Genomic DNA, 57671 nt, shown 5'->3' with positions numbered 1-57671 from the left:
TTGATGCAAGATCACAAGGTTATGGATTAACGCTACAACAAGCGAGTAAAGCTATAGAAGGTTTTGGTCTTTTTTATTTAGATGATGGAGTTGTATCTACAAGGCATTTGGTACATACTACCGAGGGTAAAGTGATAGGGGAATGGGGCATGAGAAAGTGGATGGAGTCTGATGTAAAAACCAGCCCTAAACGAACCAATATTCACATTCCACGTCAGTCTTTGCGTTTGGCTTTGTTAAAACAGTTAAAAGAACATGATAGGGTACAATGGGGGCATCAATTCATTCATCTTAAAGAACATGAGGAAGGTGTGGATTTGACATTTGAGGTCAACGGAGAACTAAAGAAAACAACAGCAGATCTTGTTGTAGGAGCAGATGGTATTCGCAGTGCAGTTAGAAAACTATTAATAGGAGAGGAAAAAACTCCTTTACGTTATTTAGGTTGCATCGTAATTTTAGGAATTTGTCCTTTAGAGGCCCTTAAAAATGTAGAAAGTACTTTGTTAGATGCAGCTACGGTATTTCAAACAGCCAATGGTACAGAACGTATTTACATGATGCCTTATACATCAGATACCATAATGTGGCAACTTAGTTTTCCAATGCTAGAACAAGAGGCTAAAGAACTAAGTGCACAAGGAGTTGTTGCGTTAAAACAAGAAGCTTGTCGCAGAACACAATGGCATCATCCCATTCCTCAAATTCTAGAAGCTACTCAAGAAAGTCAAATTTCGGGGTATCCTGTTTACGATCGGGAATTGTTACAACCAGAATGGTTGACACATGGAAAAAACATTACTTTAATTGGAGATGCGGCTCATCCTATGAGTCCTTTTAAAGGGCAAGGAGCCAATCAAGCTTTGTTAGATGCCTTGTCTTTAGCTCGTAACATTTCAAAAGGATGTAGACCCAAGTCGGAGTGGAGAAAGCAAGGAATCAGAAAAAGTGTCTTAAATGAATTTGAATTAGAAATGATAGAACGTAGTGCTGTGAAGGTAAAAGACTCCGCAGCTGCAGCAAATTTTTTACATTCAGAAGAGGTTCTCTACAAAGGAGACCAACCCCGAGGACGACATTTAAAATAGACAAAAAACTAGATTCTATTTAGGTTATAAATCTTTAAGAACCGTATTCTTTTTTACATTTGTACAAAGAAACCTTAAGCAAAATGAGTACAAAAAAGACAGCCTATTCTATTTTAGAATTAGCAATTATATCTAAAGGAACTAGTGTAAAAGAAACTTTTGAGCATACGGTAATCCTAGCTCAAAAGGCAGAGGATTTAGGTTATACACGTATATGGTTTGCAGAACATCATAACATGAAAGCTGTGGGGAGTAATGCTCCTACTATTTTAATAGGTCATGTAGCACAACAAACTCAACACATTCGTGTGGGATCTGGTGGTGTCATGTTGCCTAATCATTCTCCGTTAATTGTAGCGGAACAATTTGGAACTTTGGGGGCTTTGTATCCAAATAGAATTGATTTAGGTTTAGGAAGAGCTCCAGGTACAGATAGAGAAACGGCTGTAGCTATAAAATCAGATTTTTTAGAAGCCGCTCATTCCTTTCCAGCAGATGTTGCTCGTATAGAAGATTTTTTTTCAGAAGAAAATAGTAGCTCAGCAGTTAGAGCTGTAATTGCAGAAGGGTTAGAAGTGCCTATTTATATTTTAGGCTCTAGTACAGATAGTGCGCATTTGGCAGCCAAAAAGGGATATCCTTATGCCTTTGCCAGTCATTTTGCTAGTACGCATTTAGAAAATGCATTAGACATTTATCGTAAAGAGTTTGTGCCCTCAGCAACAACTCCCAATCCTTATGTAATTGCTGGTGTAAACATTATGATTGCAGATACAGATGCAGCAGCAGAACGTTTGTATACATCTTCTTTAAGAATGATTATAGGAATGTTTACAGGAAAAAGAGAGTATTTAGCTCCCCCTACAGAAATGACAGCCGATTTAAAAGAAATTGCTCAACACCCTTCTGTTCAAAGTATGATTAAGTACACCTTTGTTGGTAGCAAAAAAACTGTTAAAGAAAAAGTGAGGACTTTTTTAAAAACAACTCAAGCAGACGAATTAATTATTACTAGTAATATGTACAATGCTCAAGATAGATTGTACGCTATCACTGCTTTTTCAGAAATTATGAAGGAATTAAATAGCTAGAGAACAGCTTTAAAATTAGCTTATTTTTTTATAAATTTTAAAGAGAAAACAGGCAGTACATTTTAAGTACTGCCTGTTTTTTTATGGATAAAAAAGCATACAAATATTACAATAGCTTCCAACAGGATAAAATTAATTAAAGTCCTAAATAAATTTACCTGTTTAACTCTTAGATTTATGTATTTTTGAGTTAAAAATTATCCAAAAAAATAAGCGAATGAAAGATACTAGAACCACCAATATCCTATTGTTAATAATAGTGATATCTCTTGTTTTTTACTTATTACAAACCTTATCTTTTATCTTTATACCTTTAGTGTTGGCCATGTTTATTGCCTTGCTATTCTTGCCTTTAATGCGTTGGTTTAATAAAAAAAGCATTCCTAAGTTTGTCAGCATCCCAGTGGTGGTTTTAATTATAGCAGGAGTGTTTAGAGTTGGTGGAGTGTTGATTCAATTATCTAGTAATGAAATTTTAGAAGCAAATGGTTCTTTTTTTGAAAAAGCAGAAACCAAAATTGTGGATTTAATTATACTGATTGAAAACTATTTTGGAGTGGTTAGAGTAGAAGGAGATAGTTTGATGAATCATTACTTACAAGGAAATAATCTTGCAGGTAAAATAGGTCCTTCTTTAGACTTTGTAGGAGATGTAATTTCTATGTCTTTAATGACCTTGTTTTTTGCCATTTTATTATTGGCAGGTTCCATCAATGTAGAAAAATTATTAAACAGTACCATTTTTAAACAAAAACACGCATCGGTTAAAACGTTTAGAAAAATAGAAAAAGACATTATTACGTTTGTAAAAGTAAAATTCATCATCAGTTTGTTTACGGGAATTGGTTTTGGTTTGGCTTGTGTGTTTTTTGATGTGAGCTTTCCTATCTTTTGGGGATTGTTGGCTTTTTTATTAAACTTTATACAAATGATTGGTTCCATTGTGTCTATTGCGCTATTGGCTTTGTTTGCCTTGGTAGAAATAGATGTTATGAGTACCTTATTGTTTTTTGTAATTACCATTACAGGAGTACAGGTTGTATTAGGAAGTGTGTTAGAACCTATTTTTATGGGAAAAACCTTTTCTATTAATGTAATTACCATTTTGGTGATGTTAATGTTTTGGGGATTTATTTGGGGAATTCCTGGGTTGATTTTATCAATTCCTATTACGGTAATTGTCAAAATTATTTTAGATCAGTTTCCAAAATACCAAGTCATTTCTAGTTTAATGTCAGGTAAAGACTCCTAAAGGATTTAAATAAACGCTCATCCGTACATAAAGATTGTCTATGAATTTAACCATTGAAAATATTCTTTTAATAGGTTCCTTATTATTGTTTATCAGCATTATTGTAGGTAAAACATCTTATAAGTTTGGAGTACCTACTTTATTATTATTCTTAACCATAGGAATGCTAGCGGGGTCTGATGGAATTGGAGGAATTCAGTTTGATGATCCTAAAATCACACAGTTTATAGGAATTGTTTCTCTAAACTTTATTCTATTTTCTGGGGGATTAGATACCAACTGGAACACGGTAAAGCCTATTTTAAAAGAAGGAATTGTACTCTCAACCTTAGGGGTTTTGTTAACGGCTGTGGGACTAGGAACTTTTGTTTGGTGGATTACCGATTTTACCATTTATGAAAGTATGCTTTTAGGTTCCATTGTATCTTCTACAGATGCTGCGGCCGTTTTCTCTATTTTACGATCTAAAAACTTGGCTTTAAAAACCAATTTAAGACCTACGCTAGAGTTAGAAAGTGGTAGTAACGACCCTATGGCTTATGTGTTAACCATTGCTTTTCTAAGCTTGGTGGTTAACCAAGATCAAAGCATATTGAGCATTATTCCTATGTTTTTACAACAAATGTTGTTGGGAGCTGCTTTAGGTTTTGGATTTGGAAAGTTGAGTAAATACATTATTAACAAAATAAAATTAGATTTTGAAGGGCTGTATCCTGTTTTGGTGATTGCGTTAATGTTTATCACTTTTTCTGCTACAGATTTTGCAGGAGGAAATGGGTTTTTAGCCATTTATATTTGTTCTGTTTATTTAGGAAATCAGAACTTAATTCACAAAAAAACCATTCTAAAAGTATACGATGGATTTGCTTGGTTAATGCAAATTGTATTGTTCCTTACTTTAGGATTATTAGTTTTTCCATCTAGAGTATTGCCTATTTTTGGAATAGGATTGATGATTTCTTTGTTCTTAATTATTGTAGCTCGTCCGCTAAGTGTATTTCTTAGTTTGAGTTTCTTTAAAATGAATAACAAAAGACGTGCTTACATTTCTTGGGTAGGACTAAGAGGAGGGGTGCCTATTGTATTTGCTACCTATCCCTTATTAGAAGGAATAGAAAAGGCCGATATGATGTTTAACATTGTTTTCTTTATCTCTGTAACTTCAGTGATTATTCAAGGAACAACACTTTCTGTAGTAGCCAAATGGTTAGATGTTGTATTACCTAATGGAGAAAAGAAACCACACCCTACAGACTTGTTGTTAAAAGACAATCCTAAAACGGTAATGCAAGAAATAGAAATAGAGTTTGATCATTATGCAGCAGATAAAAAAATAGTGGATTTAGGCTTTCCTAAACACGCTATTATTGCCATGATTAAACGTGATGATTCTTACATTACCCCTAATGGTGCTACGGTAATTTTAGGAGGAGATGTGCTGATTGTTTTTGCAGAAAAACAAGTAGCTATTGATGAAGTAAATGAAAAACTAAAAGGAAATAAATAGTTTTTAGTTTAAGAAATAAAAAAAGCCCTTATAACTTTAGTTATGAGGGCTTTTTTTTTGAACCTATAGATTATTAATTGATTCCTTTAATTCTGTTGTATTCAGCTTGTAAGTTGGTCAAAGCAGTTTGTTCTTCTGTGCTTAAATCTCCATCATATAGATTTATGGTTTCTGAATAATCTGTAATAACATTGTATAAGTAATGTTCATCATCATCTTCATTATAAATGTATTTGTAAGTTGAGTCTCTAAGGGTATAACCTCCAAAGGCAGGACCATTATTCAATCCTTCGGTAAATAAATAGTTTCTGGTATGACTAGTTTCTTGGCTTAGTAAAGTTTTAAAAGAAATACTTTCTGTAGTGTTTACGTTGGTCAATCCACACAGATCAGCAATGGTAGCAAACAAATCTGTAGTTTGTATCAAAGCTTGCTCACTTTGGTTTTGTCTAGTTACATTAGCACCAGCCACAACTAAAGGAACATTTACACCTCCGTTGTATAAAGAGCCTTTGGCCTTACTTCTGCTAAAAGGAGTTTGTGCAACTTGAGCTGGAGTTCCATTGTCTCCCACAAAAATAATAGTGGTATTTGCCAATTGTGCTTTAGGAATACTTTCTAGCAATCTTCCCATTTCACTATCCATGGCCTCTAACATCTGTATGTACATATCTAACAAATCACTTCCAGTATGAGTGTAGAGTGAACTATCTTTTGGAGTGTGAAATTCAATATGTGCTGCATTGTAGGCCAACCAACAAAACCAAGGTTCTGTTTGCGCATTAATCCAATCTATGGCATAATCCGTATAAGCAGTTGTTCCGTAGTAATTGCTAATGCTTGTAGTAGTTCCATCTTCATGTAAATCCCAATTGTAATAATCTGCTAAACCTCCTCGGGTATTTCCTTTGTAACTATCAATACCTAAGTTTTCTGGATCTGTAGAATCTGTAGACAAATGCCATTTTCCTAACAATGCAGTGGCATACGTAGTTGTTCCGTTGGTATTTATATAAGATTGCAAAGTGGTTTCCTTACTGTTGATATCATCACCAGGAGATAATAAACCGGTAGCTACAGCATGTTTCCCTGTAATAATAGTTCCTCTTGTTGGGGTGCATCTAGGGTAAGACCAGGTGTTTTGAAAACGAACTCCCAAAGCCGTTAACTTGTCTAAATTAGGCATATAAGGTTTTATAGAACTCAATTGTGTGGCATAAGGTGTGGCATCCATACCCATATCATCTGCAATAATTAATAAAACATTAGGTGTTGCTACATTTTGATTGTAAACCACATCTTCAGAATCGTTATCTGTAGGTGTTTCTGTTGTTTCAGGATCTTCATTTACTAATTTATGTGCATTGCTACTACAGGAGCTCATGCTAAAAATTATATAACAGGCAATTACAAATAAAATCAGATATTGAAATAAAATTCGAGTTTTCTTTTTCTTTTGTCTTGAGCTAAGAGTCATATTTACAGGGGGTTTATTATAAAACAATTTACAGTTATTTTACCCTACTTTACCTCATAAAAATAATAACAATTCGTTATTTTTGATGGTTATGGTAAAAGCAATAAATAAACTAGCAAAACAATTAGAAGGAAGTCTAAAAATAGATGCACTACATAAAGGAATTTATGCAACCGATGCTTCTGTGTATAGAAAAATTCCTTTAGGAGTTGCTTTTCCAAAATCTATAGAGGATTTAAAGAGATTAATAGCTTTTGCCAATCAGCAAAAAATAAGTTTGGTACCTAGAACAGCCGGAACTTCTTTGGCAGGACAATGTGTGGGTGATGGTTTAATTGTAGATGTTTCTAAACATTTTACTCAGATAGTTGCCTACGATAAAGAGCAACATCAAATTACGGTTCAACCAGGAGTTATTCGTGATGATTTGAATCGTTATGTACAAGCTGATGGATTGTTTTTTGGACCCAATACTTCTACTGCAAACAGGTGTATGATAGGAGGAATGGTTGGAAACAACAGTTCTGGAACTACTTCTATTCGCTATGGGGTTACTCGTGATAAAATTATCCGTTTGCAAACTTTATTAAGTGATGGGAGTGAAGTTGTTTTTACAACGCTAACGGCTGATGAATTTCTAGAAAAATCAACCTTAATAACTTTAGAAGGAAAAATATACAAACAGATTTTAAGTACCTTTTCTAAAGAAGATGTTCAGCAAGAAATTATAAAAGAATTCCCTAAACCAGACATTCACAGAAGAAATACCGGTTATGCTATAGACGAGTTGTTAAAGTTTGAATTGTTTGGAGGAACAGAAAAGACCATCAACCTAGCAAAGGTCTTATGTGGAAGTGAGGGAACTTTGGCTTTTACTACAGAAATTACTTTGCAATTAGATAAAATTCCACCTGTACACAATATTATGATTGCTTCTCATTTTGATAGCATTCAATCCTGTATGGAATCGGTTGTGGTGGCTATGCAACATCAATTGTACAATTGCGAATTGATGGATAAATTGATTTTAGATTGTACCAAAACAATACGTTCCCAACAAGAAAATAGAAGCTTTTTGGTAGGGGATCCTGCTGCGGTGTTAATGTTAGAAGTGGCAGGAACTTCTATGGAAGATGCCCAACAACAAGCAGATGCTGTAATTGCAGATTTGGAAGCACATCAATTTGGTTATGCACACCCAAAGGTAACAGGAACAAAAATTAATGGAATTCATGAGTTGCGCAAAGCAGGTTTGGGGGCTTTAGGAAACTTAGTAGGCGATAAAAAAGCAGTAGCCTGTATAGAAGATACGGCGGTAAGTTTGGAAGATTTACCCAACTTTATTGCGGATTTTTCTAAAATGATGAAAGACTATAAGCAACAAGCCGTGTATTATGCACATGCAGGAGCAGGGGAAATTCACTTACGTCCTATTCTAAATTTAAAAGTAAAATCAGATGTAGTTTTGTTTAGAGAAATTACCACCAGTGTGGCCAAATTGGTTAAGAAATACAAAGGTTCTTTAAGTGGAGAACATGGTGATGGAATTGTACGTGCCGAATTTATTCCGATGATGGTAGGAGCTAAGAACTATCAGTTGTTAAAAGAATTGAAAGAGCTTTTTGATCCAAATTACATTTTTAACCAAGGGAAAATTATCGATCCTTATAAAATGGATGAGAATTTAAGGTACGAAGTTGACAGAGCTGAACCCAACATTTCAACCCTATTTGATTTTTCTGAAAATGAAGGAGTTTTAAAATTGGCTGAGCAATGTAACGGTTCTGGAGATTGTAGAAAATCTGTAGCAGCAGGAGGAACCATGTGTCCTAGTTACCGAGCTACCAAAAACGAAAAAGATACTACCAGAGCAAGAGCCAATACGTTAAGAGAAGTATTAACCAATAATACGGCTAAAAATAAGTTTGATAGCAAAACCTTAAAAGAGGTTTTTGATTTGTGTATAGGTTGTAAAGCCTGTGCGAGTGAATGTCCGAGTAGTGTAGATGTGGCAACGTTAAAGGCAGAGTTTCTGTATCAATACCAAGAAGCGAATCATTACTCTTTCCGAAATAAATTGTTTGCTAAAATTATAGATGTGAACCAAAAATTGGCTGTTTTTGCAGGTTTGGTGAATATGTTTAGCAATACGGTATTGGCCAAAAAATTATTAGGAGTGAGTTTAGAACGTAGTTTGCCTAGTTTGCAGCGAGAAACCTTAGCGGAGTGGATAGAAAACAATCTAGAAGCTTTACAGGTGAGGAATCCTATAAAAAAAATCTACTTTTTTAAAGATGAATTCACCAACTATTACGATGTGCAAATTGGAATTGATGCTTTGGAACTATTAGCAAGTTTGCAATATCAATCTGTGTTTTTAGAGCATGAACAAAGTGGTAGAAGTTATATTTCTAAAGGATTTTTAAAGGAAGCTAAAAAAGTAGCACAAAAAAACATAGTGGTATTTGCTCCTGTGGTTTCGGAGGAAAGTCCGTTGGTGGGTATAGAACCATCAGCTATTCTATCTTTTAGAGATGAGTATATTCGATTAGCAAGCAACAAACAAGAAGCTCAAAACCTAGCTAAAAACACCTTTACTATAGAGGAGTTTATAGCGAATGAAATAGCTTTGAAAAATATACGTCCAAGTGATTTTAAGGCTGATGAAAAAGAAGTTAAAATACACGTGCATTGTCATCAAAAAGCATTGAGCAATAGCAAACATACCTTTGATATGTTGAATGTAATTCCCAATTACAAAGTTACGGTTCTAAACACAGGTTGTTGTGGTATGGCAGGTTCTTTTGGTTATGAGCAAGAGCATTACAAAGTAAGCATGCAAATGGGAGAAGATACCTTATTCCCTAAAGTAAGAAATACAGCAGCAGATACTGTTATTGTAGCCTCGGGAACCAGTTGTAGACATCAAATTAAAGATGGTACGAAAAGAGAAAGTGTACATGCTGTAACGGTTTTAAAACAAGCTTTGCTTTAGTTGATTGAATAGTTCTGAGAAGGACTATAGGGTGTTCGTGAAAGCCTGTACTGAGCTGAGCCGAAGTAGAGTCGAGAACTATAATACTTCTTTAAACAGAAATGTTTTTTAACTGAAAATAATGCGTTCAAGAAGCCTGTGCTGAGAACTTATTACGTTTCTTTATGATGTTTAAAATGCGTATCATTTTTACATTCCGAAAGTAGAGGTAAGAGTTTCCAATTATTTTCAATCATAGCCTTTTTTTTAGCCTGTGACCATTTCTTAATTTTCTTTTCGTAATAAAAAGCATCTGCAATATTTAAGAATTCTTCTTGAAAGACTAATTTTACGGGTAACCTAGTTTTGGTATAATTAGCTCCTTTTTTAGATTGGTGTTCTGCTAATCTTCTTTCTAAATTTCTTGTACTTCCTGTGTAATATGTTCCATCAGAACATTCTAAGATGTATACATATCCTGGCATTTTTTACACTAAAATAAGAATTTTTTGTTTTTCATAGTGTTGGGCATCTCGACTCTAGTTTGATAGTAACTCAGTACAGGCAACTCGATGATCATAAGGAATGCGTTAAGTGTCTGTAAATAAATATTTTAATATAGGTACAGGGTGTTCGAGCGAAGTCGAGAACCATAATACTTGTTTAAAGAGGATTTTTTTTACTACAATTAAACCTCTACATCTCGACTCTACTTCGATAGTAACTCAGTACGAGTTGTCAATGCCTGTTTTTAAAATATACTCCAAATAGAGTTCCTAAAAAAGGAACTGAGCTTTTTGTAAAGAGAACCGTTCCTTTTAAGCAAGAGCACAGCACCTTTTGGTAAAGAGAAACGTTGCTCTTCAGGAAAAGCAACGTAGCTTTTTAAAATTGCACTAGCTGCTTTTTGAGAAAGGATGTTTTATAGATAGAAAAAGGAAATATGAGACACTATATTTAGGTCTATACACAAGAACGAATTCTAATCATGATGAATAGGAATTCCTTTATTTGTGTTTTTTAATAAGTGATTTGTGTTATCTTCTCAACATATATATCCGCATCTTTGTATAAGCGTATAGCAAACGAGTTATAGGAATGAAAGAAGAAATACAACACATAGCATCAATCCATCAATTACATAGCGTGTTTGGTTTGGATAAAACACTTCATCCTTTAATTAGTTTGATAGATGTTTCTACTTGTGAAATAGATCCTAGTTTGATGGGAAAAAAAATAAAAACCTCCTTGTATTCCATTTCTTTAAAAGACAAAAGTTGTGGGATGGAGTATGGTAGAAATACCTACGATTTTAATGAGGGAACTTTAATTTTTATGGCTCCCAATCAGGTAGTAACAGCTCATAAAGATCAGGTTGAAAAAGTTGTAGAAGGGTGGATGTTGTTTTTTCATCCGGATTTGATTAGAAATACTCCTTTGGGGGCAAAAATAGACAATTACAAATTCTTTTCTTACGATGTACACGAAGCTTTACATTTATCACAAGCCGAAGAAAAAATTGTGACCGATTGTGTACAACTCATTAAGAATGAAACGTTGGAACGTATAGACAATCATAGTCAAACTGTAATTGCTTCTACCTTAGAGCTAATTTTAAATTATGCTACTCGATTTTACGAAAGACAGTTTAATACCCGTTCTGCTCAAAATTCTGATGTTGTGGCAAGCTTTAATCAGCTATTAAAAGACTATTATCAACATGATTTGTTTGCGAAGAATGGAGTTCCTAGTTTGGAATACTTTGCAGAAAACATACATTTATCACCCAACTATTTAAGCGATTTGTTAAAAAAGGAAACGGGGTATAGTGTAAAGGATAGCATCCATAATTTTATTGTAGAAAAAGCCAAAACTTTATTATTGAGTAAAGACGATACCATTGCCGGAATTGCTTATCAGTTAGGATTTAACTATCCGCATTATTTTAGTCGTTTGTTTAAGTCTAAAACAGGATACGCTCCCAACGAATATCGTTCTCTAAGCTCTTTATAATTATCTATATGTATCAAAAAATAAAAAAAACAGTAAAAATGCTCGTTATTTCTCTACTAGGATTGGTTCTTGTGCTAATTGTAGGTGTTGTTATTTTTGTAAACCTATCTCCACAAATGGGAATGCCCCCCAAAGGAGCCGATTTAATACGCATGCAACAGTCTCCTAATTACGGAGAAACATCTTTTGTGAATTTGGTACAAACCACTACAGGTGATATTTGGGAAGCGCTTACAAAAATGCCAGAAATGTATAGAAGTAAAGGGAATGAACCTACACAGCCTTTACCTTCTAAGTTCTCTTTATTAAACGCAAGCCAACAAATAGATTCAACTTATATTACTTGGTTTGGGCATTCGTCTTTTTTAATAGAAATGCAAGGAAAACGTATTTTAATAGATCCTATGTTTGGAGCCGTAGCATCGCCCATTCCTTTGGGATCTAAACGTTTTACATATGAACAGCCCATTCCTGTAGAAGAACTTACAGATATAGATGTGGTGTTAATTTCTCACGATCATTACGACCATTTGGATTATCCTACCATCCGTAAAATAAAAGATAAAGTATCCTTGTTTATCACTCCCTTAGGAGTAGGTTCTCATTTAAAGCGTTGGGGTGTACCTGCAGATCATATTGTAGAATTAGATTGGTGGCAAGCACATTTATTAGAGGATCTAAACTTTACAGCCACACCCGCCAGACACTTTTCGGGTAGAGGGCTGACGGATAAAGATGCTACGCAATGGGCAGGATGGACTTTACAATCGGAACAATACAATTTGTATTTTAGTGGAGATAGTGGTTATGGAACCCATTTTAAAACGATTGGAGAGCAATTAGGTCCTTTTGATTTTGCGATGATTGAATGTGGACAGTACAATCAAGCATGGAGTGAAATTCACATGATGCCCGAAGAAAGTGTACAAGCAGCTAAAGATGTACAAGCAAGAATAGCAATGCCAATTCACTGGGGAGCCTTTCGTTTGGCACCTCACGGTTGGACAGATTCTATGGATCGTTTTGAGCAAAAAGCAATCACAGAAAAATTACCTTATATAGTGCCTAGCATTGGAGAACGTTTTTCTTTAAACAAAACACATCACCATAAAAAGTGGTGGCAATAGGACCACTCTTGTTTCAAACAGATAAAAAGCGTTTGTTTTGTGCATGAATAGCTGTGCTAAATAGTTTAATTTTGAAGATAGTAATCAACAAAAACAAACTACATGTTTGTAAAAGCCGTAATTTTTGATTTAGATGGAACTTTAGTAAACTCTTTAGAAGACATTGCTATGTCTATGAATATTGTGCTTAAAAATCACCATTTCCCAACACATAGCTTAACCGATTATCAAGGATTTATAGGTCACGGAATTAGAGACTTGGTAAGCAAAGCAGTTCCGGTAACTCACAAACAAGATGCTTTTATAGCAAGTACTTTACAAGAAATGATGGAGGTGTATGGAGAACACTGTACTCAGAACACAAAAATGTATGCCGGAATTTCGGAACTCTTAACGGCTTTGTCAACCAAAGCTATTCCTTTGGCTGTATTTTCTAACAAAGCTGAGTTGTTGACTAAAAAAGTAGTATCCGAAGTGCTAAGCAATTGGCAATTTGGTCAAGTCATAGGATTGACTACCGAAGCCCTTAAAAAACCAAATCCGAACAAAGCTATGCAAATAGCAAAAGAGTTAGGAATAGCCCCAAAAGACATTCTTTTTGTGGGAGATTCCGAAGTAGACATGCAAACTGCCAAGGATGCTAATATGCAAGCCGTTGGTGTTTTGTGGGGATTTAGAACCCAAGAAGAATTAGAGGAGAGTGGTGCTGATTTTATGATCGCACATCCTTTGGAGTTGTTATCAATCATTAAAGAACAATAAGATGAAACAAGTTGTAATTGTTCTAGTGTGTTTGTTAATAGGAGAGTTGATTGTTTATGTAACGGGTGTTAAACTACCGTCTAGTATTATAGGTATGTTATTGTTGACCTTGTTTTTGCAATTAGGCTGGGTAAAAAGTAGTACGGTTAGCGGAATTTCTAACTTTTTAACACAAAACATGGCATTCTTTTTTGTGCCTCCAGGAGTTGCAATTATGTTGTATTTAGAAGTTATTCAAGCTTCTTTTTGGCCAATTTTAACAGCTTCTTTAGTCAGTACTATTTTGGTATTAGCCATTACAGGATGGACACATCAATTGTTTATGGATAACAAACACGTGTTGCCTAAAAAGAATAAAAATTCACAACACTAAGCCATGAACCTTTTTTTTGAAAATGATGTTTTTATTGTTACGCTAACTTTTGTAGCCTTTTTTACGGCTAAAAAAATACAGGAAAAAACACGTATTATTTTGTTGAATCCTATTTTGGTGGCTATTATCATGATTATTTCTTTTCTGTTTCTTTTTAAGATTGATTTTGAAGTCTATCACAAAGGAAGTAAGCTGATAGCGTTTTTCTTAAAACCTGCCATTGTGGCTTTGGGAGTTCCTTTGTATCAACAAATAGATAAAATAAAAATACAAGCAGTTCCTATTTTGGTTTCTCAATTAGTAGGCTGTTTGGTAGGAGTGGTGTCTGTTGTTTTAATTGCCAAATGGATGGGAGCACCCAGAGATATTATTTTGTCTTTAGCTCCCAAATCGGTGACTACACCTATTGCCATGGAAGTTTCTAAAACCATTGGCGGAATTCCACCTTTAACCGCATCGGTTGTAATTTTGGTTGGAATTTTTGGATCTATTTTTGGGTACGGAATTATGAAGTTTACCAGAATTAAAAGTAGTTTGGCTCAAGGAATATCTATGGGAACCGCTGCACATGTAGTGGGAACTTCTAAATCTATGGAAATTAGTCAAAACTTTGGAGCCATGTCTAGCATTGGATTGATTGTAAACGGTGTGCTAACCGCTTTATTAGCTCCCTATATACTAGAGTTGCTCAATTATTTAGGCTTATTTTAGGAGATTGCTGTTTTGTGAATGCATTCTATCTGCATTATATGAGGGATGTGAGTGATTAAATGTTTTTTTATTCTTTCAAATTATTATATTGCAATAAAAAGTATGGCTATAATAGGAAAAATTATAAAAGAATCTCAGAGTAACATCAATACAAGGGGTGGTGAGGTAATTTCGGATGTAATTTTTAATAATGAATATTTTCAAATAAGAACTTATGCTATGGGGGATTATGATAGAAAAAATGGTTCAAAACAAAATATTCAGCTAACAAAAGAAAAAGCGATAGAATTAAGAAAACTAATGGATAAATTTATAGGAGATCGTTAACTTTTTAGTACACTAGTTAATATCTTTGTAAAATCAAATAAAAACTCGTTTTTTAGTTTATTACTAATAAATAGACATATTGATGTTTCGCTCCATATAGTTTGTATAAACTATTGTAGCTTTTTTTAAGATTTTGAAATTTACTATATTTTATCATGAACAACTCTAATACATACATTGATTTATTCTCTGGTTGTGGAGGCCTTTCTTTGGGTTTACATAATGCAGGTTGGAAAGGTGTGTTTGCTATTGAAAAAAGTGAAGATGCGTTTAAAACGTTAGAACATAATTTAATAAAAGGTAAAAAACACTTTGAATGGCCAAACTGGTTAGCACAAAAACATCATGATATTAATAAAGTTATAGAAAGTCATTCTGATAATCTAAAATCATTAAGAGGAAGTATTGATCTAGTTGCCGGAGGACCACCTTGTCAGGGTTTTTCAATGGCTGGTAGAAGAATAGAAAATGATTCCAGGAATGATTTGATAAATTCTTATATAGAATTTATAGATTTAGTACAGCCAAAATTGATATTCTTTGAAAACGTAAAAGGTTTTACACAAGGATTTAAGCAAAACAACAAAAAAGGGAAAGCATATTCAAAACATGTAATTGAAGAACTTACCAATAAAGGATATTTAGTTCAAGGGCATCTTATAAATTTTGCTGATTATGGAGTTCCTCAAAAGAGAACAAGATTTATTTTAGTAGGTATTAGAAATGATTTTTTAAAAGAAAATACCTCTATAAATAAAGAAACTTTTTTTAATGAAATTTTAAAAAATAAAGAACAGTTTTTAATTAATAAAAACTTAGTTGTTAATCCTACTTTAGAACATGCTATCTCAGATTTGTTACAAGCTAACGGACAGGTTGAGTCTGAAACTCCAAATTTTAAAGCGGGAGTTTATGGAGAAGTGAGATCTGAATATCAAAAATATGCTAGAAAATATAAAAGAAAAGATAGTAAAGTAGATAGTCATAGATTTGCGAAACACACTGACATAGTTAGGAATAGATTCCAAATAGCATTGGATGAAAAGTTAACAAGTGCTACTTATAGAGAACGTTTTCAATTAAAAAAAAGTAGTACAAAAATATTAGATGCAAATAAGCCAACTCCAACGATCACCACTTTACCAGATGATTATATACATTACTGTGAACCTAGAATTATGACAGTTCGTGAATATGCACGTATTCAGTCATTTCCAGATAACTATGAGTTTAAAGGAAAATATACCACAGGGGGTAAAAGAAGAACACAAGAAGTACCTAGATATTCACAAATTGGAAATGCTATTCCACCATTATTTGGGGAACAGGCAGGTTTGGTTTTAAAACGACTTATATCTTAATGCAAAAAAAACCTTTACAGTTTAAAATAAGTTCCGCGTTAAAAAATATTATTGGTAGAGATTTAATTACTGATGATTTTATAGCTGTATTTGAATTGGTCAAAAACTCATATGATGCTCACGCAACAAGAGTGGATGTGATTTTCGAAAATATTTATTCTGACAATGCCAAAATCATAATAAAGGATAATGGTAAAGGAATGAGTTATCAAGACTTACTTGATAAGTGGCTTTTTGTAGCTCGTTCATCAAAGAAAGAAGGAGATGAAGAAGATAGTTATAAAAATTATAGGGATAGAATAAAAGTAAAAAGAGCATATGCTGGTGCTAAAGGTATAGGTAGGTTTTCTTGTGACAGGCTTGGGAGCGAACTCTATTTAGAAACATTAAAAGATGAAGAAAATGCAAAAATAGAGGTACTTATTACTGACTGGAATAAGTTTGAAGAGGATAACAATAATGAATTTGTTAATGTAAGTGTACTTCATGAAACATTGGATAAAAGTTCATACAATTTAAACCAAGGGACGGTTTTGGAAATTTCAAACCTACATAGTGAATGGAATAGAAAAAAATTTGAAGATTTAAAAGATTCACTAGCACGTTTAATTAACCCATCAGCTATTCAAGCTGATGATTCATTCAAAATATTTCTTGAAGTCAATGATGAGATAGAAGGAGATCTTCTTCAAAAAAAGAAAAATAAAAAGAAGTTTGATAATGACAGCTTAGAAAATTCTGAAATTAATTATTTTAAAATAATTAATGGTGAAATTAAGAATCCTATTTTTGAAACACTACACTTAAAAACAAGTTATATTGAATCCGATATTTTAAAAAACAAAATAATTACTAGATTATTTGAAGGAGGAGAATTAGTCTATAAAATAGAAGAGGAAAACCCTTATCATAGTTTAAAAGATATTCATTACTCTATTTTCTTTATGAATCAATCAGCAAAATCCACTTTTAGTAGGAGAATGGGAGTACAGCCTGTGGAGTATGGTCATATTCTAGTTTATAAAAATGGATTAAGAGTTTATCCTTATGGACAACGTGGTGAAGACCCTTTTAAAATGGACGTAAGGAAGAGTCAAGGTTATGCAAGAAATCTTGGTACGCGAGAAGTTCTGGGGTATATTTCTATTTCTGGTGAAAATGATAACTTGAAAGAAACCTCTAGTAGAGGTGATGGCTTTATTAAAACATCATCATATTTTAGTTTAGAAAAACATTTTTATGAAACATTAAAAAAACTAGAAAAATATACTATTGATATTACGGATTGGGGAAATTTCCTGTCAGATGAAGATTACATAAATATCAATAAATCATTTATTAAAAATAAAGGAACTAAAAATGAAAGAGTTTTTAATGTAAATGAAAATTTGAGTCAGCTAATATCATCTATATCAAACTCAAAATCAGTAAAGGTTTTTGAAGTTTCTCCTAATATTTTAAAAATACTAGATTCAAAAAGCGAAAAATCAGCTCAAGGAACTTTAAAAAAATTATCAGAAAAAATAGATTCAGATAAATTTGATAAAGAAGAGGTAAAGAAGACTATTAAGAATGTTGAAAAGAAACTCTCAGATTTAAAAAGTAGAAAAGAAGAGGCAGAAGAAGAAGCTCTTCAGAAGTATATTGAAAATGAAGAGTTAAAATCTGAATTAGATAGAGAAATTGCAGAAAAACTTTTTGATAATTCTGTTGAAGGGAGAGAAAAGAAAGATTTATTGGCTTTACAGCACCAAATTATTCATACTGCTGGAAATATAACATGGAGTTTAGATTCATTAGTTGATTCAATTAATAGTGATAAACCTAAAGAAGAGTTAATCGATAATGTAAAAGATATAAGTCTTGAAGTTCAGAGGATTGTAAGTGCATCACGCTTTGTTACCATGGCAGGATTTAATACTCAGGCAGAAAGGATAACTAATGATTTAGTGTCTTTTATTAATGATTATGTAATTAATATTTACAAGCCTGCTGATTCCTTTATTCATAGTAAACGACCTATAAATATATCTATAGAAGAAACCAGTTTGAAAAAAGAAATGAAATTTCGTCCTTTTGAAATTACTGTAATACTAGATAATTTATTTTCCAATAGTAGAAAAGCAAAATCAACTGAAATTAATCTTAAATGGAAGAAAGATAAGTCAGACTTATTGTTGTTTTTTAAAGACAACGGTAATGGTATTCCAAAGGACATAGTTAATAGAATATTTGAGTTTAGATATAGTAAAACTAATGGTTCTGGTATAGGATTATATCATGTTCAAAATATTTTAGAAAAATACAATTCAAAAATTGAATTAGTACCATCTAACGAAGGAGTAGAATTTCTTATAAAATTTCCGTTATGAAACTAGACTACAGAATAATATGGGTTGAAGATAAAATTGAAGATAAACCATTTCAAGGAATAAAAAAAAAGATTAATGATTATTTAGCAGATGAGTTTTTTAATGTTTCAATTGAAACAGCCGAAGACTTTGAAGAGTTTAAAACAATATATGAGGTAAATAACACCTTTGATTTAATTATAACTGATTTAAATTTAAACGATAGTCATGGTAATGAAGTTATCGACTTTGTAAGGGATGAAAAACACATTTTAACTGAAGTGTTTTTTTACTCAGCGAATAGTGAGTTTTCGGATATTAAATTAGTTAATAATAATAGAATAACTTTTCATCAAATGGATGGAGCAAGTGCTTATCGAGAATTAGAAAATTCAATTATTGAATTAATAAAATTAACTATAGCAAAATTTCAACATATTGTTAGTATGCGTGGAATGATAATGCAAGAGACGAGTAGTCTTGATGCCAAAACATATGATATGGTTTCTCTATATGTTAATGAAAATGACGATGAGGTAAGAGTTGCACTGTATGATGAGTTAGTTTCATTCTTTGGTAGAAAATTTAAATTATCTGAAAAGAGTAAAAAAAACAATAACATCAACAGTATATTGAAAGATCCACTTTTATTGACATCTGCTCAAAGAGCAAATGTATTATCAGAAATAATTAATAAAAAAGGATTAGATAATTTTATTAATGATTTTAAAAATGAAATTATTAATGTTCGAAATCAATTTGCTCATGCAGAATTGATAAAAAATAAAGATGGAAAAGAATATTTTAGGGTAAAAGGAGAAGAGGTATCTTTTGATAAAAAACTTTGTAAAGAAATCAGAAAGAATATTATTAAGCATGCAAATAATATTAATAATCTTGAAGGAAAACTATAAACTTTACATCACAACCCCTACAATCTGTTCCAAAGCATAATCCACATCTTCTAGTGTAGTTAGTTTAGAAAAAGAAAAACGTACGGATGTTTTTTGTTGTTCTTCATTGTTTAAAAAACTTTGCAATACGTGCGATCCTTTATGAGCACCACTTTGGCAAGCAGAACCCCCAGAAACTGCTACCCCTTTTAAATCTAGTTGAAACAACAACATAGGGTAATCTTTGTCAAAACGCACATTCACTACAGTGTGTGTACTTTGTGTTACTTGGTTAGAAACTCCATTAAAACTAGCATTGGGAATTTTAGTTTGTAGTTGCTGTATAAAATGCTCTTTTAAGGTTTTTAAGTACGCAATATCATCATCTAAATTACGCAAACACAGGGTTAAGGCAGTTTGCATACCAACAATAGCAGGAGTGTTTTCGGTTCCGGCACGGGTACCTCTTTCTTGTTCTCCTCCTAATATTTCGGGCTGAATGGCGGTTCCTTTTCTAAAAAAAGCAAAACCCATTCCTTTAGGTCCGTGAAACTTATGAGCCGATGCCGCAATAAAATCTATATCTAAAGCAGACAGGTCTATAGAGAAATGCCCAATAGATTGAACGGTATCACTATGAAACAAAGCTTGGTATTGTTGCTTTAAGGCAATTACTTTAGGGAGGTCTAAAATAGTTCCAATTTCATTATTTACATGCAATAAAGAAATCAATGTTTTTTGAGTACTATTGGCCAACAATTCTTCTAAGTGCTGGTAATCTAGTGTACCATTTTCTAAGGTGCGTACATAAGAAATTGTGACTCCTTTTTTGGCTAAAAATTCTACGGTATGCAACACAGCATGGTGTTCCAATTCCGATGTAATAATATGGGTGACTCCTAAATGATACACCGCATTTTTCAGTATCAAATTGTCTGCTTCTGTACCTCCAGAAGTAAACACAATTTCAGAAGTGGTACACTGTAAATGTTTGGCAATTTGTTTACGAGCATTTTCTACAACAGCTTTGGCACTACGACCAAAGGCATGGGTAGAGGATGGATTTCCAAAAGTAGTATTCATGGTCTGTACCATGGCATCAATCACCTCTGGAAGTAGAGGAGTGGTGGCAGCATTGTCTAAATAAACTCGTTTCATAGCCACAAAAATAAGGTTCTCAACTTAATAAACTAGGCACAATTTACAATTTGTCAGTTTTGTAGCTATGGCACTATCCTTGACTTAATCATCTATAGTGATTTATAAACACCTGTTTTTCTTTACATTTGTAATCCTTTGCAATCAAAGAATACGTTTAAGGTGTCATATTGACAATATATAGAACTTATGAGTAGATATAAAAATATAAAAATAGACACAATGTCTATGCACAGTATGATAGATGAAGATTCTGATTTAATTCCATTATTAAGTCCAGAAGATGAAGAGGAAATGAACAAGGAATTGGTGCCAGAGGTATTGCCCATTTTACCTTTAAGAAATACAGTCTTGTTTCCGGGAGTGGTAATTCCAATTACGGCTACTAGAGACAAAGCCATTGCTTTGATTAAAGAAGTAAACAAAGGAGATAAAATCTTAGGAATTGTTGCGCAAAAAGATCCTGCCAATAAAAACCCTTCTTATGATGAAATTTATCACACCGGAGTAGTAGCCCAAATTTTACGTGTGTTAACCATGCCTGATGGAAATACTACGGTAATTATTCAGGGTAAAAAACGCATGAAGTTAGAGCGTATGGTTCAAGAAGAGCCTTACATCAAAGCCAAAGCGATAGAGGTTATTGACGATGTATTTGTAGAAAATACAGAGGAATTTAATGAGATTATTCAAACGGTTAAAGAAACAGCTTTAAACGTTATAGAAGAAAATCCAAACATTCCAACAGAAGGAACCTTTGCTATTAAAAACATTCAGAGCAATTCATTTTTAATCAACTTTATTTCTTCTAATATAGATTTAACGGTAGAGGAAAAACAAGAATTGTTAGAAATAGATAGTTTAAAAGACAGAGCTATTGCTACCTTAACCAAACTAAATACAGAATTGCAACGTTTGGAATTGCGTAACGATATTCAGAACAAAACTAGAGTTGATTTAGATCAGCAACAGCGTGAATATTATTTACATCAGCAATTAAAAACCATTCAAGAAGAATTGGGAGGAAACTCTCATGAGGCAGAAGTTCAGGAATTGATTGTAAAAGCCAAAAAGAAAAAATGGTCTAAAGATGTAAAAGAAACTTTTGAGAAGGAAATTGCAAGAATGAAGCGATTGAATCCTCAAATGCCAGAATATGCTATACAACGTAACTATTTAGAGTTGTTGTTAGAATTGCCATGGAATACTTTTACCAAAGATAAATTCAACCTAAAAGAAGCGCAAGAAGTTTTAGAACGCGATCATTTTGGATTGGAAAAAGTAAAAGAAAGAATCATAGAACATTTAGCGGTCTTAAAGCTAAAAGGAGATATGAAATCACCTATTATTTGTTTGTATGGACCTCCAGGAGTAGGAAAAACTTCTTTAGGAAAATCCATAGCAGAAGCTTTGGGTAGAAAATATGTGCGTATGGCTTTGGGTGGTTTGCGTGATGAATCTGAAATTAGAGGACACCGTAAAACCTATATTGGAGCTATGCCGGGTAGATTGATTCAGAACATTAAAAAAGCGGGAACCAACAATCCTGTTTTTGTTTTAGATGAAATTGATAAAATGGCATCGGGAATGCAAGGAGATCCTGCATCGGCTATGTTAGAAGTTTTAGATCCAGAGCAAAACTCTGAGTTTTATGACAACTTTTTAGAAATTGGTTACGATTTATCTAAAGTGATGTTTATTGCAACAGCAAACAGCATTGGAGACATTCCTTGGGCTTTAAGAGATCGTATGGAAATGATTAATGTGTCTGGATATACCATTGAAGAAAAAATGGAAATTGCCAAGAGACACTTATTGCCAAAACAATTAAAAGAGCACGGTTTAAAAGCTTCGCATTTAAAAATTGGAAAAGCACAATTAGAGTTAATTGTAACGGGATATACTAGAGAATCTGGAGTTCGTAACCTAGAAAAAGTAATCGCTAAATTGGTTCGATTTGCAGCTAAATCTATTGCCATGGAAGAGGAGTACGAAGTTGTGTTAACAGACGATCAGATTAAAACCATTTTAGGACCTGCTAGAATGGAACGTGACAAATACGAAAACAACGATGTTGCGGGAGTTGTTACAGGTTTGGCTTGGACCAGTGTTGGAGGAGATATCTTGTTTATAGAATCTATTCTTTCTAAAGGAAAAGGATTGTCTATTACAGGAAACTTAGGAAATGTAATGAAAGAGTCTGCTACTATTGCTTTGGAATACATCAAAGCAAACGCAGAAACTTTTGGAATTAAACAAAAAACTTTAGACGAAAACAAAGTACACATTCACGTACCAGAAGGAGCCACTCCTAAAGATGGACCAAGTGCAGGGATTACCATGTTAACTTCTTTGGTTTCTACGTTTACACAACGCAAAGTAAAATCTAAAATAGCCATGACGGGTGAAATTACTTTACGTGGTAAAGTGTTACCTGTGGGGGGAATTAAAGAAAAAATACTAGCGGCTAAAAGAGCAAATATTAAAGAAATTATTTTGTGTGAGGCCAACAGAAAAGATATTGAAGAGATTAAAGAATCTTATATCAAAGGTTTAAAGTTTCATTATGTAACAGAAATGAAAGAAGTGATTGATATTGCTTTGACTAAACAAAAAGTAAAAAAAGCAACGGTAAAAGCCGAGGCTTAAGAATTCCAAATAGTTCAATAAAAAAGGTCAGCTGTAGTAGCTGACCTTTTTTTTATGAAGTTGATGCAAATCAAAATAGAAGTTGATGGAGCTCGCTAAAAGGATAAAACCTAAGATGTAATTTTAACCTTTAAATAAATGCTTATGTCTCGTGAACCCTTTTACAAAAAGAAAAGAATCATTCTTCCTACTCTAATTTTAGTGCTGTTAATTTCTTTAAGAATAGCACTTCCTTATCTTGCCAAAGATTACATCAATAAAGTATTAGCTACTAGTGTGCCTGGTTATACAGGTTCAGTAGAAAATGTAGGAATTTCACTTTACAGAGGAGCTTATCAATTAGATGGTTTTGTGTTAAAAAGCAGCAAAGCAAATTCAGAACTTCCCTTTTTAGATTTGCCTCAAAACGATATTTCTATTCATTGGAAATCTTTATTACACGGTAAAATTGTGGCCGAAGTAGCGTTACATCAGCCTAAAATAAACATTGTAAAAGAAGATCAAGAAAAACAGCCTGCTACCCAAGTTGATGAGGAAGATTGGACCAAAGCTTTAACCCGTATTATTCCCATAGACATTAACCGATTAAAGATTTCTGGAGGAACCATCACCTTTGCCGAATTAACTTCGGATCCTAAAATTGATTTGCATATCAATAAGATAGAACTGTTAGCCACTAATTTAAGAAATGTAGTTAATGGTACCGGTAAATTACCTTCTACCTTAACAGTTACAGGAACTTCTATCGGAAACGGAAACTTAAAAATAAAAGGAGGTTTAGATTTGATTAAAGAAATTCCCGATGTAGATATTGCTATGGAATTTACCGATATAGATTTAACAGCCTTTAACGATTTTACCAAACACTACGCAAATATCGATTTTGAAAAAGGAAATCTAAACCTGTACAGCGAAATAGTTATTGCCGATAGTTATTTAAAAGGATATATGAAACCTTTAATCAAACAAACCAAACTAATAGGTAAAGAAGATTCGTTTATAAACTCACTGTGGGAAGGATTTGTAGGTTTTGTACAATTTGTTTTTAGAAATCAAAGCAATAAAGTAGTGGCTTCTAAAATTCCTTTGGAGGGAGATTTAAGCAATGTAGATACGCAAGTTTGGCAAACAGTAGGAAATATTGTTCGCAATGCTTGGATAGAAGCTTTTAAAAATAAAGTAGATGATACGATTGATTATGAAGAAGTAATTAAAGAAAGCAATACTGCTAAATAAACAGTATTGCTACTTATTAAATTAATGGTCTTTTCTTTTAATTTTAAAAGAAATCCACAAGGTTAAAATGGACAAACAAATCCAAAAGAAATCGATAAAGAAAAGTTGAAATTGTTGTTGTTTAAAGCTTGTCCAAAACCAGTTACCTGTAACAAATCCATTGGTAATAGGAATGCACAAACCTATATAACTTCCTAGTTTTAAAGTCCATTTATTGATGTAATAAAGATCTTTCTTAATGATAAAATACACCGTAAAAATCAACCAACCTATAAAGTAAAAAGCATAGATAAAAGATTGACTCATGTGTTGTGCAAAGACTTTCACAGCTATAAAAGATAAAGCGGTGATGGGATACATGCTTAAACAAACAGCTAAATAAATTAAAACCACTTTGGCATTAAAACGTCTTTTTTGTTCCGGAATATTCTTTTTCTTTCTAGCCGTTAGCCAAATCATTACTCCCGAAATAATCACAAAACAAGAAAGTAGTCCCAATAAAAAGCTAATTATTTTTAGAAAATAGCCTCCATAATCTCCAAAGTGAATTCGATAAAGAATGTTTTTAACACTTTCTAAATAAGATGCTTTTTGGGGAGATTTTTCGCTTATGAGTGTTCCATTTGCATCAAATGTCATTTGAGCAATCCCCGTAAAAGCTTCTTTATAAGGTAAAATACCTTCTACAGAAACGTGCATATTTCGATCTCCATAGTTGTGAATGTATACTTTGTTAATTTCTAAACCGTTCCACTTTTGCTTTACTTTTAACATACAAGCATCAATGTTTAAAATTTCTTTTGTAGGTTGATGGTGAAAATTATAGCTAGTAGGTGTGTATTCTAAATCTTTAAATAATTGTTGTTTATCACCGTTGTAAAGCACCATTATATTGGGAGCTACAACCAATAACTTAATCATAAAAAAAGTTCCTGTTACTGCATAGACAAACTGAAAAGGCAAACCAATCATTCCTAAGGCTGTATGGGCATCTGTCCACATAGATTTTAATTTGGCCCAAGGTCTAAAAACATGAAAATTAGAAATTATTTTTTTCCAATGTATCCACAAACCTGTGAGTATGGCAAATAGAAAAAAGAAAGCAGTAAATCCAGAAAGGTAATAACCAACAGGGTATTTAATTTGAGCTAAAAAATGCAATCTATATAAAAACTCTCCAAGAGAGTAGGAGTCTACATAGCTGTGTGTGGTATAATTTTGTGTATCTAAATAAAAAAAGTGAGCGCTTTTTGCCTGGCTAGTTGCTAGGGAATCTTTAGAAGGCTTTAGAGAAACATTTACACGGTTTTCCATGGTATGTTTTTCTATAGAAATATCTCTACCAAATAAAGAATATGTTTTGTCTAAACTATCTAAAGCGGTATCTACATCTAAATGAATATCATTACTTCTAGTAGCAGATTCGTTTCTTTCCCAGTTGATGATTTCATCCTTAAAAAAGGAAAAAGAGCCTGCAAAAAAGATAATATATAAAACCACACTAATGACAATTCCGCTAACCGTATGGGTGTGAAATAGGATGTTATAGTTTCTTTTGTTCATGATTACAAATGGATAGGATGGTAAATTTTACTAACGTAAATAATAGTTGATAAAAACAGCGTAATGCCTAGGTAGATTGCCCAAACTTTCCAACCGTTTTTGGCTAAGAATGATAGAATCATTAAAAAAGACCAAAGTATAAAGGTGGTGAATACAGAAGTAATAATTACGTTAACAGTATAGATCCAATAGCTTAAAGCTAAATGAAAACTGACAGCGACCATATAGCCACCAATAAATCCCGCAGAAATTTTTGCGAATTTTTGCCAGTTGCTGCTTGTTAAGTATTTAGGATTTGCAGGCATGTTTTAGAAGGTTAATTGTTCGGCAATAAATAGGAATACAAAAACAAAAATGATGCTTTTGTAGTTGATGAGCTTTAAAGGAGTTAAAAGCACAATTAAACTTCCTAGTGTCATTAAAGAAATAGAGCCCACGAGTATTCCCACTACAGCTCCTAATTGATTGATGGCTAAGAGAAAGGCAATTCCCAATAGCAATAAAACAATTGGTTTTGAAATGGAGGAATATTTGTTTACAAAGATTTCAAAACCTAATGTATTTGTTATACTCATTCTTTTAGATGTTGCGTAGAGTATATAAAAACTGAAAAAGAATAAAATAAGAATAATAGAAATCATGATCTATAAAAAATTAAAACAACTCCAAGTAGTTAACTACTTGGAGTTGTTACTAGTTGGTTTTTTAGCTTATTGAATTGTATAGGTTACGCAGTGCCAAACAAATTCATATTCTTTTTGATGATAGGTTCCTGGTGTTTTTTCTTTATAAGTTGTTTCTATAACATATTGGGTTTTCCAAGGCAATTTAAAAGAAACAAAACCTTGCTCATCAGTAGTTAAAGATTTACTCCATAAATCGGATACATAAATATCTACTTTGTTTTTAGCCAATACTTTATTTTTATAAAGTACTTGTAGTTTAATTTTACCTGTTTCAGTAGGAACTTCTTTTACTGTAATCCCTTCAGAATTTAAAGTTGACGTTGCAGTTTTGTTTTTTCCTACTTGTACTTTGGCTATAGAATGATAATGTGTTTTAAAAATTCCAAAATCGTACTTTGTATAGTCAATTACATCAATATTGTTATTGTCTAAAATTAAGGTATAGGTACCTTTGGTTTTGGGAGTAAATTCAGCCAAATAATAATTTTCTTTAGGGCTTGTTTTTAAAGCTTTTTTAACTCCTTGAGCATCTACAGCCCATAGCGTAAAATTTGCTACTTTTTGAAAAGCCTCTTCGTTTACTTTTTCTTGAACCCCATAGGTGTATTCACCAAAATAGACTTTTACTTCTTGAGATTTCCCTGTTTTTCCTTTAGCTTTAGTTTCTATCCATAAGTAATGGGCAAAACTTTTAGTACACGCAAACAGGACTATACTTAATGTTAATAATATATTTTTCATGTTTTATTTATTGATCGGTTTGTTAAAATTTATAAGCAATAGATAATTTTGCATTGGTACCAGGTTCTGTTTGCCAGTATAAATAATCGCCATATCCAGCTCCAGAGTACAGGTATTTGTTTAAAAGGTTGTTTACATTTAATCTTACGTTCACCTTATCATTTTTCCAAGAAATTCCACCATCTAATCTAAAGTAATCGGGTAATATAGAGTCTTCTCCATCTGTTGCCCATGCCCAAGAAGAACGATCTACCAAGTATTGATATCCTAATGACAATCCGAAACCTTTTAACTTTGTAGCCGCATTAAAATTATAATTGAACCAACCGTTTGTAATATGTTTAGAATGCCCTGCCACTTTAGTCCCTACCTTTAAAGGATCAGAGTCTTTGGTTATTTCAACATTAGTGTTAGCGTAGTTGAATACAACATTTAATTCAGGAGTAATTTGTCCTTGCAAATCAAATTCTAATCCTTTGGATTGTACTTGACCTAGTTGAATAGAGAAATTAGCATCTGTAGGATCGGTAACTAAAATATTGTCTTTTGTAATTTGAAATACTGTTAGAGAGGTATTCAATTTTCCATTAAACCAAGTTTTTTTAAGACCACCTTCAATATCTGTTGCTATTTCTGCATCAAAAGTTTCATTGGTTTTGCTAGCCCCTGTTTGTGGTTTAAAAGCTTGATCATACAATCCATAAACGGTAAAGTCTGATAAAATATCATAACTAAGACCCACTCTAGGTGTAAATAGAGATCCTTTATTTTCTGTTGCCCCTTGAGTTATGTCAGCATCTGTATATCTACCCGCTAAAGAAAGTCTTAACCTATCTTGAAAGAACCCAATTTCGTCTTGTAAATAATATCCTTTAGTAAGCGCTGTATATTTAACCAAACCATCTCTTTCTTTTATGCTTTTGCTTCTATCAAAATCTGGAAAAACAGCGTTACCATATACAGGATTGTAAATATTAAAAGGAGTAACATCTATTACAGCGGATTGACTCCAATCGTGCCAAGAAATTTTATTGTTATAATCAACACCCGCTAATATTTTATGACTGATATTACCTGTGTTAAAACTTCCATTTACAAATAATTGAGTGGCATCCACTACTATTAAAGCATCTGCACTACTTACATATCTTGTCAAATCACCATTTTCTTTTACGCTACCCCATACAGCCCAAGGAGACATTCCTTCTTGTTTGTAGTTTAAGTTTGAATATTGAGCTTGAAGTTCCCAATTGTTATTGAATTTATGAGTAAAGTTGGTAAAGAATTGACTTTCTTTCATATCTGTTTCTTGAAAATCTTCTTCAATTGCTGTAAAATCTCTATCTAAACTTGCAAATCCTGCAGATGCTGGACCAAAGACATACGCTCCTCCATAAGGCATTTTTACTTTTTGATAAATATATTCTGCTGATAAAGAGGTATTATCTGTAAATAAATATTTTAAAGAGGGAGCAAAAGCAGTTCTGTCCGTTTTTTCAAAATCACGATGAGAACCTTGTGTACTTTTCATAAAATTAACTCTGTATTGTAGTTTTCCATCTACAAGGGTGTTACCATAATCTATAGCACCTCTAAATGTATTAAAGCTTCCTGCAGCAAAATTTACTTCGGCAACTCTATTACTACTAGGTTTTTTAGTGACTACATTATAAAAACCACCAGGTTCCCCTGAAGCAAGCATATATGCAGCCGGTCCTTTTACAAACTCTACACGTTCTACTATGCTCATGTCTTCTGCCAATGGCCCCCAAGATGTGGTCAAGTTCATTCCGTTTCTCATAGGAGCAATTCTAAAACCACGCATATTTATACGAGAAAAACTACCCCAATGTTCTATCATTTGAGCACCACTCACGTTACGTGTGATTCCATCCATCATTGTAAAAGAAGCTTGATCACTAATCAATTCTTTATTTACAATTTGTATGTTTTGTGGAATCTTAATTAAAGGTGTTTTTAATCGTAAACTTTCTGAAGGAGTCTTGGTTGTATAAATATTTTTATGTCCGTTAATTACTACTTCTTTTAACTTTTCTTGATTTTCTGTTAGTAAAATATTTGTGATTGTAGTTTGGTTAGGTTGAATTTTTATTTTTTTAGAAACAGGTTTGTATCCTATAAATTTCACAAGCAAGGTATAATCACCTGTATCAATATTATTGATTACATATGCTCCTGATTGATTACTGAAGGCTTTGTAATTGGTACCCTTTATGCTAATGTTTGCATAGGCTAGTATAACTCCTTCTTTAGAGCTTATTTTTCCTTTAATATTTCCTTTTTGTGCATAAATGTTTACAGTTGCCAAGAGTATTATTGACAATAATAGTAGTTTCTTCATTCTATTGTTATTTAGATTAGTTTAAAACAACGCAAATGTATTTACTGTTTTTGATATAGCAAAACTTATTTAGATTTATTATCAATAGTGTGATTTTAGTAAAGAAAACAATGAAATTTAGAATTATAGATGAATTTAAGGCTATAAATAAATAGTTAATTCAATAATTGTATTAAACCCTTGTAGATTTATAAAGTCATACACTATCTAAAAACAAAAAAAGTATGTTGTAACAATACTTATTTTTGTGAATACCGCATAAAACAAACAGCTATTGAATTCTTCCATTACCACTTATACTAAAATTACAGCCCTAGAAAACATCAAAATAGAACGTTTTGATGTGAATAAAAGGTATACCCAACCACACAGACATAATAAATACCTAGAAATTGTTTATTTCACCAAGGGGAGTGGTTATCATCATATGGATTTAAATAGTTATGAGATTCATCCTCCTGTGGTGTTTATGGTTCGTAAAGAAGAAGTGCATCATTGGGAAATTACAACAGTTCCAAAAGGTTATGTGATTATTATTAAAGAAGGATTTTTAGAAAAAACCTTAGACAAGCACATCAATTCACAACTTTTAAAACTAGGAGAACATCAAAAAATAGACTTGTTGCAAAAAGACAAAACTATTGATGGGCTTTTTAAAATGTTGACCAAAGAAATAAAGATCAAAGAGACCCCTATTGAAGTGATAGAAGGAATGCTAAAATCTTTATTGATTAAAATTCTAACCCATACAGCACCCACAGAACAAATGGAAGGAACAAGTAATGATAAAGTTCAGCAGTTTATTCATTTGTTAGGAGAACATTTAATTAACAATGTTTCTTATTATGCAGACCAACTACATGTGTCTTCACAAAATTTAAATCAGCTCTGTAAGAAAAAGCAAGGAAAAACAGCTTCTCAAATCATTGCTTTTTACATGGTACAAGAAATTAAACGCTTGTTGATCTATACCAATAAATCGGTTGGAGAGATTGCCTATAATTTAAACTTTAAAGATGTTTCTCATTTTGTAAAATATTTTAAAAGACATACCCATCTAACTCCCTTACAGTTTAAAAACACATCTAAACAATAATTATACCTTAGCTTTTCCAAATAAACCATGGATAAGAACTTATACTGATGTAATATTGCAACAAATTTTTTTATTAACATTAAAAAGAGAATAAATTGAAACAGACTAGAATGAATTTTATGAAAGGTATTTTTACGCTTTTTGTATTTGCAATGTCGTCTAATTTTGCCACAGCTCAAATTACAGGTAAAATCATAGACCAAAACAGTAAAGATGCATTAGAGTATGCTACTGCTGCTATTTACAATGCCGAAACCGGTAAATTGGTGACTGGAGTTATTACAGGGCAAAACGGAGCTTTTATTATAGAAGGTATTAAAGCTGGAACGTATAAAATAGAGGCTTCTTTTATGGGCTACAAAACTCAAAACATTCCCAATATAGAGGTGGCTAAAAAGAATGCTTTTGTAGATTTAGGAACGGTAGCCTTGGCTATTAATAGTAACGAATTAGATGCGGTTGTTTTAAAAGGAGAAGCAGCGACTATGGTTCACAAAATTGACAGACAAGTTTTTGATGCGGATAAGTTTCAAAACAGTCAAGGAGGAAGTGCTGTAGATGTTATTAAAAACTTACCCTCGGTAACGGTTGGAGTAGAAGGTAACATTAACGTAAGAGGTAGTAACAGTTTTGCGGTTTTGTTAAACGGTAAACCTACACAAGGTGATGCCGCTTCTATTTTAGCGCAATTGCCAGCCAATGCTTTAGAAAAAGTAGAATTGATTACAGCACCATCTGCAAAATACGATTCAGAAGGAGCAGGAGGTATTTTAAATATCATCACTAAAAAAGGAGCTATTAACGGAGATTATGTACAAGTAAATGTACGTGGTGGTTTTCCAGCTATTCAAGATTATGATACCAAAGAATACCCACACAGATATGGGGCAGATGTTACTTACAACACAAGAACCGACAACTGGAACTTTTCTGTAGGAGCAAGTTACCAACGTAACGATATTTCGGGTAGAAGAGAAGGTGGTTTGGATATTGTTAATGATGCTAACGATACTCACAGATTTTTACCTTCTGATGGTGAACGTAGTTTTGATGATGTAAGTTACAATGCAAGATTTACCGTAGATTATACTCCAAATGATGCTAATGAATTTTCTTTAGGAGTTTACGGAGGTAAAAAACAAAAAGATAGATTGGCAGATATTCATTATGACAACTATACAATTAGCCCTATTGGAAGTACGAACAGAGAAAATGAGTTTGCATACTACAACCACAACTTAAGAACTCGTAAAGGAGATTTTGCTTTGGCTAGTTTTGACTATGCTCATAAGTTTGAAGACAAATCTAAATTATCTGCTTCTGTTTTGTATGAATATACGTTCTTAGGAGGACCTACAGAAAATGACAACGTAAGTGATACGGATTACACAACTGTGTATCAACAAGAAAAAAACACCAACGACAATCCTTTAAATGGAGCTCGTTTTAACTTAGATTATAAGTGGAAACCTATGAGTTTTGGTACCATTGAAACAGGATATCAATTTAGACACTTAGACCATACAGGTGATTTTGATTACCAACGTAAAAATGTGTTTTTAGGAGAAACTGCATTTACACAAGTGCCAGACTTTTCTAGTAACATTGCTTTAAAAAGAATTATTCACGCTGCTTATGCACAAGTATCTGGAGGTAAAAACAAATGGGATTACAATGCAGGTTTGCGTTTAGAATCTATGGATAGAGAATACAAAGAAAAATTAGCATCGGCTACGGAACAAAATACTTATCAATATGATTATGTAAAGTTATTTCCATCTGCATCTTTACAATACAAAGTAAACGACAAAACAAATATTAAAGCGGCTTATAGTAAAAGAGTACAACGTACGACCACTTTTAAAATGAATAGTTTTGCAGAACGTGAGCATTCAGAAGTGTATGAGCAAGGAGATAACAAGTTAAAACCTGAGTTTATTGATTTACTAGAATTAGGAGTTAACAAAAGATACAAAGGAGGACATGCTGTGTATGCAACTGCTTATTACAGACACACTAAAAATGTAATTAACCGTGTAAACACTTTAGTTTATGAAAAAGACGGGGCTAACTTTGTAGTGAACGATAGTATTTTAAACCGAGTGTATTCTAATGTAGGAAAAAGCAATGCGGTTGGGATTGAATTAGGAGCAACCATTAAAGCTTCTAAAAACTGGACCAACTTTATTGGAGCTAACATTTATAACTATGCAATAGATGGAATGTTAACGTTTAATCATAGAGATAATATTACTAGAAATTACAACATTAATAGTGAAGCAACAATTTACTCTTTTAACGTAAATTCAACCTATTCTTTCTGGGAAAATGCCTCTTTACAATTTGCTCTAAACTATATTTCTGATAGAAATACAGCTATGGGAGAAGATTCTAGATTTTACACTCCAAATTTAACGTTTAAGAAAACCTTTATGGATGATCGTTTAACGGCAACCTTACAATGGCAAAATATGGATATGGGCTTATTAAAATCTAACGAACAACGTATTAGCACGTGGAGAACCAATGAGTTTTACACCACTACCAATTATGTGTATGAGGTAGATATTGTATCCTTAAACTTAACCTATACATTCAACAAATTCAAAAACAAATCTAAGTTTATTGAAAGTGAATTTGGGAAAAAAGAATTCTAAACACTTTGTTTTGTTCAAATATAGAAAAGAGCCTTTGTTGTACAACAAAGGCTCTTTTTAGTTCTTAGAATTTTCAATTAAGAAATCAAACCTTCAATCCAATCTCCTACATAATAAGAAACCAAAGCGGCTAGTGTACCTAGTATTAAGGTTTCTGTAATTCCTTTCCAAATGGCTTTATGATTAATGTATGATTTTAAAGAGCCTACAATTACAAAACCGACACCGGTTGCAAGAGAAGAACACATAAACACATTACCGCTAATAGGCTGTATAAAATCGATAACATAAGCTAGTAAAGGAAAAATACCAATGGTTAAAAAGGATAGATAGGTAACCACTCCTTTGGCAATAGGATTGAAATTTTCATCAATTTCAAGTTGAATGTTTTTTGTTTTGGCATGCTTTAGCGCATTGTCTTTTTCGGTTTTTGAAGATAAATAAGCTCCAATAGACATGGCAAAACCATCGGCCAATAAATTAGCGAATCCTAGTATAATAATGATAGAACTGTCTAGGTTAGCCCCTACAGATCCTGCCACTACGGCAAAGGTAGTTACGCAGCCATCAATACCACCATAGACAAACTCACCAAGATATTTTTCAGTTTTTAAATAGAGTTTAGATGTAGACATTGCTTCGTGGTTCTTCAGTTGATTCCTTAAAATTAAAAGAATATTCGTTTAGAAGCTAACTAAAGAACGGCCTATGCTAAATAAGTATCTTGTAGTCTTTGGGCAATCATTTGTATGATTCTACGACCGTATTCAGACGGATTGCTTAAGTAATGCTCAAATTCCTCATCGGTAAAAAGTCCAGAAATTAAACCTACATACTGATTACGCATATGTTGATTTCTAGAAATTACATTCTTTAAAAATTCCTTTTTTTGAGCGGCTTCTAAAGTATTGATATCAAAACTAGAATGCTTTAAATAACTTTGAAACAAAGCGATAATAATGTTGTGTTGCATTTTAATAACCGGTCTTAATACACCGTTCTGAAATTGCTCTACCACAGACATGTCTTCAGTAACTATAGCACTGCTAATAAAGGGACGAATTTCTTTTTTATTCATGTTTTTAAAATATGGAATTATTTAATTCACTCGTTAGTCTTTCTAAAAAAGCCATGCCTTTGGTAGAATTTCCTTTTTTGTTCAGTTTAGGACTAAAAACAACTACGGAATACAAACCAGGATGTATGGCCATAATTCCACCACCTACACCACTTTTCCCTGGCAAACCTACTCGGTAAGCAAACTCTCCAGCTTCGTCGTAAAAACCACACAATTGCATAATAGCATTGATCCGTCTGTTACCTTTGGGGGTTAAAATTTGTTCTTTACTAATAGGATGTACTCCATCATTGGCAAAAAACAAGACCGCTTTGGACAATTGCTCACAGGTAATATTTACAGAACACATTCTAAAATAAAAATCCATCACGGTATCTATATCATTATGAATGTTCCCAAAAGATTTCATTAAGTTGATCAGTGAATAATTTCTATAAGCTACCGATTTTTCGGAATTAAAAACCTTTAAATCGTATTGTATACTGTGGTCGTTGGTAAGTTGATGAATGAATTTTAGAAAGTCTTCTTTAGGATTTTGTAAGTGACTAATTAAAATATCTGCCAATACAATTGCTCCCGCATTGATGAAGGGGTTTCTTGGAATTCCTAATTCCAATTCTAATAAAATTAAAGAATTAAATGTATCTCCAGAAGGTTCTACATCTACACGCTTCCACAAATCTTCTCCTAAAATATTATAGGCCAAGACCAATGAGAATACTTTTGAAATACTCTGAATAGAAAAAGGCTGATGAGCATCACCTAAGCTAATTTGAGTACCATTTAAACAAGTTAAACTCACTCCAAATAAATTTTCATCTACGTGAGCTAATTCGGGAATATAAGTCGCTTTTTTACCTGAGTTTTCAAACGTTTTAAAGTCGTTAAAAATATGATGTAATACGGTTTCATACTGATTCATTAAACAAGCTTGTCTTTTAAGAACTGTGCTGTATACGATTCTTTGTTGTTGATTAAAGCTTCTGGAGTTCCCATAAAAATAACATCACCTCCGTTTTTACCCCCTTCTTTACCAATATCTATAATATAATCGGCACATTTAATAAAGTCTATATTGTGTTCTATCACAATTAAAGAATGTCCGTTTTTTAACAAGGCATTCATAGAGGTTAATAGCTTTTTAATATCGTGAAAATGCAATCCTGTAGTAGGTTCATCAAAAATAAACAGTGTAGGTTCCTGACGACTTCCTTTGACTAAAAAGGAAGCTAGTTTGATACGCTGTGCTTCTCCACCTGATAGGGTAGAAGAGGATTGTCCTAAAGCTACATAGCCCAAACCAACATCTTGCAAAGGTTGTAGTTTTTTACAAATTTTAGTTTGTTTGGTTTCTGTAAAAAAGGCCACAGCTTCATCTATCGATAAGTTTAAAATATCATCAATGTTTTTATCGTTGAACTTTACTTCTAACACTTCTTTTTGAAAACGCTTTCCCCCACAAGTTTCACAAAGCAAATGCACATCGGCCATAAATTGCATTTCTATGGTGACTTCACCTTCTCCTTTACAGGTTTCACATCTACCTCCATCCACGTTAAAAGAAAAATGTTTGGGTTGATAGTTTCGCATTTTAGACAAGTTTTCATGCGCAAACAAAGCACGAATATCATCATAAGCTTTGATATAGGTTACCGGATTAGAACGAGAAGATTTTCCAATAGGATTCTGATCGATAAATTCTACATTTTGAATGGCATCTAAATCTCCAGAAACCTTGGTAACTTCTCCAATTTTGTTTCCTTGTCCAAAAATGTGTTTCTGTAAGGTTGGGTAAATAATATCCTTAACCAAGGTACTTTTTCCACTTCCTGAAACTCCTGTAATTACCGCCAAACTGTTTAGCGGAATGCTAACATCTATATTTTTTAAGTTGTTTTCTCTAGCTCCAACAACTTCTATTTTATGTTTAGAGACTCTACGTTTTTTAGGAACTTCAATGGTGTCTTTTCCACTTAAATATTTGGCCGTATGTGTGTTGGCTTTTAGTATTTCTTCATAAGTTCCTTCGGCCACCAATTCTCCTCCAAAAACACCTGCATCAGGACCAATATCAATAATATAATCGGCCTGTTTCATAATATCTTCATCGTGTTCTACCACAATAACGGTATTTCCTAAATCGCGTAATTTTTTTAAAACTTCAATTAACTTTAAACTGTCTTTAGGATGCAAACCAATACTTGGTTCGTCCAAAATATACATAGAACCTACCAAACTACTTCCTAAAGAGGTAGCAAGGTTAATACGCTGACTTTCTCCACCAGATAAGGTATTAGAAGCTCTGTTTAAAGTTAGATAGCCCAAACCAACATTGTCTAAAAAGCCTAAGCGATTGTTGATTTCGGTTAGCAATCGTTTTCCAATCACCACATCGTATTTGTTTAAGACTAAGTTTTTCATAAACACGGTCAACTCATCAATAGGAAGGTGAATCAATTCATTAATGGTTTTACCGCCTACAAATACATTTTGTGTTTCGGGTCTTAAACGGGCTCCTTTACAAGTGGTACATTTGGTTTTTCCACGATAACGAGACAGCATTACGCGGAACTGTATTTTATAACTTTTTTCTTCTAAATATTTAAAGAACGCGTGGATTCCCTCAAAATTTTGGGTTCCGTTCCACACCAAGTTTTTTTGTTTGTCGGTTAATTCAAACCAAGGTTTGTGTACGGGAATGTCGTACTCAAAAGCAAAATCAATCAACTGATTTTTATAATGAGCGCTGCTTTCGCTTTTCCATGGAGCAATACAATCTTCGTAAATAGAAAGAGAGGTGTTGGGAATCACCAACTCTTCGTCCACACCAATTACATTTCCATAACCTTCACAAGTAGGACAAGCTCCGTAAGGATTGTTAAAACTAAAAAAATGTGTGTTAGGTTCGTAAAACGTCATGCCATCTAACTCAAATTTATTGCTGAATTCACGAGTGCTATGGTCTCCTAAATTTTCTAAAATACAAATCCCTTTTCCTTCGTAAAAAGCGGTCTGAATAGAATCTGCCAAACGGTTGTAATAGTCTTCATCATCTTTGACTACAATTCTATCAACAACTAATTGCAAAACAGTTTTAGAGTTTATTTTTTTAGGATCAACATCTTCTATTCTAAGCGTATCCTCATCAACCTTAATTCTAGCATATCCTTGTTGTACTAAAATTTGCAAAGCTTTATCGGCATCTCTATCTCCCAAATCATAAGGAGCTAACAATAACAATTTGCTGCGTTCTTCTAAGTTTTTTAAGAAATTGATAACATCAGAAACCGTTTCTTTTTTGACCTCATTTCCAGAAATAGGAGAGATGGTTTTACCAATACGAGCATACAGTAACTTTAGATAATCGTAAATTTCTGTGGTTGTTCCCACGGTTGAACGAGGGTTGGAAGAATTTACTTTTTGTTCTATGGCAATGGCCGGAGCAATACCTTTGATATAATCTACCTTAGGTTTGTTGAGCTTTCCTAAAAACTGACGAGCGTATGAAGATAAACTCTCTACATACCTACGTTGCCCTTCGGCATACAAAGTATCAAATGCCAAACTAGATTTTCCGGAACCCGAAAGCCCTGTAATAACCACCAGTTTGTTTCTTGGAATGGCTACATCAATATCTTTAAGATTGTGTAAACCGGCTCCTTTTATTAATATATATTCTTTTGTAGATAATTTGTCTAGTCTTGTACTCATGCTTTTGTTCTCTTACCGTGTAAAAATAAATGATTTGTTGTTGTTATTGGGCTATCTCTTCTATTTTATTGTCTAATTGATATTTAATTTTGATAACGAACTTTTTAATTAAAATTTACGTAGATGAAATTAACGAATTTAGGAATGATGATCAGCTGTATGGCTTTTGTGGCTTGTGGAAGCACCCAAAATAGTACGGATAAAATTGTACAAGAAAAAAAGGGAACTGTGCACGAGTTACAGCAAATACCTTTGCCTAAACAATTAAGTACTGAAACAAACTGGGAATTTCAAGAAGACTTGTCGGATGATTTTAATTACACCTACCAACCGAGTAATGAATTGATCACTTTTGGGAAAAACAAATGGAAGAATTTTTACCATGCTGCTTGGGATGGACCAGGAGTAACCTATTGGAAATATGATAAAGTATCTGTAGATGGGAGTGATTTAATCATCAAATCGGCAAGATGGGACCAGAATAATGAATCGAATCCTGTATCAAAAAGAGTAAAAATGAATATGCCTGCCAGCGGTATTAGTACGGGTTGTATTACTTCTACCCAAACGGTACGTTATCCTGTATTTATAGAAGCTAAGGTAAGTGTAACAAATTTAGCATTGGCATCGGACGTTTGGTTGTTAAGTCCAGATGCTACTCAAGAAATAGACATTATAGAGTGTTATGGAGGTAAAGAACCTAACAATGCTTATTTTGCAGAATCTATACATGTAAGTATTCATTCTTTTATTAGAAAACCATTTACCGATTATCAGCCAAGAGATAAGGGAGCTTGGTTAAAAAAAGAAGGTGTAGAAAGCTGGGGAGAATACTGTGATGTTAATGGAGAGAGAAAATATGTTACCATGGGGGTATATTGGAAAAGCCCTGTACATTTTGAACACTATATGGATGGAGAGTTGGTGAGAGTTTTGTATGATAAATCTGTAGCCTCTAAAATAAATGGGGTTTGGGAATATGGATATCCTACGATGACGAACGGAAAGTTAGATGTTAGTTATGGAAAACAAAAAATCACCAATATAGGAACATCTACAGTATATGATTTTAAGATGTTGGAAAAAGCTAATAACAGCTCAACAGTAAGTATTATAGATCCTTATGAATACCAGGGAGGAAAAGGATTTACCAAAGCCATGGACATTATTATTAATGTAGAAGCACAAGATTGGCATGCAAAAGCAGGAAGAATGCCAAGAGACATTGATTTGAATGACCCTAGTAAAAACAATGATATGAAAGTAGATTGGTTACGAGTATTTAAGCCTAAATCTTAAGAATCTACAAAGTGTAATATTTTAAAAACCAGCAGATTACTCTGTTGGTTTTTTTCGTTTTATACAGAATTATATCTATTTGGTATGTTTTTTGTAAAATAGAAACTACAAACTAAAACTACGCTTGCCTATACTTTTAAGACTACTTAACACATTTAAAACATCCCTAAATGAATTCGTTACAAGCTAAAAGTGATGCTCAGTTGGTTTCTGAGTATATAAAAGGAAATGAATCTTGTTTGTCTATTTTGATAGAAAGACATCAACAAAAAATATTTGGTTACATATTATCTAAAACAGCCGATAGAGATTTAGCAAACGACTTGTTTCAAGATACGTTTATCAAAATAATTAACACCTTAAAACGTGGGGTTTATAACGAGGAAGGTAAATTTTTACCTTGGGCTATACGAATAGCGCACAATTTAACCATGGATTTTTACAGAGATAAGAAACGTAAAAAAACAAAATACGCTACAGAAAACTACGATGTTTTAAATTTCATAGGTGTAGAAGACAATGCTGTTGAAACGGAAATAGAACACGAGCAAACGGTTCAGAAAATTATAAGTTTGATTGCAACTTTACCAGAAGATCAGCAACAGGTATTAAGAATGCGTATTTTTATGGGCTTAAGTTTTAAAGAAATAGCAGCACAAACCAATGTAAGTATCAATACCTCTTTAGGAAGAATGCGCTATGCTTTAATTAATTTACGAAAGACCATAGATGAAAAAGAAATAATTATTTCTAATTAAAATACTAAAACCCATTTTTTGTCGTTTACTAAATAACTAAACGATACAATATGATAAAAAACTACACAAATTCTTCTTTTGAAGAAAAAAAAATGACGAATTCCAATAATCCAAATACAGAAACAATTTCTTTTCTGTTAGCTTATTCAAAATCTGTTAGCTTACAGAAAAGTAAGTTGGTAAAAACAATAAGGTTTGACAAAAATTAATGTCAAACCTTATTTTATTTTTTCTTTTTATAGTATTCCTCAATCACTGTTTTTCTACCAATGGTTTTGGTAATGATATCTTTTTCCAAATCCCATCCACGAGCAGGAGAGTATTCACGTCCGTAATAAATAATTTGCAAATGCAATTTGTTCCAAGTGTGTTCTGGAAACAAACGCTTGGCATCTTTTTCGGTTTGTTCTACATTTTTTCCGTTGGTTAATCCCCAACGATACATTAGTCTATGTATATGGGTGTCTACAGCAAAAGCAGGAATGTTAAAAGCCTGACTCATAACGACACTTGCTGTTTTATGTCCTACAGCAGGTAATGCTTCTAAATCTTTAAAATTGGCAGGAACTTCTCCGTTATGTTTGTCTATTAAGATATGAGACAATCCATAGATTCCTTTAGCTTTCATAGGAGACAAACCTACAGGTTTGATAATTTCTCTAATTTCATCCACAGACAGCTTAATCATATCATAAGGATTATCGGCCTTAGCAAACAGTTTAGGAGTGTAAATATTTACTCTTTCATCGGTACTTTGGGCAGACATTAATACCGCTATTAGTAGGGTATAAGGGTCTTTATGATCTAAGGGAATAGGGGTTTCTGGGTATAATTTTTCTAAAGTGTCTAGTACAAATTGTACTTTTTCTTGTTTTAACATAGGACTGAGTTTCCTGTCAAAAATAAACATTTACATAAGAAAACCTCAGGAGTTTATTATTTGTTTATAGTGATAGAAATCACTTTTAAAATATAGTATTCAATTTTAATATTTATAAGACGGTATCCTTACTTTTGCTACATGAAAAAGTTTATACCCGCTTATTTACTGACGTTTGTAAATGTATTAGGATTTAGTATTTTAATGCCTGTACTTCCTTTTGTGGTAGATAGTTACGGAGCTCCAAAATGGGTTTTCGGATTGTTAATTACCTTATACAGTGCTTTTCAATTTATTGGAGCCCCTATGCTAGGAGCTTTGTCTGATACTTATGGAAGAAAACCCATCTTATTAATTAGTCAGGCCGGAACCTTGGTCAGCTGGGTTATTTTTGTGATTGCTTTAAGTCTACCTGAATATCAGTTTTTAGGATTTGCTTTTCCTTTATGGATTGTAGCCTTGTCTAGAATTCTAGATGGAATTACAGGGGGAAACTCATCCGTAGCCAATGCTTATGTAAGTGATGTGACTACGAGAGATGAAAAATCGTACATTTTTGGCTATTTAGGAGGAATTGCAGGAATAGGAATGATTATAGGTCCTGGTTTGGGAGGAATTACAGCGGCTACATCCATAGGTTATATGGGAACTTTATTAACCTCTATTGTCATTTCTACCATTACTTTAATTACTGTTTTTAAATGGTTAAAAGAATCTCATCCTAAAGAAAAAAGAACACAAAAAAAGAAAGTAAGTATTTTGGAAACTTTGTTTATTCCTTTAAGAATTAAAAAAGTAAATCCATCACCTATTATTAGAGTTTTGTTTTCTATGAAATTTTTCTTTTCGGCTATGATGGGGTTTTACATAGGAACTATGGCTTTGTTTTTAGTAGATTTATTTTCATTTGATGTAAAAGAATTAGGATTTTTTATGTTTGTAATAGGTTTGTTTTTATCTCTAAATCAGGCATTTGTTTCTAAGTTTTTTGTCAAGAAAATGGGAGCTTTTAACACTTTAGTCTTAGGCTTAATTTTTTGTATAGCAGGATTGATTGCTATTACTTTAACAGACAATTTAGTGTTGTACATTCTTTATTATTATGTATTAAATTTAGGACTCTCCTTGTGTTTCCCTGTCTTTAATTCTCTAATATCAGTAAATGCAAACCCAGAAAAACAGGGAGAGATTATGGGGATTAGTGAAGCGATCAACTCTTTTTGTATGGCTTGTTTTCCGGTAATAGCCGCTTTAATTTATTCTGTGATAGGAAGTGATTTGTACCGATATATGATTGTACTTCCTTTAGTTGCTTTACTATTGGCTTTTGTTGGTGTTAAAAAATACGGAAAAAACATCTTTGCCAGATAAGATAGAGTGTATCTAAACAATAAGTTTCTGTTTATCTGTTTAGCCATCCTATATGCTTTCTTTATATTTGTGTTCCTTAAAAAAAACAATAAAGTATGGAGATGTTAAAAGTAGGAGATAAAGCCCCTAATTTTGAAGCGATTGATCAAAATGAAAAAACAGTAAAATTAAGCGATTTTGCAGGAAAAAAACTAGTTGTTTTCTTTTATCCTAAAGCAAGTACTCCAGGTTGTACGGTAGAAGCGTGTAATTTAAGAGATAACTATCAAACTTTTTTAGCTCAAAATTACGAAGTAGTTGGAGTAAGTGCAGATTCTGTAAAAAGACAAGCTAATTTTGCTAACAAACAAGAATTGCCTTTTTCTTTATTAGCCGATGAAGACAAAAAAGTAATAGAAGCCTTTGGTGTTTGGGGACCTAAAAAGTTTATGGGTAAGGAATATGATGGAATTCATAGAACTACTTTTGTAATTGACGAAAATGGTGTAATTATTGAAGTTATTGCCAAGGTAAAAACAAAAGAACACACTTCTCAAATATTAAAATAAGTATATGGATCAAGTTATTCTTGTAAACGAACAAGACGAGCCTATTGGAACAATGGAAAAAATAGAAGCCCATGAAAAAGCTTTGTTACACAGAGCATTTTCGGTTTTTGTTTTTAATGATGCGGGAGAATTAATGTTGCAACAACGTGCTGCAGATAAATATCATTCCCCTTTGTTGTGGACCAATACGTGTTGTAGTCATCAAAAAGTAGGAGAAACAAACATTCAGGCAGGGAAACGTAGATTGCAAGAAGAAATGGGATTTACTACCGAGTTAAAAGATGTTTGCTCTTTTATATACAAAGCTCCGTTTGACAATGGTTTAACAGAGCATGAATTTGACCATGTATTAACAGGTATTTATAATGACGAACCTAATTTAAATCCAGACGAGGCAGAAGCTTATAAATGGATTTCTTTAGAAGATGTAAAAAAGGATATGGAAACAAATCCAGAAAAGTATACAGCTTGGTTTCTAATTATATTTGAAAAGTTTTACGATTTTATTCGTCAATAAATGGAAAAGGTAAAAAGTAAATTTCTAATTGGTTTTCTGTTTTCACTATTTGCAACATTGGTTAATTGTATGTTTCAATACCATTCAGATTTTGTAAATCTATTCATTAAAAACGGAGCTTCTATTGGATTTAATTTTATCATTTTCTTTTTAATAGGATACATAGTTTTAGGTAATTTGTTAGTGACAAAAAAAGAATCATAAATGGAAATTACAGTACATAGAGTGGCTTATTTTAATGCTGCTCATCGTTTGTTTAGACCCGATTGGGACGATGCTAAAAACTTTGAAGTTTTTGGAAAATGTAGCAATCCTAATTACCACGGTCATAATTACGAATTAGTCGTATCTGTTACCGGACCTGTGGATCAAGAAACGGGTTTTGTAATGGATTTAAAAATTTTAAAACGTTTGATTAAAACTGAGGTAGAAGATATTTTAGATCATAAAAATTTAAATTTAGAAATCCCTGAGTTTAAAGAAACCAATCCAACGGCAGAAAATATTTCTATCTACATTTGGCATCGACTAAGAGCTCATATTCCCTCAAACTTAACTTTGGCCATTACGTTGTACGAAACGCCAAGAAATTACGTAACTTATTCTGGTAAATAATTCATTAATATGAAAGTAATTGCAATGATTCCTGCTCGTTTACAGGCATCAAGATTCCCAAAGAAACTATTAAGAGATTTGTGTGGTAAAACCGTAATTACCAGAACTTATGAAGCAACTGTAAATACAGGTTTGTTTGATGCGGTTTATGTAGTAACGGATAGCGAAGAAATTAAAGCCGAAATAGAAGCCAACAAGGGTCAGGTAATTATGAGCTTAAAAGAGCACGAATGTGGTTCTGATAGAATTGCTGAAGCCGCAGACAGTGTTCCGGGTGATATAATTATCAATGTACAAGGGGATGAACCTTTTACAAGAAAAGAACCTTTGGCAGATTTAATAGAGGTGTTTAAAAAAGACATTCACGGAGAAATTGCCGTAGCTTCTTTGGTACATACCATGGAAGATTGGCACGAAATTGTAAATCCAAACAATGTAAAAGTTGTGTTAGACAATAACCATTGTGTGATGTATTTTTCTAGAGCTCCTATTCCACATCCAAGAGATAAAGAAGTAGAGGTAACGTATTACAAGCACATAGGAATTTATGCGTTTAGAAGATATGCTTTGTTAAACTTTCCTAAAATGAAAATGTGTCAGAACGAAGCTACCGAAAAATTAGAGGGAATTCGTTTCTTAGAACACGGCATGAAAATGAAAATGGTAGAAACTCCTTTTAAAGTGATAGGAATAGATGTTCCAGAAGATTTAGAAAAAGCCAAACAAATGATACAGCATGGCTAAGTACAAAGTTATTGCTTTTGATGCCGATGATACACTTTGGGTAAACGAACCTTATTTTAGAGAGGCCGAAGATCAATTTGCCAAATTGTTATCCATTTACGAAACGGAAAACAAAATTCAACAAGAGCTCTATAAGGTGATTACAGGGAATATTCCTTTGTATGGTTATGGAGTTAAGAGTTGTATTTTATCTATGATTCAGTGTGCTACAGAACTGTCTAACAACAAACTTCCAGCAACCATTACAAAGCAAATTTTAGAGATTGGTAAAAATATGCTAACCAAACCCATAGAATTGCTACCAGGTATTGTAGAAGTGTTAGAAACCTTATCTAAAGACTATACATTAATAGTATTGACCAAAGGAGACTTATTAGATCAAGAAAAAAAGTTAGAGCGTTCTGGCTTGCTAAATTACTTTCATCACGTAGAAGTAATGAGTGAAAAAAATCCAGAAGGATATCAAAGAGTTTTAAATCATTTGGATATTGCTCCCAAAGATTTTTTAATGATAGGAAACTCTTTAAAGTCGGATATACTACCTGTTTTAGAAATAGGAGCAAAGGCTATTCATGTTCCTTTTCATTCCATTTGGCAATTTGAGACAGTAGCTCAGGAGGTTATGGATATTCACGATTATCCTACATTATCATCTATTAAAAAAATTGTTAATTTTTTATAATAAATATAATTTTTATGCGATATAATAGATAATAAAGAACTTTTATCAATTATATTTGCATAAAAAAAGAAAAAGATGGCGAGAGAAATGTACTCTTATACCTTGACCATACTTGAAAAAGTAAGCTTTGATTTAGATCTGTTTGTAAACGAATTAAACAAAGCAACCAAACGTTTGTTACCACACGAAGTAAGTGAATTACAATTATGGTTAAATAAGTTTGTTTTTATGAACCCGCATTTAGAGCCTGCGAGGACATTAATAAAATCTTAAAAGAATAAAAAAATCTAAGTTAATTATAGCTTAGATTTTTTTATTCTAATTATATTTGCACCCAATGTTTAAAAATTTCATCATCATAGTACTCTTATCAGCTCTGTCTGTAAGACCTGCATTTTATGTAGGTAATGTGGTGTATTATGAAACTCACATTAATGAAATTATTGAGAAATATTGTGTAAACAAAGACAAACCAGAGTTACAATGTAACGGACAATGTCATTTGGCAAAACAAATTAGTGCTGCATCTACTGATACCAATTCAGAAGCAGTCATAGATCTTAGTTTGGCTTTCTTTCCTGTTTACTTTCAAGAAGTATCACAACCCCTTATTAAGATTATAGAGACTTCTACCAAGCAGTCTTTTAACAATCACACAACTTTTTATCAACACTTAGTTGGAAAAGGAGTTTATAGACCTCCTATTGTATAAATTTTAAATTTCGGTGGCATAGCTATGCCTTTTTTGTACTTAATTCCTAATAGGAATTGGAAAGTATACATCTACCTATTTATTTAAAATTTTACAATCAAAAAAAATGAACAACTTAAAAAAATGGGCTTTTTTAGCCTTAACAACTATTACTTTATTTTCTTGTAACAATGATGATGATAACATTAATACCAATCAAGCAACTCATGTTTCTGCTGTTTTAAAATTAGAACATTCTTTAGCCTTAGGAGATCAATTTACCTTAACAGACTCTGAGAAGAATGAACAATCTTTAGAACTTACGGTGTTTAAGTTTCTAGTGTCTGACGTTAAATTAACAACTACAAATGATGAGGTGATAGCCTTGTCTAATAACGATGCTGCTCAGTTAGTTGACTTGGCCAATGCAGATGAAACAAATACCATAAAAGTTTATTTAACAGACATTCCTGAAGGAAGTTATAAAAGTATTTCTTTTGGTGTAGGAGTAAGTCAAGATGTTGCTAACGGAAGTACTGAGGAACAAGCTAAATTATATGAATTAGCAGACGATGACATGCATTGGGACTGGAATTCTAACTTGTACATTTTTTCCAAAATTGAAGCTTCTAATCTAGATAATCAAAATACAGTTCCTAAAAATTTAAATATACATGTTGGGAATAAAGGAGGAAATGTAGATTTGTTTAGAACTGTAAACTTAATTTTGCCTGAAACTTTAACAGTTGCAGCTAAGGTATCTCCAAGTATACATACAATTGTATCTATAGAAAAATTATTTACGCCAGATGCTCCAGGGGTAGCAGTTGCTTACGATGCTATTAATGCTCATGGAGGTACAGATGATGCTTCTAAAATTTTCTCAGACAATTATGAAAATATCTTTGAAGTTCATCATTTACACCCAAATGAAGCAGCAATTAATTTAGAAGATGTAGAAATGGATGACCATTCTCATGATGGTGAGGATTCTGAAGATTCACATTCTCACTAACAACATAACAGTCACAGTTTTTTTTTAATAGCTGTGACTGTATTTTTATCTAAGGATATGAGATACAATACAATTTTATTTGTGTTTTTGCTTGTTTTGGTGAGTTGTGGAAAAGATGGGGAGGTTTATACTGATTTTGAAATTACATTTGAACAACCCGCAAACTTTCCTGCTGCTACTTATGACTTTGAGGACAATCCTATTACTACAGATGGATTTATATTAGGTCGAAAGTTGTTTTATGACAATAGGTTGTCTTTAAACAATGGAATTAGTTGTGCAGAATGTCACAATCAATCGCACGCATTTACACATCATGGGCACAATCTAAGTGAAGGTGTACATGCAGGTGTTGTGGGAACAAGAAATTCACAACCCATACAAAACTTAGCTTTTTTAGAGGATTTCACTTGGGATGGAGCTAAGGATGAATTAATTGATCAGCCATTAATACCTATTAGAGAAGAGGTAGAGATGGATGAAACGATGGAGAATGTGATTGCCAAATTAAAACAAGATACTGAATACCAAGAGTTGTTTACAAAGGTATTTCAAAAAGAAGATGCTATTAATCAAGCTACTTTTTTAAAAGCATTGTCTCAGTTTATGGGAGCTATGGTCTCTTCTAATTCTAAGTACGATAAATACTTTAGAGGAGAAGAAGGAGGGGGTTTTACAGAATTAGAAAAACAAGGTTTGGATTTGTTTAAACAAAAATGTGCTACTTGTCATAGTGGACAGTTATTTACCAATCAAGAATTTATAAACAATGGAATAGGAGAAAATCCTAGTTTAGAAAATGAAACAGGAAGAGCAAGAATTACGTCTTCAAATCCTTTTGCAACCGTAGAAGAATTAAAAAAGAGTGATGATTACTACAAGTTTAGAGTGCCCAGTTTACGAAATGTTGAAAAAACAAATCCATACATGCACGATGGTAGAATGCTAAATTTAAAAAGGGTATTAGACTTTTATGACGATGATGCCTACCCTATGATAACAAGAATGGATAATTTAGATAGTAGGTTAATCAGTACAGATGAAAATGGAGATGAGACTTTAGGAATCCCTATGACACCAGATGAAAAAGTTGCCATTTTAGCTTTTTTAGAAACTTTAACAGATAACGAATTTATAAATGATGAACGTTTTGCAAACCCTAACTAAAATATTTTTCACCCTATTACTAATTGTTTCTACGAGCACTTACGCTTGCGATGTTTGTGGTTGTGGATCTTCTAACAGCAGCAGTTTTGCCAATGTGTTAGGAGGGAATTATGTAGGTTTCACCTATAATTACATGCATTTTCAGTATTTGCAAAATTATGCAAATCCTAATAAACCTTTAGCAGATGATCATGTAAATACAATAAGTCTTTCGGGGCAATATCAAATAACAGACAGAATACAAGTTAATGCTACTGTTCCTTATAGGTTTAATCACAGGTATAAAATATCAGGTAATGTTAGTAACAGTGGAATAGGAGATGTTAGTGTGTATGGTCTTATCAATCTTTTAAATATAAATAGTAATCACAGTTTAAAAGTTGGAGCAGGACTAAAGTTACCCACTGGGGAGTTTGATTTGCAAAACTCTAGCTTAAACCAAACATCTGCAGCTCAATTAGGAACAGGAAGTTTAGATATTTTGTTACCAATACAGTACAATTACAATCAAAACGAATGGTCTGTAAATGTAAGTGCGATGTATTTTATCAAAGGAAAAAATAAAGATGAATTTAAATACGGAAATCAAACCCAAGTAAATATTAATACATCTTATGTATTCCCTGTAGGAAACAATTTAAGTTTGGCTCCTATAGCAGGATTGAGTTATGATTATTTTTTGGCATCTGAAAGATTTGATATTGTTGACTCTAGAACCAAAGGTTATATGACCAATGCCAATATAGGACTGCAGTTAGAAACCAAAGATTTAATTTTGGGAGTAAATACACAATTGCCCATCAATCAGAATCTAATAGACAACGATGTGACCTTTAATTACGGGGTTGGTGTGTATACTTATTGGAAATTTTAAGAATTTACATCTTCTAATTTTAGAAGGTAATCATTGAAAAAGAAAGAGAAATTTAAAAAGCGCATTTGATTTGTCAAATGCGTTTTTGTTTTACCCATAGTTCTCTTAAATAAGTTTGTATGTATAGTATAATTCTGTAACAAACATTTTGCACTCCTCTTAAAAACTTATTTCTTTGTAAACCTTAAAAACTTAAAGTTTTGCTGTTTCAACCTTATTTTGTAGATGTGTTATTGCCCCTTCCGTTGGAAAGGCAATTCACCTATCGTATTACTAAAGAAGAATATCATTTCTTAAAAATAGGAATGCGAGTAGCAGTGCCTTTTGGGAAAAGTAAAATATATACAGGAATTGTTTACAAGCTACACGAAGAAGAGCCACAGGCTTATGAAGCCAAAGATATTTATCAAATTCTAGATGATACTCCCGTTTTAAATACAGAACAGTTAAAACATTGGGAATGGATTGCTACTTATTATATGTGTTCTTTGGGAGAAGTGCTAAGAGCAGCATTTCCCTCCGTTTTTTTGTTAGAGAGTGAAACCATTGTATTGGCCAATCCTAATTTTGAGGAGTCCGATGTGTTAACACCAGATGCTTATTTAATTTATGAAGCTTTACAAAGGCAATCTCAGTTAACCATTGCCCAAGTAGTAAATATCTTGTCTAAAAAGAATGTATTTCCCATTCTTAAAAACATGATAGCGATAGAGGCTGTTCATTTAAAAGAAGAAATTTACGAACAATACCAGCCTAAAATGGTGACTTATATTCGTTTGGCAACGGAGTGGGAAGCTAAAGAAAAGCTACAGGAACTTTTAGCTTTGTTATCTCGTTCCGAAAAACAGCGAACTTTGGTGATGCATTACTTTATGTTAAAAACCAAAAGTCCAACACCTATAAAAAAGAAAGAACTTTTAGAAACTTCGGGGATTAGTACTTCAGTTTGTAAAGGATTAGAAAATAAAGGGATTTTTGAAGCTTACGAAATTCAAACAGATCGTATTGTTTTTGAGGAAGCAAGTCAGAGAATCCCCACATTAAGCACCCATCAACAAGAAGCATTTCATCAAATTAAAGCATGTTTTAGTACGCATGATGTGTGTTTATTTCATGGAGTTACCGGAAGTGGAAAAACAGAAGTCTATGCACATTTAATTAAAGAAGTGATTGCGACAGGCAAACAGGTATTGTTTTTAGTGCCAGAAATAGCTTTAACTACGCAATTAATCATCCGATTACAAAAGTTTTTTGGGGATGATTTATGTGTGTATCATTCTAAATATTCTCAAAACGAGCGAGCAGAAGTATGGAATCACATTCTAACAGGTTCTGAAAAAGCGAAGATTATTTTAGGAACCCGTTCTGCCACCTTATTGCCTTTTGTAAACTTAGGATTGGTAATTGTAGATGAAGAGCACGAAGCTTCTTACAAACAATTTGATCCTGCTCCCAGATACAACGCAAGAGATGCAGCCATTGTGTTGACTAAAATTCACAAAGCCACTATTTTGTTAGGTTCTGCAACACCTAGTTTGGAGTCGTATTACAATACCAAAGTAGGAAAGTATGGGTTGGTTACTTTAACCAGACGTTTTGGAAATGTACAAATGCCCAAAATTCAGTTGATAGACATCAAAGAAAAGCATCGAAAAAAACAGATGACAGGACATTTTTCAGACTTGTTGTTAAAAGAAATGAAAGATGTTTTAGACTTGGGAGAACAAGTTATTTTGTTTCAAAACAGACGTGGTTTTGCTCCTTTAATAGAATGTGAAACTTGTGGGGTAACTCCCCAATGTCCTAATTGTGATGTAAGTTTAACAGAGCATAAGTTTAAACAAGAATTACGCTGTCACTATTGTGGATATCACCGTGCGATTCCCAAACAATGTGATGCTTGTGGGAGTACCGATTTAAATAGCAAAGGTTTTGGAACCGAGCAGATAGAACAAGAATTATTAGCCCTTTTTCCCAAACACAATATTGGTAGGTTAGATTTAGATACCACTCGCGGAAAATATGGCTATCAAAAAATCATAGAAGCTTTTCAGCATCAAGAAATAGACATTTTGGTAGGGACTCAAATGCTATCTAAAGGATTAGATTTTAAAAACGTGAGTTTGGTTGGAGTGTTAAATGCTGATAACATGCTAAATTTTCCAGATTACAGAGCGCATGAACGCAGTTACCAAATGCTAACGCAAGTATCGGGTAGGGCAGGAAGAAGTCAAAAACAAGGTAATGTATACATCCAAACGTTTAATCCTTATCATCAAATATTACAGCAAGTAACTACTAGTAGTTATGAGCAAATGTATGGTGAACAAATAACAGATAGACGTAATTTCTTTTATCCACCTTATTATAGAATTATTCAGATTACCTTAAAACACAAAGATTTTAATTTGCTGAATGAGGGTGCTGAGTGGATGGGGAAATCTTTAAAAAACAGTTTTGGTAAAAATTTGTTAGGACCAACAGCACCAAGTGTTTCTAGAGTTCGTAACCAATACATTAAGCAATTAATTGTTAAAATTCCACCCAAACAATCGGTAGTAGCTACCAAAGACTATCTTAGAAAATTAAGGGTTATGTTTGAGGCTATTGGACGTTTTAGAGCTATTAGAATTAATATTGATGTAGATGCTTATTAACTTGAGTAAAACAAATAGAAAAAGGCTTTATGATTGTTCATAAAGCCTTTTTGGGTTAAGAAAGAATTTTATTTATTTCGCTGGTCCATTTTTGAGCCAATTGATATTCTCCTCTAAGCTCTGCATATTCTTCGTTATACACTTCCAGTTTCTCTACAACCTTGTTTTGATCGGTACCTATAAAGCCAAGCTCTATTTTTTCTAAAAGATCTTTATTACCGGTAGATTTGTTTGTTTTGAGAACTTGACATTTTTGAATGTTGCTTAAGTCTACAACTCTAGAAATGTTGGTTTCTCTTTGTTTTTGAAACAAAAAAAGTTGTTTTTTATGACTGTCTAGTCCAATCACATAATTATTACAAAACTCGTGTTTATGAATGTTACAGTTGTGTTGGCTAGCTATTTCTTTTAAAGATTGTAATAAGTTAGCTTCTTTTTGTTTATTGCTACGGTGCATCATGGCAAAGGGAGTTATACATATAAAAAGTATAACAGCCACCGTAATGGAAGTTTCTATATCCATGGGGTCTATTTTAAGTAATACGATTCTAAATTGTTTTCAATGTGTTGTTCTCTTTATTTTATGAAATAGAGATCAACTAAACTTGTGTAAACAAAGAGTATTACCAAAAATATTGGAAAGGAAAAAGAAGATCTAGTTTTCTGTATTGAACCAACACAGTTCTTAAAAAGATCGTGTTTTCAGAAAGTTGATTTAAAAATAAATGTTCCGATGCTTGAAGTACAGCTAAAAAATCAGAAAAATGATTTTTAATATTAGGAACAGGTAAATTATTAGGACAGCTTACAATACTGTCTGCAGATAATACAGGACAGTAAAGTTTTACAGAAACTTCTAGGATATTTTTTTCTTGTGAAATAGCCGAAGTTGTACTGTTTTCTATAACAGCAAACAACTTAGGAGCAGCGCTAATGGCAAAGCAATAGACGGCCGTTAAAAGAATAATATGTAAAATCTTATTTTTCACGCGGTAAATATAAATAAGTTCTCCTTTGCTTTTGTAATTAATTGAGTTCTTCCTCAATTTTATTTGAAAAGATTAAAAGGTACATAAAAACAGAAGAATTGAAACATTGTTTTTATAAGTGTATTTTTGATGTGATTTTAAATCAGAGCATGAATCAAGAACAGAAAAAAAAGAGCGCTAAAAAGCCTTGGCCTACAAAAGCAGCAATGGAGCAAGTTTATGAAATGAAGCTTTGGGGGACCAAAGGAACTTCTAAATTTTACTCAGGGGAGGGCTCTCATGATCAAGAAATTGTAGGGCCTTATAAACAAGCGATTCTATCTTTTTTTAAAAGGATCCATACACCTCTTGTTGTATGTGATTTAGGTTGTGGCGATTTTAATATAGGAAAGGACTTTGTTAGCTCTACAAAAAAGTACATAGGAGTAGATATTGTAGAAAAACTGATAAAGCACAATCAAAATACCTTTCAAGATAGCAACTTAGAGTTTTATTGTTTGGATATTGCCACTGATGCTTTACCTATGGGAGACTGTGTTATTGTTAGACAAGTTTTACAACACTTGTCTAATACCGAAATACAAAAGGTGTTGCCCAAATTAACAAAGTTTAAATATATTATTTTAACAGAACACCTACCAAATGGAGTGTTTGTTCCCAATAAAGATATCATTTCTGGGCAAGGAATTCGAATCAAAAAACAAAGTGGTGTAGATGTTTTAGCAGCACCGTTTGATTTAAAAATAAAGACTCAAACAGAGCTTAATCGTATTGTTTTACAGCATAACAAAGGAGTTATTGTAACCACTCTTTATGAATCTTTTTAAGGAATTAGGTTTAAAAAAAATATAAAGAGATGGTGGTTTTAGCATGTTTTAATAAACAATCCTTCTTGTTGTACTGTTGTTTTTTAATTCTTGTTGGGCTGTTTTTAAATCTACAAATTCAGTAGTTTCATAATGCAAAAAAGAAACTTCTTTGCAAAGTCTTTCCGTTTCTTCTAAAGCTTTTCCATGCGCATCAGAATGTACAAATTGTAGCATATCTTGCATAGATTCCCAATGCGTAAAAGAGTAAAATACTTGAATCCCTTCGTTGTTTAATTCCGATTTTAAGTTTCCTTTACTTTTTTTAGATTGTTTGTAAATAGTTTTAGACAACATTAAAAACTCTGGTAATAAGGAGCGTTTTTTTAATTGAAATTGACCAATAGAAACAAGCATTGTTAATCAAATTTAGCGTAGAATTTTCCATTCCATTTTCCTTGTACACGCAATACTTGTTCAATAATATCACGTACACAACCTTCACCACCTTTAATGGGCGATACATATTTAGAAATGGCTTTAATTTCTGGAGCTGCATCTTGGGGAGCACAAGGCATTCCTACCAATTCCATTACTGGATAATCAGGAATATCATCTCCCATGTATACAATTTCATCAGCCTTTAGACCGTGTTTTTCTAAAATTTCATGGTACTTTTCAATTTTATCATGCACACCTAAATGAATTTCAGTAATTCCTAAACCTTGCAATCTAGTTCTTACTCCTTCGTTACTTCCTCCAGAAATAATACAAACAGGATATCCTGCATCTACAGCGCTTTTTAAAGCATATCCGTCTTTAATATTCATGTTTCTCACCAATTCTCCGTTTGGAAAAATGGTAACCATTCCGTTGGTTAAGACTCCATCAACATCAAAAATAAATGCTTTTACATCGTTTAATAATTCTTTATAACTCAGTGCCATGTTTTTCTTGTATAGATTTTGTTAATATTTTATAGACTTCTAAGTCTGTACCTTTTAATTGACTAAAATGTTTTTGTATGGTTTTTTCATCACCTCTAAGTGCCGGACCTGTTTGCGAAACATGTGGAGGGAAAATTTGTGCTTTTAAAAAGGTTTCTTGAATGATTGGTTGTAAAATGCTAAAATCCAAATCGTTTTCTTGACAAATTTCATAAGCAATTCCCATTACTCTGTTCCCAAAATTATTGGCAAACACCGCTGCTAAATGTAGTTTTTGTCTTTTTGCCTGATCTACTTTGTAAACCACTCTAGATAGTTTTCTAGCAAATTCATCCAACAGATCATAATCGGTAGAAAATTCCGTTTCTAAACACAAAGGAATTTGTTTAAAGCTAATTTTTTTCTCTTTGGTAAAACTTTGTGGAGGATAAAAAACTCCTCTTTTTTTTGCTTTTAAGCTAGCATAAGGAACCGTTCCCGATGTGTGAACCACCAAACCGTTTAAATGATTTAAATCCAAAGTAGGCAAAATACTATCTGGTAAAGCAATAATATAAAGATCTGCTTTTTTAAGCTCTAAAATACTTTGCGTACAAGGGAGCATTTCTTTAAACAATTCCATTCCTTTAACAGATCGGTTGTAAATTTGAATCAAATCAACAAATGGATTGTTGATACATTCATGAATCAAATGAATTCCAACCTTACCCACACCTAATACACAAACTTTAATCATAGATTTCAAAAATAAGAACTATTCTAAACACTACCTTGAAATAAATTACATTTGATTACGACAAAGTGGTAACCTATCTTTGAGACAAGAATAAACACAGCTATATATGAAATATATTTATATTTTACTTCCTTTAGTCTTTATAGGAATTTATGCCTTTAAAAGTTCTAAAGTAAAATTAACCACGAACAAAACCAATTTGTACGATTTTGTAGTGACAGATTTACAAGGAAATGATTTTGATTTTTCGACCTTAAAAGGGAAGAAGGTAATGATTGTAAACACAGCTTCTAAATGTGGATTGACACCGCAGTACAAACAATTGCAAGAAATTTATACCCAATACAAAGATCTTCATAATTTTGTAATTGTAGGATTTCCGTCAAATGATTTCTTATTTCAGGAACCAGGCGACAATCAACAAATAGAAGAATTTTGTCAATTAAATTACGGAGTAACGTTTCCTATGATGTCTAAAGTAGATGTAAAAGGAAAAAAGCAAGCAGAAATTTATCAGTTTTTAACCCATAAAAAATTAAATGGTTTTAAAGATTCTAAAGTAAAATGGAATTTTCAAAAGTATTTAATAGGTAGAGACGGTAAACTAGAACAGATTATTAACCCTAAAACAAAACCGAATGATTCAAGTATTATTTCTTGGATTACAGATTAATTATGAGTTTTAAATTAGACATATTAGCCATTGGTGCTCATCCAGACGATGTAGAGTTAGGATGTGGAGGAACCATTGCCAAAGAAGTAGCAGAAGGAAAATTAGTAGGAATTTTAGATTTAACCAAAGGAGAACTAGGAACTAGAGGAACACCTAAGATTAGAGCCATGGAAGCAGAAGCGGCTGCCGGAATTCTAGGAGTAATGGTTAGAGAAAACCTAGGCCTACCTGATGGTTTTTTAGAAAACACCAAAGAGTACCAATTAAAGATTGTAGAGATTATTAGAAAGTACCAACCAGACATTGTGTTGTGTAATGCTATTGAAGATAGACATCCAGATCATGCCAAAGGGAGTAAGTTAGCTTCTGATGCTTGTTTTTTATCGGGATTAAGAGCTATTAAAACAGATATAGGTTTTGGGGAACAAGAAGCTTGGAGACCTAAAAACGTTTATCACTACATTCAGTGGAAAGGAATAGAGCCAGATTTTGTTGTAGATGTGTCAGATTATATGGATGTAAAAGAAAATGCCATCAAAGCATTCAAGTCTCAGTTCTACGATCCGAATAGTAAAGAGCCAGAATCGCCTATTACCAGTAAAAATTTCTTTGAAAGTGTAGATTATAGAGCTAAAGATTTAGGAAGAATCATTGGTGTAAATTACGCAGAAGGTTTTACCTCAGAACGTTACGTGGCCATTGAAAAATTATCTGATATTTTTTAACTTTTTTCTTTGTAGAACTCAATAAACCTCTTATATTTGCAACCGCTAACGCAAATGCGCGCAAATGGTGATTGTAGTTCAGTTGGTTAGAACGCCTGATTGTGGTTCAGGAGGTCGCCGGTTCGAATCCGGTCTTTCACCCAAGAGTTGAAAACTCTTTAAACTAAAAGCTTAAGATTTATTTCTTAAGCTTTTTTTTATGAATGTATTTTAAAAAAAATAGAATTTAAAAGGGATCATACCTAAAAGTTGTGTTTTAGGCAAAAATATTGGTGAGTCTAAAGAGGAAGAATTCAACGTTTTTAACTCCTCTGAACTGAGCTCTAAAAGCTTTGATTTTGGCATTGAAAGATTCAGCAGCAGCGTTTGTATTTCTATTATTAAAGTAATTCAATATGGATCGATAGTTATTATAGATGGTGTTTGCGACTGTATTAAAAGCCTTAAAGCCTGATTTTTCTACTTGATGATACCACTGTGCTAACCTTGTGTATGCAATTTTTATAGATTTAGCTTGGTTAAATATATTTCTAAGACTTTGCACTAAGTCGAATGCTTTTTTGATATCTGGGTATTGTTGGAATAAAATTTTACTTCTTAAGTATTGATTTTGTGTCCAATCCGAAGGAGCTTTGTATAGTAAATATCTACTTCTAGCGAGTAGTTGTTTTCTAGTATCTCCATTATCAAAAGTTTCAGGAATAAAGAGTGTCTTTTTCTGTTTTGCTAATTT

The 57671-nt window shown here is 32.8% G+C and carries 55 protein-coding genes and 1 tRNA gene (1 of these 56 running past the window's edge); 37 read left to right on the top strand and 19 right to left on the bottom strand.

The features are described 5' to 3' along the window. The 4 genes from GGR97_RS07300 to GGR97_RS07285 all read left to right on the top strand — a co-directional run. Window positions 1–1088, top strand: partial view of an FAD-dependent oxidoreductase gene (locus GGR97_RS07300; RefSeq protein ID WP_167897868.1) — the 3' portion only. It extends 355 nt beyond the left edge of the window; the window shows 1088 of its 1443 coding nt (coding positions 356–1443); its start codon lies beyond the left edge, outside the window; the stop codon is at window positions 1086–1088. An 83-nt stretch (window positions 1089–1171) separates the two neighbouring features. Beyond that, entirely contained in the window at window positions 1172–2179 is a 1008-nt protein-coding gene (locus GGR97_RS07295) for an LLM class flavin-dependent oxidoreductase (protein WP_167897867.1), read from the top strand. Between the two features lie 217 nt (window positions 2180–2396). Further along, window positions 2397–3431 carry an AI-2E family transporter gene (locus GGR97_RS07290; protein WP_167897866.1) on the top strand — a complete coding sequence of 345 codons (1035 nt, stop codon included), beginning with the start codon at window positions 2397–2399 and terminating at the stop codon, window positions 3429–3431. A 40-nt stretch (window positions 3432–3471) separates the two neighbouring features. Then, window positions 3472–4938 (top strand): potassium/proton antiporter, encoded by a 1467-nt coding sequence (locus GGR97_RS07285; protein WP_167897865.1) that lies wholly within the window; start codon window positions 3472–3474, stop codon window positions 4936–4938. 73 nt (window positions 4939–5011) lie between these two features. Here GGR97_RS07285 and GGR97_RS07280 read toward each other — a convergent pair whose 3' ends face one another. Continuing rightward, complete coding sequence (locus tag GGR97_RS07280) at window positions 5012–6322, bottom strand: sulfatase-like hydrolase/transferase (protein WP_167897864.1); 1311 nt, start codon at window positions 6320–6322, stop codon at window positions 5012–5014. A 178-nt stretch (window positions 6323–6500) separates the two neighbouring features. Here GGR97_RS07280 and GGR97_RS07275 point away from each other — a divergent pair, with 178 nt between their 5' ends. Beyond that, window positions 6501–9410 carry an FAD-binding and (Fe-S)-binding domain-containing protein gene (locus GGR97_RS07275; RefSeq protein WP_167897863.1) on the top strand — a complete coding sequence of 970 codons (2910 nt, stop codon included), beginning with the start codon at window positions 6501–6503 and terminating at the stop codon, window positions 9408–9410. A gap of 152 nt (window positions 9411–9562) precedes the next feature. On the opposite strand, the gene GGR97_RS07270 is transcribed toward GGR97_RS07275, so the two are convergent. Beyond that, window positions 9563–9874 (bottom strand): GIY-YIG nuclease family protein, encoded by a 312-nt coding sequence (locus tag GGR97_RS07270; RefSeq protein ID WP_167897862.1) that lies wholly within the window; start codon window positions 9872–9874, stop codon window positions 9563–9565. Between the two features lie 613 nt (window positions 9875–10487). Here GGR97_RS07270 and GGR97_RS07265 point away from each other — a divergent pair. The 9 genes from GGR97_RS07265 (at window position 10488) to GGR97_RS07225 (ending at window position 19328) form a co-directional block, all read left to right on the top strand. Continuing rightward, on the top strand, window positions 10488–11402 hold the full coding sequence (locus GGR97_RS07265) for a helix-turn-helix domain-containing protein (protein WP_167897861.1): 915 nt from the start codon (window positions 10488–10490) through the stop codon (window positions 11400–11402). Between the two features lie 38 nt (window positions 11403–11440). Continuing rightward, complete coding sequence (locus tag GGR97_RS07260) at window positions 11441–12529, top strand: MBL fold metallo-hydrolase (RefSeq protein ID WP_209272336.1); 1089 nt, start codon at window positions 11441–11443, stop codon at window positions 12527–12529. Between the two features lie 102 nt (window positions 12530–12631). Further along, the gene (locus GGR97_RS07255) at window positions 12632–13291 is read left to right on the top strand and encodes an HAD family hydrolase (protein WP_167897859.1); all 660 of its coding nucleotides are present in this window, start codon (window positions 12632–12634) and stop codon (window positions 13289–13291) included. Between the two features lies 1 nt (window position 13292). Beyond that, entirely contained in the window at window positions 13293–13664 is a 372-nt protein-coding gene (locus GGR97_RS07250) for a CidA/LrgA family protein (RefSeq protein ID WP_167897858.1), read from the top strand. Window positions 13665–13667: 3 nt separating this feature from the next. After that, window positions 13668–14375 (top strand): LrgB family protein, encoded by a 708-nt coding sequence (locus tag GGR97_RS07245; protein ID WP_167897857.1) that lies wholly within the window; start codon window positions 13668–13670, stop codon window positions 14373–14375. Window positions 14376–14477: 102 nt separating this feature from the next. Beyond that, window positions 14478–14702, top strand: a complete 225-nt coding sequence (locus tag GGR97_RS07240) for a hypothetical protein (protein WP_167897856.1) — start codon at window positions 14478–14480, stop codon at window positions 14700–14702. Between the two features lie 155 nt (window positions 14703–14857). Continuing rightward, window positions 14858–16063, top strand: coding sequence for a DNA cytosine methyltransferase (locus tag GGR97_RS07235; RefSeq protein WP_167897855.1), 1206 nt, complete (start codon window positions 14858–14860; stop codon window positions 16061–16063). Continuing rightward, window positions 16063–18435, top strand: coding sequence for a sensor histidine kinase (locus GGR97_RS07230; RefSeq protein ID WP_167897854.1), 2373 nt, complete (start codon window positions 16063–16065; stop codon window positions 18433–18435). Before GGR97_RS07235 ends, GGR97_RS07230 begins: the two co-directional genes overlap by 1 nt. Next, window positions 18432–19328 (top strand): response regulator transcription factor, encoded by an 897-nt coding sequence (locus tag GGR97_RS07225; RefSeq protein ID WP_167897853.1) that lies wholly within the window; start codon window positions 18432–18434, stop codon window positions 19326–19328. The genes GGR97_RS07230 and GGR97_RS07225 overlap by 4 nt, the downstream gene beginning before the upstream one ends. A gap of 3 nt (window positions 19329–19331) precedes the next feature. Here GGR97_RS07225 and GGR97_RS07220 read toward each other — a convergent pair whose 3' ends face one another. Then, entirely contained in the window at window positions 19332–20465 is a 1134-nt protein-coding gene (locus GGR97_RS07220; RefSeq protein WP_167897852.1) for a cysteine desulfurase family protein, read from the bottom strand. A 189-nt stretch (window positions 20466–20654) separates the two neighbouring features. Here GGR97_RS07220 and lon point away from each other — a divergent pair, with 189 nt between their 5' ends. Then, a complete protein-coding gene (lon, locus tag GGR97_RS07215; protein WP_167897851.1) occupies window positions 20655–23114 on the top strand; it encodes an endopeptidase La in 2460 nt (819 codons plus the stop codon). Window positions 23115–23258: 144 nt separating this feature from the next. Next, window positions 23259–24350 (top strand): DUF748 domain-containing protein, encoded by a 1092-nt coding sequence (locus GGR97_RS07210; RefSeq protein ID WP_167897850.1) that lies wholly within the window; start codon window positions 23259–23261, stop codon window positions 24348–24350. A gap of 21 nt (window positions 24351–24371) precedes the next feature. Here GGR97_RS07210 and GGR97_RS07205 read toward each other — a convergent pair whose 3' ends face one another. From GGR97_RS07205 to GGR97_RS07185, 5 genes are all read right to left on the bottom strand, one after another. After that, complete coding sequence (locus GGR97_RS07205) at window positions 24372–25913, bottom strand: PepSY-associated TM helix domain-containing protein (protein ID WP_167897849.1); 1542 nt, start codon at window positions 25911–25913, stop codon at window positions 24372–24374. Window positions 25914–25915: 2 nt separating this feature from the next. Continuing rightward, window positions 25916–26218, bottom strand: coding sequence for a hypothetical protein (locus GGR97_RS07200; RefSeq protein WP_167897848.1), 303 nt, complete (start codon window positions 26216–26218; stop codon window positions 25916–25918). A 3-nt stretch (window positions 26219–26221) separates the two neighbouring features. Then, window positions 26222–26488 (bottom strand): hypothetical protein, encoded by a 267-nt coding sequence (locus GGR97_RS07195; RefSeq protein ID WP_167897847.1) that lies wholly within the window; start codon window positions 26486–26488, stop codon window positions 26222–26224. Window positions 26489–26623: 135 nt separating this feature from the next. After that, the gene (locus tag GGR97_RS07190) at window positions 26624–27340 is read right to left on the bottom strand and encodes a DUF4198 domain-containing protein (RefSeq protein ID WP_167897846.1); all 717 of its coding nucleotides are present in this window, start codon (window positions 27338–27340) and stop codon (window positions 26624–26626) included. Between the two features lie 22 nt (window positions 27341–27362). Next, window positions 27363–29702, bottom strand: coding sequence for a TonB-dependent receptor (locus GGR97_RS07185; RefSeq protein WP_167897845.1), 2340 nt, complete (start codon window positions 29700–29702; stop codon window positions 27363–27365). A gap of 274 nt (window positions 29703–29976) precedes the next feature. Here GGR97_RS07185 and GGR97_RS07180 point away from each other — a divergent pair, with 274 nt between their 5' ends. Together GGR97_RS07180 and GGR97_RS07175 are read left to right on the top strand one after the other, a co-directional pair. Then, window positions 29977–30798 carry an AraC family transcriptional regulator gene (locus tag GGR97_RS07180; RefSeq protein ID WP_167897844.1) on the top strand — a complete coding sequence of 274 codons (822 nt, stop codon included), beginning with the start codon at window positions 29977–29979 and terminating at the stop codon, window positions 30796–30798. 95 nt (window positions 30799–30893) lie between these two features. Continuing rightward, window positions 30894–33455, top strand: a complete 2562-nt coding sequence (locus GGR97_RS07175) for a TonB-dependent receptor domain-containing protein (RefSeq protein ID WP_245229472.1) — start codon at window positions 30894–30896, stop codon at window positions 33453–33455. Between the two features lie 77 nt (window positions 33456–33532). Here GGR97_RS07175 and GGR97_RS07170 read toward each other — a convergent pair whose 3' ends face one another. The 4 genes from GGR97_RS07170 to uvrA all read right to left on the bottom strand — a co-directional run bounded on the left by GGR97_RS07170 (window position 33533) and on the right by uvrA (window position 38244). Further along, window positions 33533–34090 carry a VIT1/CCC1 transporter family protein gene (locus GGR97_RS07170; RefSeq protein ID WP_209272335.1) on the bottom strand — a complete coding sequence of 186 codons (558 nt, stop codon included), beginning with the start codon at window positions 34088–34090 and terminating at the stop codon, window positions 33533–33535. A 71-nt stretch (window positions 34091–34161) separates the two neighbouring features. Next, window positions 34162–34533, bottom strand: a complete 372-nt coding sequence (locus tag GGR97_RS07165; protein ID WP_167897843.1) for a glyoxalase — start codon at window positions 34531–34533, stop codon at window positions 34162–34164. Window positions 34534–34537: 4 nt separating this feature from the next. Next, window positions 34538–35455 carry a glutaminase gene (locus GGR97_RS07160; protein WP_167897842.1) on the bottom strand — a complete coding sequence of 306 codons (918 nt, stop codon included), beginning with the start codon at window positions 35453–35455 and terminating at the stop codon, window positions 34538–34540. After that, the gene (gene uvrA, locus GGR97_RS07155; RefSeq protein ID WP_167897841.1) at window positions 35455–38244 is read right to left on the bottom strand and encodes an excinuclease ABC subunit UvrA; all 2790 of its coding nucleotides are present in this window, start codon (window positions 38242–38244) and stop codon (window positions 35455–35457) included. The genes GGR97_RS07160 and uvrA overlap by 1 nt, the downstream gene beginning before the upstream one ends. Window positions 38245–38367: 123 nt before the next feature. Between uvrA and GGR97_RS07150 the strand changes: the two genes are divergently transcribed. From GGR97_RS07150 to GGR97_RS15245, 3 genes are all read left to right on the top strand, one after another. Next, window positions 38368–39543, top strand: a complete 1176-nt coding sequence (locus tag GGR97_RS07150; RefSeq protein WP_167897840.1) for a LamG domain-containing protein — start codon at window positions 38368–38370, stop codon at window positions 39541–39543. Window positions 39544–39713: 170 nt separating this feature from the next. Next, entirely contained in the window at window positions 39714–40301 is a 588-nt protein-coding gene (locus GGR97_RS07145; RefSeq protein ID WP_167897839.1) for an RNA polymerase sigma factor, read from the top strand. A gap of 50 nt (window positions 40302–40351) precedes the next feature. Further along, window positions 40352–40510 carry a hypothetical protein gene (locus GGR97_RS15245; protein ID WP_209272334.1) on the top strand — a complete coding sequence of 53 codons (159 nt, stop codon included), beginning with the start codon at window positions 40352–40354 and terminating at the stop codon, window positions 40508–40510. A gap of 14 nt (window positions 40511–40524) precedes the next feature. On the opposite strand, the gene GGR97_RS07140 is transcribed toward GGR97_RS15245, so the two are convergent. Then, window positions 40525–41181 carry an endonuclease III domain-containing protein gene (locus tag GGR97_RS07140; RefSeq protein ID WP_167897838.1) on the bottom strand — a complete coding sequence of 219 codons (657 nt, stop codon included), beginning with the start codon at window positions 41179–41181 and terminating at the stop codon, window positions 40525–40527. A gap of 141 nt (window positions 41182–41322) precedes the next feature. Here GGR97_RS07140 and GGR97_RS07135 point away from each other — a divergent pair, with 141 nt between their 5' ends. The 12 genes from GGR97_RS07135 (at window position 41323) to priA (ending at window position 52062) form a co-directional block, all read left to right on the top strand. Beyond that, on the top strand, window positions 41323–42552 hold the full coding sequence (locus tag GGR97_RS07135) for an MFS transporter (protein ID WP_167897837.1): 1230 nt from the start codon (window positions 41323–41325) through the stop codon (window positions 42550–42552). Between the two features lie 95 nt (window positions 42553–42647). Then, a complete protein-coding gene (gene bcp / locus GGR97_RS07130) occupies window positions 42648–43100 on the top strand; it encodes a thioredoxin-dependent thiol peroxidase (RefSeq protein WP_167897836.1) in 453 nt (150 codons plus the stop codon). A 4-nt stretch (window positions 43101–43104) separates the two neighbouring features. Further along, window positions 43105–43617, top strand: a complete 513-nt coding sequence (gene idi, locus GGR97_RS07125; protein WP_167897835.1) for an isopentenyl-diphosphate Delta-isomerase — start codon at window positions 43105–43107, stop codon at window positions 43615–43617. Between the two features lie 204 nt (window positions 43618–43821). Beyond that, complete coding sequence (locus tag GGR97_RS07120; protein WP_167897834.1) at window positions 43822–44232, top strand: 6-pyruvoyl trahydropterin synthase family protein; 411 nt, start codon at window positions 43822–43824, stop codon at window positions 44230–44232. A gap of 9 nt (window positions 44233–44241) precedes the next feature. Then, a complete protein-coding gene (gene kdsB / locus GGR97_RS07115; protein ID WP_167897833.1) occupies window positions 44242–44976 on the top strand; it encodes a 3-deoxy-manno-octulosonate cytidylyltransferase in 735 nt (244 codons plus the stop codon). Next, window positions 44969–45658: an HAD family hydrolase gene (locus tag GGR97_RS07110; protein WP_167897832.1), complete on the top strand. Its 690-nt coding sequence runs from the start codon at window positions 44969–44971 to the stop codon at window positions 45656–45658. Before kdsB ends, GGR97_RS07110 begins: the two co-directional genes overlap by 8 nt. A 75-nt stretch (window positions 45659–45733) precedes the next feature. Further along, the gene (locus GGR97_RS07105; protein ID WP_167897831.1) at window positions 45734–45931 is read left to right on the top strand and encodes a hypothetical protein; all 198 of its coding nucleotides are present in this window, start codon (window positions 45734–45736) and stop codon (window positions 45929–45931) included. Window positions 45932–45995: 64 nt separating this feature from the next. Further along, window positions 45996–46370, top strand: coding sequence for a hypothetical protein (locus GGR97_RS07100; protein ID WP_167897830.1), 375 nt, complete (start codon window positions 45996–45998; stop codon window positions 46368–46370). Between the two features lie 106 nt (window positions 46371–46476). After that, window positions 46477–47364: an MbnP family protein gene (locus GGR97_RS07095; RefSeq protein ID WP_167897829.1), complete on the top strand. Its 888-nt coding sequence runs from the start codon at window positions 46477–46479 to the stop codon at window positions 47362–47364. A 57-nt stretch (window positions 47365–47421) separates the two neighbouring features. After that, on the top strand, window positions 47422–48531 hold the full coding sequence (locus GGR97_RS07090; protein ID WP_167897828.1) for a cytochrome-c peroxidase: 1110 nt from the start codon (window positions 47422–47424) through the stop codon (window positions 48529–48531). After that, window positions 48506–49405: a transporter gene (locus GGR97_RS07085; protein WP_167897827.1), complete on the top strand. Its 900-nt coding sequence runs from the start codon at window positions 48506–48508 to the stop codon at window positions 49403–49405. Before GGR97_RS07090 ends, GGR97_RS07085 begins: the two co-directional genes overlap by 26 nt. A 200-nt stretch (window positions 49406–49605) precedes the next feature. After that, on the top strand, window positions 49606–52062 hold the full coding sequence (gene priA / locus GGR97_RS07080) for a replication restart helicase PriA (RefSeq protein WP_245229471.1): 2457 nt from the start codon (window positions 49606–49608) through the stop codon (window positions 52060–52062). Between the two features lie 55 nt (window positions 52063–52117). On the opposite strand, the gene GGR97_RS07075 is transcribed toward priA, so the two are convergent. Both GGR97_RS07075 and GGR97_RS07070 read right to left on the bottom strand, forming a co-directional pair. Beyond that, on the bottom strand, window positions 52118–52585 hold the full coding sequence (locus GGR97_RS07075; protein WP_167897826.1) for a hypothetical protein: 468 nt from the start codon (window positions 52583–52585) through the stop codon (window positions 52118–52120). A 100-nt stretch (window positions 52586–52685) separates the two neighbouring features. Further along, window positions 52686–53051 (bottom strand): hypothetical protein, encoded by a 366-nt coding sequence (locus GGR97_RS07070; protein WP_167897825.1) that lies wholly within the window; start codon window positions 53049–53051, stop codon window positions 52686–52688. Between the two features lie 149 nt (window positions 53052–53200). Here GGR97_RS07070 and GGR97_RS07065 point away from each other — a divergent pair, with 149 nt between their 5' ends. Further along, window positions 53201–53878, top strand: coding sequence for a class I SAM-dependent methyltransferase (locus tag GGR97_RS07065; protein ID WP_167897824.1), 678 nt, complete (start codon window positions 53201–53203; stop codon window positions 53876–53878). A 48-nt stretch (window positions 53879–53926) separates the two neighbouring features. Here GGR97_RS07065 and GGR97_RS07060 read toward each other — a convergent pair whose 3' ends face one another. The 3 genes from GGR97_RS07060 to GGR97_RS07050 are packed head-to-tail and all read right to left on the bottom strand — an operon-like array spanning window position 53927 to window position 55540. After that, a complete protein-coding gene (locus GGR97_RS07060; RefSeq protein ID WP_167897823.1) occupies window positions 53927–54274 on the bottom strand; it encodes a hypothetical protein in 348 nt (115 codons plus the stop codon). 2 nt (window positions 54275–54276) lie between these two features. Beyond that, a complete protein-coding gene (locus tag GGR97_RS07055; RefSeq protein ID WP_167897822.1) occupies window positions 54277–54804 on the bottom strand; it encodes a KdsC family phosphatase in 528 nt (175 codons plus the stop codon). Beyond that, window positions 54788–55540: a Rossmann-like and DUF2520 domain-containing protein gene (locus GGR97_RS07050; protein ID WP_167897821.1), complete on the bottom strand. Its 753-nt coding sequence runs from the start codon at window positions 55538–55540 to the stop codon at window positions 54788–54790. The genes GGR97_RS07055 and GGR97_RS07050 overlap by 17 nt, the downstream gene beginning before the upstream one ends. A gap of 106 nt (window positions 55541–55646) precedes the next feature. Between GGR97_RS07050 and GGR97_RS07045 the strand changes: the two genes are divergently transcribed. The 3 genes from GGR97_RS07045 to GGR97_RS07035 all read left to right on the top strand — a co-directional run bounded on the left by GGR97_RS07045 (window position 55647) and on the right by GGR97_RS07035 (window position 57080). After that, window positions 55647–56213: a glutathione peroxidase gene (locus GGR97_RS07045; RefSeq protein ID WP_167897820.1), complete on the top strand. Its 567-nt coding sequence runs from the start codon at window positions 55647–55649 to the stop codon at window positions 56211–56213. Between the two features lie 2 nt (window positions 56214–56215). Continuing rightward, complete coding sequence (gene bshB1 / locus GGR97_RS07040; RefSeq protein ID WP_167897819.1) at window positions 56216–56938, top strand: bacillithiol biosynthesis deacetylase BshB1; 723 nt, start codon at window positions 56216–56218, stop codon at window positions 56936–56938. 66 nt (window positions 56939–57004) lie between these two features. After that, window positions 57005–57080: transfer RNA gene (locus GGR97_RS07035), tRNA-His, on the top strand. 114 nt (window positions 57081–57194) lie between these two features. On the opposite strand, the gene GGR97_RS07030 is transcribed toward GGR97_RS07035, so the two are convergent. After that, window positions 57195–57671: transposase (locus GGR97_RS07030; protein ID WP_167897818.1), on the bottom strand; the 477-nt coding region annotated here is incomplete at its 5' end.

The sequence above is a fragment of the Wenyingzhuangia aestuarii genome, from assembly GCF_011927765.1.
In the GTDB taxonomy this organism is placed as follows: Bacteria; Bacteroidota; Bacteroidia; order Flavobacteriales; family Flavobacteriaceae; genus Wenyingzhuangia; species Wenyingzhuangia aestuarii.
This window is presented reverse-complemented; position numbering and strand designations above follow the sequence as displayed.

Excerpts from the sequence above, each read along its gene's own strand:
- GGR97_RS07295 (WP_167897867.1), top strand. The coding sequence starts at position 1,172 with ATGAGTACAAAAAAGACAGCCTATTCTATTTTAGAATTAGCAATTATA.
- GGR97_RS07290 (WP_167897866.1), top strand. The coding sequence starts at position 2,397 with ATGAAAGATACTAGAACCACCAATATCCTATTGTTAATAATAGTGATA.
- GGR97_RS07285 (WP_167897865.1), top strand. The coding sequence starts at position 3,472 with ATGAATTTAACCATTGAAAATATTCTTTTAATAGGTTCCTTATTATTG.
- GGR97_RS07280 (WP_167897864.1), bottom strand. The coding sequence starts at position 6,322 with ATGAGCTCCTGTAGTAGCAATGCACATAAATTAGTAAATGAAGATCCT.
- GGR97_RS07275 (WP_167897863.1), top strand. The coding sequence starts at position 6,501 with ATGGTTATGGTAAAAGCAATAAATAAACTAGCAAAACAATTAGAAGGA.
- GGR97_RS07270 (WP_167897862.1), bottom strand. The coding sequence starts at position 9,874 with ATGCCAGGATATGTATACATCTTAGAATGTTCTGATGGAACATATTAC.
- GGR97_RS07265 (WP_167897861.1), top strand. The coding sequence starts at position 10,488 with ATGAAAGAAGAAATACAACACATAGCATCAATCCATCAATTACATAGC.
- GGR97_RS07260 (WP_209272336.1), top strand. The coding sequence starts at position 11,441 with ATGCTCGTTATTTCTCTACTAGGATTGGTTCTTGTGCTAATTGTAGGT.
- GGR97_RS07255 (WP_167897859.1), top strand. The coding sequence starts at position 12,632 with ATGTTTGTAAAAGCCGTAATTTTTGATTTAGATGGAACTTTAGTAAAC.
- GGR97_RS07250 (WP_167897858.1), top strand. The coding sequence starts at position 13,293 with ATGAAACAAGTTGTAATTGTTCTAGTGTGTTTGTTAATAGGAGAGTTG.
- GGR97_RS07245 (WP_167897857.1), top strand. The coding sequence starts at position 13,668 with ATGAACCTTTTTTTTGAAAATGATGTTTTTATTGTTACGCTAACTTTT.
- GGR97_RS07240 (WP_167897856.1), top strand. The coding sequence starts at position 14,478 with ATGGCTATAATAGGAAAAATTATAAAAGAATCTCAGAGTAACATCAAT.
- GGR97_RS07235 (WP_167897855.1), top strand. The coding sequence starts at position 14,858 with ATGAACAACTCTAATACATACATTGATTTATTCTCTGGTTGTGGAGGC.
- GGR97_RS07230 (WP_167897854.1), top strand. The coding sequence starts at position 16,063 with ATGCAAAAAAAACCTTTACAGTTTAAAATAAGTTCCGCGTTAAAAAAT.
- GGR97_RS07225 (WP_167897853.1), top strand. The coding sequence starts at position 18,432 with ATGAAACTAGACTACAGAATAATATGGGTTGAAGATAAAATTGAAGAT.
- GGR97_RS07220 (WP_167897852.1), bottom strand. The coding sequence starts at position 20,465 with ATGAAACGAGTTTATTTAGACAATGCTGCCACCACTCCTCTACTTCCA.
- lon (WP_167897851.1), top strand. The coding sequence starts at position 20,655 with ATGAGTAGATATAAAAATATAAAAATAGACACAATGTCTATGCACAGT.
- GGR97_RS07210 (WP_167897850.1), top strand. The coding sequence starts at position 23,259 with ATGTCTCGTGAACCCTTTTACAAAAAGAAAAGAATCATTCTTCCTACT.
- GGR97_RS07205 (WP_167897849.1), bottom strand. The coding sequence starts at position 25,913 with ATGAACAAAAGAAACTATAACATCCTATTTCACACCCATACGGTTAGC.
- GGR97_RS07200 (WP_167897848.1), bottom strand. The coding sequence starts at position 26,218 with ATGCCTGCAAATCCTAAATACTTAACAAGCAGCAACTGGCAAAAATTC.
- GGR97_RS07195 (WP_167897847.1), bottom strand. The coding sequence starts at position 26,488 with ATGAGTATAACAAATACATTAGGTTTTGAAATCTTTGTAAACAAATAT.
- GGR97_RS07190 (WP_167897846.1), bottom strand. The coding sequence starts at position 27,340 with ATGAAAAATATATTATTAACATTAAGTATAGTCCTGTTTGCGTGTACT.
- GGR97_RS07185 (WP_167897845.1), bottom strand. The coding sequence starts at position 29,702 with ATGAAGAAACTACTATTATTGTCAATAATACTCTTGGCAACTGTAAAC.
- GGR97_RS07170 (WP_209272335.1), bottom strand. The coding sequence starts at position 34,090 with ATGTCTACATCTAAACTCTATTTAAAAACTGAAAAATATCTTGGTGAG.
- GGR97_RS07165 (WP_167897843.1), bottom strand. The coding sequence starts at position 34,533 with ATGAATAAAAAAGAAATTCGTCCCTTTATTAGCAGTGCTATAGTTACT.
- GGR97_RS07160 (WP_167897842.1), bottom strand. The coding sequence starts at position 35,455 with ATGAATCAGTATGAAACCGTATTACATCATATTTTTAACGACTTTAAA.
- uvrA (WP_167897841.1), bottom strand. The coding sequence starts at position 38,244 with ATGAGTACAAGACTAGACAAATTATCTACAAAAGAATATATATTAATA.
- GGR97_RS07150 (WP_167897840.1), top strand. The coding sequence starts at position 38,368 with ATGAAATTAACGAATTTAGGAATGATGATCAGCTGTATGGCTTTTGTG.
- GGR97_RS07145 (WP_167897839.1), top strand. The coding sequence starts at position 39,714 with ATGAATTCGTTACAAGCTAAAAGTGATGCTCAGTTGGTTTCTGAGTAT.
- GGR97_RS15245 (WP_209272334.1), top strand. The coding sequence starts at position 40,352 with ATGATAAAAAACTACACAAATTCTTCTTTTGAAGAAAAAAAAATGACG.
- GGR97_RS07140 (WP_167897838.1), bottom strand. The coding sequence starts at position 41,181 with ATGTTAAAACAAGAAAAAGTACAATTTGTACTAGACACTTTAGAAAAA.
- GGR97_RS07135 (WP_167897837.1), top strand. The coding sequence starts at position 41,323 with ATGAAAAAGTTTATACCCGCTTATTTACTGACGTTTGTAAATGTATTA.
- bcp (WP_167897836.1), top strand. The coding sequence starts at position 42,648 with ATGGAGATGTTAAAAGTAGGAGATAAAGCCCCTAATTTTGAAGCGATT.
- idi (WP_167897835.1), top strand. The coding sequence starts at position 43,105 with ATGGATCAAGTTATTCTTGTAAACGAACAAGACGAGCCTATTGGAACA.
- GGR97_RS07120 (WP_167897834.1), top strand. The coding sequence starts at position 43,822 with ATGGAAATTACAGTACATAGAGTGGCTTATTTTAATGCTGCTCATCGT.
- kdsB (WP_167897833.1), top strand. The coding sequence starts at position 44,242 with ATGAAAGTAATTGCAATGATTCCTGCTCGTTTACAGGCATCAAGATTC.
- GGR97_RS07110 (WP_167897832.1), top strand. The coding sequence starts at position 44,969 with ATGGCTAAGTACAAAGTTATTGCTTTTGATGCCGATGATACACTTTGG.
- GGR97_RS07105 (WP_167897831.1), top strand. The coding sequence starts at position 45,734 with ATGGCGAGAGAAATGTACTCTTATACCTTGACCATACTTGAAAAAGTA.
- GGR97_RS07100 (WP_167897830.1), top strand. The coding sequence starts at position 45,996 with ATGTTTAAAAATTTCATCATCATAGTACTCTTATCAGCTCTGTCTGTA.
- GGR97_RS07095 (WP_167897829.1), top strand. The coding sequence starts at position 46,477 with ATGAACAACTTAAAAAAATGGGCTTTTTTAGCCTTAACAACTATTACT.
- GGR97_RS07090 (WP_167897828.1), top strand. The coding sequence starts at position 47,422 with ATGAGATACAATACAATTTTATTTGTGTTTTTGCTTGTTTTGGTGAGT.
- GGR97_RS07085 (WP_167897827.1), top strand. The coding sequence starts at position 48,506 with ATGAACGTTTTGCAAACCCTAACTAAAATATTTTTCACCCTATTACTA.
- GGR97_RS07075 (WP_167897826.1), bottom strand. The coding sequence starts at position 52,585 with ATGGATATAGAAACTTCCATTACGGTGGCTGTTATACTTTTTATATGT.
- GGR97_RS07065 (WP_167897824.1), top strand. The coding sequence starts at position 53,201 with ATGAATCAAGAACAGAAAAAAAAGAGCGCTAAAAAGCCTTGGCCTACA.
- GGR97_RS07060 (WP_167897823.1), bottom strand. The coding sequence starts at position 54,274 with ATGCTTGTTTCTATTGGTCAATTTCAATTAAAAAAACGCTCCTTATTA.
- GGR97_RS07055 (WP_167897822.1), bottom strand. The coding sequence starts at position 54,804 with ATGGCACTGAGTTATAAAGAATTATTAAACGATGTAAAAGCATTTATT.
- GGR97_RS07050 (WP_167897821.1), bottom strand. The coding sequence starts at position 55,540 with ATGATTAAAGTTTGTGTATTAGGTGTGGGTAAGGTTGGAATTCATTTG.
- GGR97_RS07045 (WP_167897820.1), top strand. The coding sequence starts at position 55,647 with ATGAAATATATTTATATTTTACTTCCTTTAGTCTTTATAGGAATTTAT.
- bshB1 (WP_167897819.1), top strand. The coding sequence starts at position 56,216 with ATGAGTTTTAAATTAGACATATTAGCCATTGGTGCTCATCCAGACGAT.